The sequence below is a fragment of the Microvirga sp. GCM10011540 genome (assembly GCF_042650665.1).
GTDB lineage: Bacteria > Pseudomonadota > Alphaproteobacteria > Rhizobiales > Beijerinckiaceae > Microvirga > Microvirga lenta.
The window spans coordinates 1-55753 of record NZ_JBHSBQ010000017.1 but is presented as its reverse complement, the minus strand read 5'-3'; the positions used below and the strand labels follow the sequence as shown (position 1 = coordinate 55753).

Here is a 55753-nt window from a genome sequence, read left to right as displayed (position 1 = left end):
TCGGCGAGCCGCCCGTGCCGCCGGTCTCCGACGGCTCAGGGCAGGACCGCAGGCTCCTGCGCCGCGCGGACGAACTCCTGCGGGCGGCGGGATGCAAGCGCGAGGGCGGCGTGCTGAAACTGCCGAACGGGCAGCCCTTCACCATCGAGTTTCTCGATTTCCAGTCCGCCCTGCAGCCGCATACCCAGCCGTTCCAGGCCAATCTGAAGCGGCTCGGCATCGAGGCCCGGTCGCGGATCGTGGATGCGGCCCAGTATCAGCGCCGGATGGACGAGTTCGACTTCGACATGGCAAGCCGCAGCCTCGGCGGCTCGGCGACGCCGGGCGACGGCCTGCGCATCGTCTATGGCTCGCAGGCCGCGCAGACGCCGGGAAGCCGCAACATCGCAGGAATCGCCCATCCCGCCGTGGACGCCCTGATCGAGCGCATCTCCCAGGCCAAGACCCGGCCCGACCTCGTCATCGCCTGCCGGGCGCTCGACCGGGTTCTCCGCTCCGGCCATTACTGGGTTCCCATGTGGTACAAGGCCGAAGACTGGCTCGCCTATTGGGACCAGTTCTCCCGTCCCGAAACGAAGCCGCGCTTCGGATCGGGCGCACCTGGAATATGGTGGTATGATGCGGAGAAGGCGAAACGGATCGGACGAGGATAAGCTTGGAGAGACTACTCGAAACACCTGCCGTGACCGGCGCTCCCCGAGCGTTCCTGCGTGCGGAAGGCGTGGCGCTGCTCGCCGCGGCGACGGCGGTCTACGGCCTCACGGGCCTGTCCTGGTGGCTTTACGCGATCCTGTTCTTCGCTCCCGATGCAAGCTTTGCCGCCTATGGGGCTGGTCCTCGGCTGGGGGCTATGGTCTACAATATCCTGCATTCGACCGTCGGACCGGCGGCCCTGGCCGGGGTTGGGCTGTTGCTCGACAGCCCTATCTTCCTGGGCATGGCCGCGATCTGGGCCGCTCATATCGGGTTTGACCGCATGTTAGGATACGGCTTGAAATACGCCTCCGGCTTCAGCGACACCCATCTCGGCCGCATCGGCCGTGCACGGGCGGGTGCTTGATGCTCGCATACATCGCGCGCCGCATCCTCCTCATGATCCCGACCCTTCTGGGGATCATGCTCATCTCCTTCGTGATCGTGCAATTCGCCCCGGGCGGCCCTGTCGAGCGCATCATCGCGCAGCTGCAGGGACAGGATTCGGGCGCCACCTCCCGCATCTCCGGCGGCGGCGGCGACTTCTCGGGCGGGCAAGGCGCCCCCGGAGGCGGCGGCGGAGACACCACCTCCTCCCGCTATCGCGGCGCGCAGGGCCTCGACCCGCAATTCATCAAGCAGCTGGAGACCCAGTTCGGCTTCGACAAGCCGGCCCACGAGCGCTTCCTCAAGATGCTCTGGGATTATGCCCGCTTCGATTTCGGCAAGAGCTACTTCCGCGACATCTCGGTGCTGGAGCTCATCAAGGAGAAACTGCCGGTTTCGATCTCCCTCGGGCTCTGGATGACGCTCCTGTCCTATGCCATTTCGGTTCCGCTCGGCATCAAGAAGGCCGTGAGGGACGGCTCCACCTTCGACATCTGGACATCCGCCGTCGTCATCGTCGGCTATGCGATTCCGGGCTTTCTCTTCGCGATCCTCCTGATCGTGCTCTTCGCGGGCGGCTCGTTCTGGCAGATCTTCCCCTTGCGCGGGCTGACGTCGGAGAACTGGGAGCAGCTCTCGCTCGCGGGCAAGATCCTCGACTATTTCTGGCACATCGCCCTGCCCATCACCGCCATGGCGCTGGGCGCCTTCGCCACCTCGACCCTACTCACGAAGAACTCGTTTCTCGACGAGATCCGCAAGCAATACGTGCTCACCGCTCGGATGAAGGGCCTATCGGAACGGCAGGTGCTCTACGGCCACGTCTTCCGCAACGCCATGCTGATCGTGATCGCGGGCTTCCCGGGCGCCTTCATCGGCGCGTTCTTCGCCGGCGCTCTCCTCATCGAGACGATCTTCTCCCTCGACGGCCTGGGCCTTCTCTCCTTCGAGTCGATCGTGAACCGCGACTATCCCGTGGTCTTCGCCAATCTCTACATCTTCTCGCTCGTGGGCCTCGTGGTGAACCTGGTCTCGGACCTCACCTATACCTGGATCGATCCCCGCATCGATTTCGAGACACGGGAGGCATGAGATGAACGAGAACGTTCCCGTCGTCTCCCCTGCCTCCAGCATCCCGATGGCGCCTCCGCTCCCGAGGCAAGGGTTCATCCGTCTTTCGCCACTCAACCGGCGCCGGCTGGAGAACTTCAAGGCCAACCGGCGCGGCTACTGGTCGTTCTGGATCTTCCTCGTGCTCTTCACCTTGAGCCTGTTTGCGGAATTCATCGCCAACGACAGGCCGATCCTGGCCTCCTACAAGGGCGAGCTGCTGTACCCGGCCTTCGTCGACTATCCGGAGGAGAAATTCGGCGGCTTCCTGGCGCAGACCGATTACCGCGACCCGGTCATCTCCCAGGAAATCCAGGAGAACGGCTGGCTCCTGTGGGCGCCGATCCGCTTCTCCTACAACACCCACAATCTGGACCTGCCGGTGCCCGCCCCGGCGCCTCCGACCTGGATGCTGACGGACGAGCAGTGCCGCCCGATCGCGGAGCGCACCGGCGGCACCGGCTGCAGCGACATCGAGTGGAACTGGCTCGGCACCGACGATCAGGGCCGGGACGTGGTGGCGCGCCTGATCTACGGCTTCCGCATCTCGGTTCTGTTCGGCCTTGCGCTCGCCAGCATCTCGTCGGTCATCGGGGTCCTGGCCGGCGCCGTGCAGGGCTATTTCGGCGGCTGGGTCGACCTTCTCTTCCAGCGCTTCATCGAGATCTGGACCGCGATTCCGGCGCTCTACCTGCTGATCATCATCTCGTCCATCATCACGCCGAGCTTCTTCGTGCTCCTGGGCATCCTGCTGCTCTTCTCCTGGGTCTCCCTCGTGGGCGTCGTGCGGGCGGAATTCCTGCGGGCCAGGAACTTCGAGTATGTGCGCGCCGCGCGCGCCCTCGGGCTGTCCAACGCCACCATCATGTTCAAGCATCTCCTGCCGAATGCGATGGTGGCCACGCTGACCTTCCTGCCCTTCATCCTCAACGGCTCGATCACGACCCTGACCTCCCTCGACTTCCTCGGCTTCGGCCTGCCTCCGGGATCTCCGTCGCTGGGTGAGCTGCTCGCTCAGGGCAAGGCCAACCTTCAGGCGCCGTGGCTCGGGCTCACCGGCTTCTTCGTGATCGCGCTCATGCTGAGCCTCCTCATCTTCGTCGGCGAGGCCGTGCGCGACGCCTTCGACCCCAGAAAGGCCTTCCGATGACGGAGCCCCTTCTTTCGGTTCAGGATCTGTCGGTCGCCTTCCGCCAGGGAGAGCGGGACACGCTTGCGGTCGACCGCATCTCCTTCGACATCAGGGCCGGCGAGACGGTGGCGCTCGTCGGCGAATCCGGCTCCGGCAAGTCCGTCTCGGCCTTGTCGATCCTCAAGCTCCTGCCTTATCCGACCGCACATCATCCGTCCGGGCGCGTCCTCTTCAAGGGCAAGGACCTGATCGCCGCCGACGAGAACGAGATGCGGAAGGTTCGCGGCGACGACATCGCCATGGTGTTCCAGGAGCCGATGACATCGCTCAACCCGCTCCACACCATCGAACGGCAGGTGGGCGAGATCCTCAAGCTCCATCGCGGGATGTCCGAACGGGATGCCCGCGCCCGCACGCTCGAGCTCCTCGACCTCGTCGGCATCCGCGACGCGGAGAGCCGGCTCGGCGCCTATCCGCATCAGCTCTCCGGCGGCCAGCGTCAGCGCGTCATGATCGCCATGGCGCTTGCAAACGAGCCGGATCTCTTCATCGCCGACGAGCCGACCACCGCTCTCGACGTGACGGTACAGGCCCAGATCCTGAAGCTGCTCGCGGAGCTCAAGAGCAGGCTCGGCATGGCCATGCTGTTCATCACCCACGATCTCGGCATCGTCCGCAAGGTGGCGGACCGTGTCTGCGTCATGCTGCAGGGCAAGATCGTGGAGCAGGGAACGGTCGAGGAGGTGTTCGGCCATCCCCAGCATCCCTACACCCAGAGGCTTCTGGCAGCGGAGCCGAAGGGCCGCGGCAATCCCGTGCCGACCGATGCGCCGGTCGTCGTCGATGCGGGCCCGATCAAGGTGTGGTTTCCGATCAAGCGCGGCTTCTTCCGCAAGACCGTCGGCCATGTGAAGGCCGTCGACGGCGTATCCGTGCGCATCCGCAAGGGGGAGACCGTCGGCGTGGTCGGCGAGTCGGGGTCCGGCAAGACGACTCTGGGACTTGCGATCCTGCGGCTCGTCGCGTCGGAAGGGCCGGTCGTCTTCCTCGGCAAGCGCATCGACGGTCTTCGCGCGAACGAGATCAGGCCGATGCGCAAGAACCTGCAGGTCGTGTTCCAGGATCCCTACGGCTCCCTGTCGCCGCGCATGTCGGTGGCGGAGATCGTCGAGGAAGGGCTGCTCGTGCAGGACAAGGGCCTTTCCTATGGCGAGCGGCGCAACGTGGTCGCCCGCGCCCTGCACGATGTGGGGCTCGATCCGGCGACGATGGACCGCTACCCGCACGAATTCTCGGGCGGTCAGCGCCAGCGCATCGCCATCGCCCGCGCCATGGCCCTGGAGCCGGAATTCATCATGCTCGACGAGCCCACCTCCGCTCTCGACATGTCGGTCCAGGCGCAGATCGTGGAGCTTCTGCGCGACCTCCAGAAGCGCCGCAATCTCGCCTATATGTTCATCAGCCACGACCTGAAGGTGGTGCGGGCGCTCGCGAACCACGTGGTGGTCATGCAGAACGGCCAGATCGTCGAGGAGGGTTCGGCCGAGAGCATCTTCGCGGAGCCGAAGACGGAGTATACCCGGGCTCTCTTCGCCGCGGCCTTCAACCTCGAGACGGTCGGAGCCGGCGCCGTCAGGCAGTGAGGCTGGGCGGTCGGACCATGCACGCACATCACCACCAAGCAGGCCATTCCCACCACGACCATGCCCATCAGGCCGGGCATGGCCGCGCCTTCGTCATCGGGATCGTTCTCAATCTCGGCTTCGTCATTATCGAAGCCGTCTATGGGTTCCTCGCGGATTCCATGGCGCTCCTGTCGGATGCGGGCCATAACCTGAGCGATGTGCTCGGCCTCGCCATCGCCTGGGGCGCGGCCCTGCTCACCAAGCGCAGCCCGACCGAGAGATTCACGTATGGATTGCGTTCGAGCTCGATCCTCGCGGCTCTCTTCAACGCGCTCCTGCTCCTGGTCGCGGTCGGCGGCATCGTCTGGGAATCCATCAGCCGCCTGATGAACCCTGCTCCTGTCGCGGCCTTCACGGTCATGATCGTGGCCGGCATCGGGATCATCGTGAACGGCTTCACCGCCTTTCTTTTCATGCGCGGCAGCCACCAGGATCTCAACATCCGCGGCGCCTTCCTGCACATGGTGGCCGACGCGGCGGTTTCGCTGGGCGTCGTGCTTGCCGGTGCGGCGATCCTGTGGACCGAAGCGACCTGGATCGACCCCGTCCTCAGCCTCGTCATCGCCGGCGTCATCGTCTGGAGCACCTGGGATCTGCTGCGCCAGTCCCTGACGCTGTCGCTCCATGGAGTGCCGCAGGGCATTGCCGTGGCCGAGGTTCGGCGATTCCTGGCCGAACTCCCGGGCGTCGCCCGCGTGCACCACCTGCACATCTGGGCCATGAGCACGACCGAGACCGCCCTGACGGTACACCTGGCCATGCCCGACGGCCACCCCGGAGACCGTTTCCTGGCCGACGTGCAGCGGGAGCTGCAGGAGCATTTCGGCATCGGGCACGCGACGATCCAGATCGAAATCCATGCCTCCGGCGGGTCCTCGCATGGCCCGGAATGCCCGCCCAGGCCCCATGCGCACGATGATGAGGGGCACGCCCATGAGGGACACCCCCACGGCGAGCAGGGGTCGCCACTGCGGCCGTAATGCAGTATCGGTCGTGACTCCCTGACCCGAAGGACAGACACCATGCCCCGCGCCCTTCTCATCGTGCTCGATTCCGTCGGCATCGGCGGAGCGCAGGACGCTGCCGCCTATGGCGATGCGGGCGCCGACACGGTCGGGCACATTGCGGAGGCCTGCGCCACGGGCCGCGGCGACCGGGCGGGCCTGCGCCAGGGTCCGCTCCATCTGCCCCATATGGCGGCGCTCGGCCTCGGCCTCGCCTGCGAGGCGTCCACGGGCAGGATCCCGCCCAATCTGGAGCCGAAGGGCCCCTTGAAGGGCGCCTGGGGCTACGGAATCGAGACCTCGAAAGGCAAGGATACGCCTTCGGGCCACTGGGAGATCGCAGGCGTGCCGGTCGCCTTCGACTGGGGCTACTTCCCGAACACCGTTCCGTCCTTTCCGAAGGAGTTGACGGATGCGCTGATCGCTCGTGCGGACCTTCCCGGAATTCTCGGCGACAAGCACGCGTCGGGCACGGAGATCATCGACGAGTTCGGCGCCGAGCACATGCGGACGGGAAAGCCGATCTGCTACACCTCCGTCGACAGCGTGCTGCAGATCGCCGCCCATGAGGAAACCTTCGGGCTGGAGCGGCTCTACGACCTCTGCCGCATCGGGCGCGAGCTCTGCGACCGGTACAAGATCGGCCGGGTCATCGCCCGCCCCTTCGTCGGCTCGCCCGAGGAGGGCTTCAGGCGCACGGGCAACCGCAAGGATTTCGCCACCCCTCCCCCGTCCGACACCATTCTCGACACGCTGGCGAAGGCGGGCCGCCTGGTCGTCACCGTCGGCAAGATCGGCGACATCTTCGCCCATCGCGGCACGGGGCGGGAAATCAAGCCCAACGGCAACGACGCCTGCCTGTCGGCCGCCATCGACGCCATGCGGGGTCTGGGCGACGGCGGCTTCGTCTTCGCCAATCTGGTCGATTTCGACAGCGAGTACGGCCACCGCCGCGACATTCCCGGCTATGCGGCGGCGCTGGAGGCCTTCGACCGGCGCGTTCCGGAGATCGAGGCCGTCCTCGAACCGGGCGATCTCGTCATCATCGCCGCCGATCACGGCAACGATCCCTCCTGGCAAGGCACGGACCACACGCGGGAGAACATCCCGATCCTGTGCTTCGGGCCGGAGGTCGAGCCGGCCGCCATCGGCAAGCGCAGCAGCTTCGCCGATATCGGAGCCAGTGTGCTGGCCCATCTCGATGTCGGCCATGCGGGAAAAGGCCGATCCTGGCTCTAGACGCCCGGCGTGTACCGGGGGTCATTGACGCGCCCGCAACTTTGGATCAGATTCCCATAGATCGTAAGGAGACTCTCCGGACGGTCCATGGGGAGTCTTCCCGTTCACGCGTGGAACTTGAATTTATGAGCTCACCCAACCGCTCGACCCATATCCGGCTTACGTCCCACCCGGAGCCTTCAGCCGCCACAAGCCGCCATCCGATCAAGTGGGGAGCCGAAAATCCGAGGGAGCGCGGCCCCATCATCGGGTCGGTGACCAATCCCGCAGACCGCAACGTGATCGGGGCCCATGGCGGCTCCTATTCGCTCTACAGGGCCCTTGCGATCTCCGCACGCGCCCTCAATCCCGTGGCGCGGCCCGATCTGCACAACACCCACCCCACCACGGAGATCGGCCCCCATCCGCAATGGTTCGAGCCCGGCAAGATCGTCTCCCTGGATCCCTGGGGGCACATGGTCGGGCAGGTCTTCAAGGCCGAGATTGCGGGAGGCGTCGACATCCGCCCCACCATCGCGGTCACCAAGGCGCGCCTCAACATGCCGGAGATCCTCTCCGCCATGGGCTCCAGCCGCCTGAAGGCCGACGGTGGCGTCCTGCATGAATCGGGCGACATCTCCGTCACGAAGGTGGCGGTCGATCCGGTCTGGTACCTGCCCGGCATCGCGGCTCGGTTCGGCTGCTCCGAGGGCGAGCTGCGGCGCACCCTGTTCGAGCAGACGGGCGGCATGTTCCCGGAGCTCGTCACACGCCCGGACATGAGCGTCTTCCTGCCGCCGATCGGCAACACCACCGTCTACATCATCGGCGACGTGGCGGGCCTGAGCGATCCGAAGCGCAGGACCGCCTGCCGCGTGCACGACGAGTGCAACGGGTCGGACGTGTTCGGCTCCGACATCTGCACCTGCCGTCCCTATCTGGTCCACGGCATCGAGGAATGCGTGCGCGAGGCCCAGTCCGGCGGCGTCGGTGTCATCGCCTATAACCGCAAGGAAGGGCGGGCGCTCGGCGAGGTCACGAAGTTCCTCGTCTACAATGCCCGCAAGCGGCAGGAGGGTGGCGATTCCGCAACCACCTATTTCGAGCGTACCGAGTGCGTGGCCGGGGTGCAGGACGCGCGCTTCCAGCAGCTCATGCCCGACGTGCTGCACTGGCTCGGCATCCGCCGCATCGACCGGCTCATGTCCATGTCGAACATGAAGTACGACGCCATCACGGGTTCCGGAATCGAGGTGGTGGAGCGTGTCCCCATCCCGCCCGAGCTGGTGCCTCCGGATGCGCAGGTGGAGCTGGAGGCGAAGAAGGCGGCCGGCTACTACACTCCCGACGGCGCGCCCGATGCCTCGGAACTAGACAAGGTGAAGGGCCGCGACCTCGAGCGCTTCTAGCTCTTAACCTTCTCTTCAAACGGCTCCGTGCGAGAGTGCTGCGGAGCCTCACTCTATGCTAACGCTTCTCCTTCGGAAGCATCGGGGCCTTGCGTGACGGATCAGCCTAACATTTCCTCGGAAACACAAGCCGCCCGCAGCCTGTTGTCCGCCGCGGCCGTTCGCGACAGGTCTCACCAGATTCTCCGGCATGGCCTCGACGGCCGCCTCCGGCATTTCAACGTTCATCTCGACCGGCTCGACTCTTGCGCCGACGAGGTCGTCGCCACGATCCGTGAGGCCTATCCCGCCCTCGAGATCCCCTTCCATGCCCGCTGGCGCCACTTCTCCGCGGGAGGTCACGACCGGTGGGACGCGGTGATGCACGGGGCCCCCTGGCCCGACGCCGCCGCCATGGCCCGTTCCGCCTTCGACCTCGCCATCGTCTCGGTGCTGCTCGATGCCGGTGCCGGCGCGCAGTGGCGTTACGAAGAAGGGCGTACGGGCGAAACCTATATCCGGTCGGAAGGCCTGGCCGTCGCGAGCTTCGACATGTTCATCGGCGGCGCCTTTTCCAGCCGGCCCGAGGATCCTTTCCGCGTCGATGCGGATGTTCTGCTCACTCTTGCGCCGGACGACCTGGCATCCGGATTTCAGGTGACGCAGGACAATCCCCTGATCGGAGTCGAGGGCCGGGCCTCCCTGCTCAACCGCCTCGGCCGGGTCGTCGCGACCAATCCGGACATCTTCGGCCAGCATGACGATCCGCGTCCGGGCGGCCTCTTCGACGTGATCGCGGAGACCGCCGAGGGCGACACGATTCGGGCGACCTCCATTCTGGATGCCCTTCTCGACCATCTCGGCCCGATCTGGCCCGGCCGCATCACCCTCGGCGGCGTGGACCTCGGCGACACCTGGCGCCACCCGCTGGTCGAGGCGCCCGACGTGACCAAAGGCCTGGTGCCTTTCCACAAGCTGTCCCAGTGGCTGGCCTACTCGCTGATCGAGCCCCTGGAATGGGCGGGCTACACGGTCGTGGAGGTCGATGGCCTCACCGGCCTGCCCGAATATCGCAACGGCGGCCTCTTCCTCGATTCAGGCGTGCTGGCCTTGAAGGATCCGGCGGATGCCGAGCGCTCCCACACCGTCGATTCGACGCTCGTCGTCGAGTGGCGGGCCTTGACGGTTGCCCTTCTCGACCGCATTGCCGATCCGATCAGGTCCAGGCTGGGCTTCAAGGCGGAAGATTTTCCGCTCGCGAAGGTGCTCGAAGGCGGCACCTGGGCGACCGGGCGCAGACTGGCCAGGGAGCGGCGCCAGGACGGCTCGCCGCCCCTCACGATCATCAGCGACGGAACGGTGTTTTAGATGAACCAGCACACGAGCTTCAAAGAGGGAAAGAGCATGCAGGGCGTGACCGTGGTCGATCATCCGCTGGTTCAGCACAAGCTGACGCTGATGCGGGACAAGGAGCGTTCCACGAAGGGATTCCGCCAGCTCCTCAACGAGATCGGCATGCTCCTCTGCTATGAGGTGACCCGCGACCTTCCCATGGAGCGGATCGAGATCGAAACGCCGATGACCACGATGGAAGGGGCGCAGATCGCCGGCAAGAAGCTGGTCTTCGCGCCGATCCTGCGGGCCGGCGTCGGCTTTCTCGACGGAATGCTGACCCTGGTCCCCGCCGCGCGCGTCGCCCATATCGGCCTCTACCGCGACCCGGATTCGCTGCAGGCGGTGGAGTACTATTTCAAGGCGCCCTCCGATCTCGCCGACCGCATGGTGCTCGTGCTCGATCCCATGCTCGCCACGGCGAACTCCGCCGTGGCCGCCATCGACCGGCTCAAGGAGCGCGGAGCGAAGGATCTGCGTTTCGTGTGCCTGCTCGCAGCCCCCGAAGGCATCGAGAAGCTGCGCGGCGCTCACCCCGACGTCCATATCTGGACGGCCGCCGTCGACAGCCATCTCAACGATCACGGCTACATCGTTCCGGGCCTCGGCGACGCCGGCGACCGGATGTATGGAACGCGCTGAACGCCTGTTCTGTTAAGCCCTCTCTGAAAACCAGGGGATTGCCGGCCTTGCGCTTCATCGTCGCCGATTGGGGAACCACCCGCTTCCGCGGATATCTCATCGAGAACGAGACCATTCTCGACGAGGTCTCCTCCGACGAGGGAGTGTCCGCCCTGAAGGCGGGAGAGCATCGCGGCGTCTTCCTGCGGCAATGCGGACGCTGGCTCGAAGCAGAGCCAGCGGCGCCGGTTCTCCTCGTGGGAATGGTCGGAAGCCGCGAAGGCTGGGTGATGGCGCCCTATGCCACCTGCCCCGCAGGCCCGGCCGAGATCGCCGGGGCGATGATTCCCGTGGATCTGGACGGCGGGCGCAAGGCCCATATCGTGCCCGGCCTCTTCTGCGAACCGGCGCCCGGCGCCTCCGACGTCATGCGCGGAGAGGAAACGCTGGTGCTCGGCTCCGGCGTGGAGGACGGGATCGTCTGCTCGCCCGGCACCCATCCGAAGTGGATCGAGATGCGGGCAGGACGCGTCCAGCGCTTCGCCACCTACATGACCGGCGAGATGTACGCCCTGCTCCGCGAGCATTCCATGATCGGGCGGCCCGCAACGGAGCCCGGCGACCCGAAGGGGTTCGATCTGGGCTTGGATGCGGCGGCCCGCAACAGCGGCGAGACGGGCGACCGGCGGGTCGGCCTCCTTCACCTGCTCTTCGGCGCCCGCGCGGCCGTGGTGTCCGGGCGCATGGAAACCAATCTGCTGGGCCCCTACCTCTCGGGCCTCCTCACGGGGGACGAGATCAACAGCGCCCTGTTCCAGTTCGACAAGCCTGCCTCCGTGACGATCCTGGCCGATGCCCCGCGGGCCGATCTCTATGTCCGCGCTCTCGCGCGCCATGGCATCGCGGCGCAGATCCGCGCTCCGAAGCAGGCTCTCATCGCAGGCCTTGCGCGAATCGTGCGCCACCATGCGCAGGCCGCAGCATAGACCCGCCCCTTCGTTCCCCTCGCCGAGATTTCACCGATGCACCACCCCCTTCTCGCCTCCTCGACGGAAAGTTCGCTGCCGATTTGGCTCGTGAGCGAAGCAACGTGGCCTCAGCTGGCAACCGATCTCCCGGCCGCTGCTCAGAACTTCGCGAAGGCTCAAGGGTTCGAGGCGAAGGCAGGCAGCCATTGCCTGCTGCCGGATGCGGATGGAGGCCTGCTGGGCGCCGTCTTCGGCCTCGATGGGGAAGGTGCCAAGCACCCCAACCCCTTCCTCGTCGGCAAGCTGCCCGCTCTGCTTCCGGACGGCGTCTACCGCTTCGAGACCGCGACACCCGACCCCGCCCTTGCCGCTCTGGCGTGGCTGCTCGGCTCCTACTCGTTCAATCGCTATCGCAAGCGCCCGGCCAAATCGGCTCGCCTGGTCGTGCCGAGCGGGGTCGATGCGGACGAGGTGTCCCGCATCGCCGATGCCGTTGCCATGGGCCGGGACCTCGTGAACACGCCGACCAGCGATCTCGGCCCCGACGGGATCGAGGCCGCCGCCCGGAAGCTCGCGGACAAGCACGGCGCGGCCTTCAGCAGCATCGTCGGCGACGATCTGCTCAAGCAGAACTTCCCGATGATTCACGCGGTCGGCCGCGCCTCGGCCACGCCGCCGCGCCTCATCGACTTCACCTGGGGGCGGGAGGATGCGCCGCGCATCACGCTCGTCGGCAAGGGCGTGGCTTTCGACACCGGCGGCCTCGACATCAAGCCGTCCTCGTCCATGCTCCTCATGAGGAAGGACATGGGCGGCGCGGCCGCCACGCTCGCGCTGGCCGCCATGATCATGGGCTCCGACCTTCCGGTCCGTCTGCGCGTGCTCATCCCTGCCGTCGAGAACTCGATCTCCAGCAACGCCTTCCGTCCCGGCGACATCCTGCAGAGCCGCAAGGGCATCACGGTCGAGATCGGCAACACGGATGCCGAGGGACGCCTCATCCTGGCCGACGCCCTGGCGCTCGCGGACGAGGAGAGCCCCGAGCTGGTCGTGGATTTCGCGACCCTCACGGGCGCGGCGCGCGTTGCCCTGGGCCCTGAGCTTCCGCCCTTCTTCACGGACGACGATGCGCTGGCGGCGGAGATCGCCGAGTGCGGCATGGCCGTGAACGATCCGGTCTGGCGGCTTCCCCTCTGGGCGCCGTATCAGAGCCAGCTGGACTCGAAATTCGCCGACATGAACAACACCGGCGGCCCCCTGGCCGGTTCGATCACCGCCGCCCTGTTCCTCCGCCGCTTCGTGAGCGCGGCGAAGGCCTATGTCCATTTCGACATCTTCGCCTGGAACAGCTCCGCCAAGCCCGCCCGCCCCGAAGGAGGCGAGGTGCAGGCGGCGCGGCTGATCTATGCCCTGCTCAAGCAGCGATACGGTTCCTAAAGCATAGTTCCGAAGAGCGGTTGCACCGCCTGCTCCAGGGCCAATAATGCGGGCCCGAAACGAGCGGTGCAGCCATGCCTGTCGAGTTGCGTGCTTTCCAATCCCTCAAGCTCTGGCACGACGTGCATCTCGACCTGGTGCATCAGGGCGAGGACCTGTCCGCGCGCCAGATGGCCATTCTGCTGACCATCTACCTGGAGACGCCGCCGCACACGGTACGCGGGCTCGCCAAGAAGCTCGGCGTGACCAAGCCCGTCATCACGCGCGCGCTCGACACCATGGGCAAGCTCGACCTGGTTTCCCGCCGCCGGGATGAGACGGATCGGCGCAATGTCATCATTCAGCGCACGGTGGCTGGCGCGTTGGCGGTGGAGCGGTTAGGAGACATTATCACTGCCCGCGCCAAGGAGCTGCCCCTATGACCTTCGACCGCCGCATCACGCCCTTCCGTCCGGACCTGGCCGACGAGAAGCTGCGCGGGCAGGTGGAAGCGGAGCGTTTCGCCACCGGCACCCCCATGCGCGTTGCCGTCCCCTACGCATCCCTGCACCGGCACCCGTCGCGGGAGGCTCCCGTCGATACGCAGGCGATCATGGGAGAAGGCGTGACCGTCTACGACGAGCACGAGGGCTGGTCCTGGGTCCAGCTCCACGACGACGGCTATGTGGGCTACCTGCCGAGCGAGGCCTTGGGCGAGCCGGGTCCCGCGCCGACCCACCGGGTCGGCGCCATCCGCACCTTCGTGTATCCCGGCCCCAATCTGAAGCTGCCCGACCTGGGCTGCCTGACCCTCAATTCGAAGCTGGCGATCACGGAATTTCAGGGCGACTACGCCCGCCTCGCCACCGGCGGCTGGGTCTTTGCCGCGCACCTGTCCGACCTCGACAGCCACGAGAGCGACTACGTCGCCGTGGCCGAACGCTTCCTCCATTCGCCTTACCTTTGGGGAGGCAAGACGAGCACCGGCCTCGACTGCTCCGGCCTCACCCAGACCGTGCTGACGGCTGCGGGCATCAAGGCGCCCCGGGACAGCGACATGCAGGAAGAGCAGCTCGGAACGGAGGTCGAGGTGCGTCCCGACCTCGGCGGCCTCAAACGCGGCGACCTCGTGTTCTGGAAGGGGCATGTGGGCCTGATGCTGGACGAGAGCCGGCTGATCCATGCGACCGGTCACAGCATGACGGTCTCTATCGAGCCCTTGGCCGTGGCCGAGGAACGCATCCGGAAAACCAGCTACGGCCCGATCAGCGCGATCAAACGGCTCGGCTAATAACCGCGCGTGCGGTCCACCACGTTCTGGAACGGCTGCCCCGCCTCGTGGCGGCGGATCTGGTCGGCGATGTAGCGCGCGGTCATCTCGGGATCGCTCACCGCCGAATTATGCGGCGTGACCGTGACGCGCGGATGCGTCCAGAGCGGAGAATCCTGCGGCAGGGGCTCCACCTCGAACACGTCGAGGGTTGCGGCCTTCAGCGTCCCGTCGTCGAGGCAGGCGACGATGTCCGCCTCCACCTGGGAGCCGCCCCGCCCGGCATTGATCAGGATCGGTCCGCCGAGACGCCCGTCGCGGGCAAGCTTCTCGAACAGGCTGCGATTGAGGATGCCGCGCGTCTCGGGAGTGAGGGGGAGCAGGCTCACCAGGATGTCCGTGCGGGCGAGGAATGCGCGGAGGCCATCCTCTCCCGAATAGACCTCGAAGCCCTCGACCGATTTCGGGCTGCGACTCCAGCCGGCCACATCGAAGCCCATGACCTTGAGCTTTCTCGCCGCGTCCTGGCCCAGGACGCCGAAGCCCATCACGCCGACGCGCACATCGCCCGCAATCGGCGGAGCCCGTTCCCCGTCCCAGCGCCTGGCGCGCTGATCGGCATCGTAGCGGCGCTGGTCGCGCAGATGGATGAGGCAGTGCATCACCACGTATTCGCTCATGCGATGGGTGAGATCGTCCTGGGAGACGCGCACGATGGGCACGTCAGGCAGATCGGGATAGCCCATCAGATGATCGACGCCGGCCCCGAGCGAGAAGATCGCCTCCAGCGCGGGCAGCCCCGAGAGGCTGCCGGGCTTGGGACCCCAGGTCGCCACATAGCGCACGCTGCTTCTGTCGAGATCCTCGCCGAGCACCACGATCTCGCGCCCGGGCAGATGCGCCCTGAAGCGTTCCACCCATGGCTCCGGCTGCCAGGTGAGAGCAACGAGCAAGGTCACGCGGAAGCTCCTATCCGTTCGAGGACGATGGCGCCGGGCTCGACCGCTCCGTCGCCGACGCCAACGCCGTAGGCGGCGCGAAGATGGCGTGCGGCGGCTTCGGCGGCCTCTTCGCTGCGGGCATGGACGATGCCGAGCGGGCGCTCCCGGTCGACCGTCTCTCCGATCCCGGCGAGATCGGTCAGGCCGACCGCATGATCGACGGGATCCTGCGGCCGGGTCCGTCCTCCGCCGAGCGCCACGACGGCAACGCCGACGTCGCGGGTCGCGATCGTCTGCACGGTGCCCGGCCGCTCCGCATGGACCGGGCGGATGACGGGAGCGGCCTTGAGATGCTGGCCGGGGTGATCGAGAAGGTCGGCAGGCCCGCCGAGCGCAACGACCATGCGCTGGAAAATCTCAGCCGCCTTGCCCGACGAGATGGCGTCCTCGATCCTGGCGCGGGCGTCCGCGATGCCCGAGGCGAGCCTGCCCAGAACGAGCATTTCCGCGCACAGCTCCACGTTCACCTCGTGGAAGCGGGGCTCGCGGCGGCGGCCCGTGAGGTAATCGGCGATGTACCGGACCTCGACGGCATTTCCGGCGGCCGATGCCAGGGGTTCGTTCATGTCGGTCAGCAGCGCGCTCGTGGGCAGTCCGGCGCCGTTCGCGACGAGAACGAGGCTCTCCGCCAGGGCGCGTGCGTCGGCGGCATTGTCCATGAAGGCGCCGGAGCCGAACTTCACGTCCATGACGAGGCCCTGCAGGCCGGCGGCGAGCTTCTTGGACAGGATGGAGGCGGTGATGAGATCGATGGATTCCACGGTCGCCGTCACGTCGCGGATCGAGTACAGGCGCTTGTCGGCCGGTGCGAGATCGGCCGTCTGCCCGATGATGGCGCAGCCGATCTCGGCGGTGACGCGCCGGAACGTTTCGATGTCGGGCTGCGACACGTAGCCGGGAATGGAATCGAGCTTGTCGAGCGTTCCGCCGGTATGGCCCAAGCCTCGGCCCGAGATCATCGGCACATAGCCGCCGCACGCGGCCACGGCGGGAGCGAGCGCGAGGCTGATCGTGTCGCCCACGCCGCCCGTGGAGTGCTTGTCGAGCACCGGCCCGGGCAGGTTCCACTTCAGCACTTCCCCCGATTGCGTCATGGCCTGGGTCAGCGCCACGCGCTCCGGAATCGAAAGGCCGCGGAAGAACACCGCCATTGCAAAGGATGCCGCCTGCCCCTCGGAGACGCGGCCCGACGTGAGGCCTTCGATGAAGCTGTGGATGTCCTCGGCTGCGAGCACGCCGCCGTCGCGCTTGCGGCGGATGATTTCCTGCGGGAGGTGGGTCATGTCAGTAGGTTCCGACGGCTGCCGTGCTGGCCCGTCCCTCGATGGCGGCGATGAGCGCATCATAGACGCTGCTGGCGCCGATGCGGAATGTCTGCGGCTTGGCCCAGCCCGGCCCCATGATGCGGTCGGCAAGGTCGAGATAGATCTTGGCGTCGGCGAGCGTGCGGATGCCGCCCGAGGGCTTCAGCCCGACAGGGCGCCCGGACGCCTTGATGACGTTCAGCATGATCTCGGCGGCTTCGGGCGTGGCCGAGACGGGCGTCTTTCCCGTCGAGGTCTTGATGAAGTCCGCCCCGGCATCGACCGCGAGGCGGCTCGCCTTCTCGATCAGGGCCGGCTCCTTCAACTCACCGGTTTCCAGGATGACCTTGAGCAGGCGGCCCTGATCGGTCATCTCACGCACGGCCTCAATCATCTCGGCCGCAATCGCAGGATTGCCGCGGCGCAGGGCATCGTAGGGCAGCACGAGGTCGATCTCGTTCGCGCCGTCGGCCAGCGCTTCCTGCACGTCGTCCGTGACGCGTCCCACATCCTCGCCGCCGCCGGGGAAGTTCACGACTGTCGCGATGCGAACGGACGAGCCGCGCAGCGTCTCCCGCGCACGGACGACGAATTGCGGCCAGACGCAGACCGCAGCCACAGGCCCGCGCGGATCGAGAGCCTTGGCGCAGAGAGCGTCGATGGCCTGATCGGTGCAGTTGTCCGTCAGGTCCGTGAGATCCAGGCAGCGCAGGGCGCGCTCGGCCGTTTCGGCGTCAGTCATGGGGGAGCTCCGCAACGAATGCACGAATGAGACGCTTGAACTTGTCCGAGGCCTCGGCCGCCGTGTCCTTGGTCTCCTGATGCGAGGGCGAGGCTCCCTCGATTCCGGCCGCCAGGTTGGTGACGACGGACACCGCCGCGACCCGGAGGCCGTAATAGCGCGCGAGGATCACTTCCGGCACCGTGGACATGCCGACGAGATCGCCGCCCAGGATCTGAACCATCCTGATTTCGGCGGGCGTCTCGAAGCTCGGGCCGGAGAGCCAAGCATAGACGCCCTCGGGCAGTTCGAGGCCGATCTTTCCGGCTGCTTTCTGCAGCGTCCGGCGCAGGTCTTCGTCATAGGCGCCCGTGAGGGAGACGAAGCGCCCCTCCGTGTGATCGCGCAGCAGCGGGTTGCTGCCCGAGAGATTGAGATGATCGCCGATCGCCACGAGGCTGCCCGGGCGTATCTCCGGGCGGACGGAGCCGGCGGCATTGGTCAGGACAAGGGTGGAAACACCGAGTTCCTTGACGAAGGCGACCGGCACCCGCATGGCGCCCGCATCGCCCGTCTCGTAGTAATGCGCCCGTCCCTGGAATAGGAGAACCCTTTTGCCTTCCAGGGTGCCGGCCACGAGGCGGCCCGCATGGCCCGACACGCCGCTCCTGGGAAAGTGCGGAATCTCCGCGTAAGGCAGGCTCACCGGGTCGCTGAGCTCATCGACCAGAGGGCCGAGCCCGGTGCCGAGCACGAAGGCGGCGTCGAAGCGGCCGTCGAAGCCGCGGGCGCGCGCGAATTCGGCCGCCTCCTGAACGTTCTGCTGCATCACAAATCTCTTATCGAGCACCTAAATTGTCGGGTCCGAACGAGAAGGGCAACAGCTCATCGAGCGTGAAGCTCTTCCGGATTCCTTCCGGCCCGGCGATGTGGATCGGCGTATCGGGCATCGCGAATTCGCGGATGCGCTGGCGGCAGCCGCCGCAGGGCGTGACCAGATTCTCGCCCTCGCCCATCACGACGATCTGCGCGATACGGCTCCCGCCGGCCGCGATCATCGCCGAAATGGCGCCTGCCTCCGCGCAGCTCCCGACCGGATAGGCCGCGTTCTCCACGTTGCAGCCGGTAAAGACCTTGCCATCGGGCGTCGCGATGGCGGCCCCGACCTTGAAGCGGGAATAGGGGGCATAGGCCTTGGCCTGAATCGCCTTCGCGGCTTCGAAAAGCACATCGATCGAGGGCATGTCAGCGCTCCTTCACATAGGGAATGCCGGACGCGCGAGGCGGAATGGCGGTTCCGATGACGCCTGCGAGCAGGATGACGGTCATGAGATACGGCAAGGCCTGGATGGCCTGCACCGGCACCTCGCCGATGCCGGGGAGCGCGATGCCCTGGAGGCGGATGGCGACCGCGTCCAGAAGGCCGAACAGGAAGCAGGCTCCGAGCGCCGGCCACGCGCGCCACTTGGCGAAGATCAGCGCCGCAAGCGCAATGAACCCCTTGCCCGCCGTCATGTTGGGCAGGAAGCCCGCCGATTGGCCGACGGACAGATAGGCTCCCGCGAAGCCGCACAGGACACCGCCGATGACGACCGCGGCATAGCGCAGACCCGTGACCGAGATGCCCGCCGTATCGACGGCGGCCGGGTTCTCGCCGACCGCCCGCAGGCGCAGCCCGAAGCGCGTGCGCCCCAGCACGAACCAGGTCAGCGGCACGGCGAGGAGCACGATGTAGACCAGCGCCGAATGCCCGAGGATCACGTCCCCGAAGCGCTGCTCGCCCTCGAGCGGCGGCGTCCGTCCGCCCTGTCCGTACCAGGCATTGCCGACGATGGCCGTCAGTCCTGCGGCGAGCATGTTGATGGCGACGCCGGAGACGATCTGATTGCCGCGCTGGCTGATGGAGGCGAAGCCATGGATCAGGGCGAAGACGATGGAGGCTCCGATGCCGGCGAAAAGGCCGATCCAGGCCGAGCCGAACGCATAGGATGCGGCGGCGGCCGCGAAGGCCGCGACCAGCATCTTGCCCTCGAGGCCGATATCGACCACCCCCGAGCGCTCGGACCAGAGGCCCGCCAGGCACGCGGCCAGAAGAGGAATGGACAGCCGCAGGGACGAGTCGAAGATGGTGACGATGGTGCCGAGATCCATGGCTTCAGGCCCTCGCCAACCGCGACCGCGTCATGGCCTGGGCCACGAGGCGTCGGAACAGCCCGTCCAGGGCTCCCGCAAAAAGAATGATGATGCCGCCGATGACCACCACCATGTCGCGGGTGATGGCAGGCTGCTCGAAGGCGAGTTCCGCGCCGCCCTGATAGAGGATGCCGAACAGCAGCGAAGCCAGAATGATGCCCACCGGGTGCGCACGTCCCATCAGGGCCACCGCGATTCCCACGAATCCGTAACCCGCCGTGAACTCGAGCAGCAGGCGATGCTGGTAGCCCATCAGTTCGTTGACCGCGAGGCCTCCGGCGAGGGCGCCCGAGATCACCATGGCGATGATGATGATGCGTGCGGGAGAGATGCCTGCATAGACCGCCGCCGTCGGGTTCGCGCCGACCACGCGGATCGCATAGCCAAGACGCGAGCGGTAGATGAGGAGCCACACGCCGTAGGCGGCGGCCAGCGCCAGGAACAGGGTGAGGTTGAGCTGGGACGGCGGCACCTGGATGCCGAAGGCGCCCAGCGCCTCGTGCATGAACGGAATGTAGGACTGCTCGGGAAAGGCCCGCGTTTCCGGGTTCATGGATTGCGGTTCGCGCAGCACGTTCACGAGCAGATAGACGATCAGCACGCTGGCGAGCCAGTTGAACATGATCGTCGTGATGACGATGTGGCTGCCGCGCTTGGCCTGGAGATAGCCCGGGATCGCGGCCCATGCCGCGCCGAAGGCGGCTGCGCCCAAGATGCCGAGCGGGATCAGCAGGAAGCCCGGCAGGAAGGTGAGGTTGTTGAGAACGAGCGCCACCCCTAGCCCCGCCAGGGTCGCCTGACCCTCGCCGCCGATGTTGAACAGGCCCGCATGGAAGGCCACGGCCACGGCAAGCCCGACGAAGATGAAATCCGTCATGTAGAACAGGGTGAAGCCGAGCCCCTCCCCTGTGCCGAGACTTCCCTGAAGGAGCACGCGCGTCGCCGTCAGCGGGTTTTCGCCGATGCCCAGCACGACGAGACCGGCGACGAGAAAGGCCGCAACGACAGAGAGAGCAGGCACGACGACGGTGTCGGCCCATTTGGGCAGGTCGATGGGAGCGCTCACGTCAGACTATCCGGCAGGAACAGATGGCCCTGCTCATCGAGAGGAAAGGACGGATTCCAGGCCACCTCCCAAAGGTGCCCATCCGGATCGGAGAAATAGCCCGAGTAGCCGCCCCAGAACACATCCTGCAGCGGCTTGACGGGATGAGCTCCGGCCTCGACGGCGCGGGCATAGACCTGATCCGCCTCCGCCTTCGAGCGCGCGTTGTAGGCCAGCGTGACGGCGGAAAACCCGGTCGGGCGATCCTCCACGCCGGCATCCTTCGCGAGATCGGCGCGACCGAAGAGCGCGAGCGCCAGCCCGTTCGCCTGGAAGAAGACGACCTGCGGCTGGCTGATCGAGGACGCCTTCCAGCCCCAGGCCTCGTAGAAGGCACGCGATCTGGCGATGTCGGCGACGCCCAGGGTGACGAGGGAAAGGCGTGGCTGCATCACGCGGCCTCGTCGGCGACGCCGGCCATCAGGAGGCCGAGATCCTGCTCGCTGGTCTCCGAAGGCTTGCGCTCGCCGGTGATCTGGCCGCCGCACATGGTGAGGATGCGGTCGGACAGGTTCATGATCTCGTCGAGCTCGACCGAGACGAGGAGGATGCCGACGCCGGCATCCCGCAGGGCGATCAGGCGGCGGTGGATGAACTCGATGGCGCCGATATCGACGCCGCGTGTCGGCTGGCCGACCAGAAGCACCTTCGGGTTCCGCTCGATCTCGCGGGCCAGCACGATCTTCTGCTGGTTGCCGCCGGAGAATTTCGACGTCTTCAGCCGGGGCGCCGGCGGGCGGACATCGTAATGCTCCATCTTGGCGGCGAGATCCGCGACCATGCGGTCGTGGTCGAGGATCGGCCCGCGGCCGAGATGCGGCTCGTCGCTGAAGCCGAGCACCGCGCTCTCGAAAGCCGGAAAGGCCGGAACGAGCCCCATGCGCAGCCGGTCCTCCGGCACGTGGAGCAGCCCGAGCTGCCGCATGTGGTGCGGATTGTAGTCCCTGAGGCGGATGTGGCGCCCCTCGAACCGGATGGTGCCGACCGTGGGCTGCCGCATTCCGGCGAGCGCTTCGAGCAATTCGCTCTGTCCGTTGCCGGCGACGCCGGCGATACCGACGATCTCGCCCGCATGGACCTTGAAGGAGGCGCTCGCAACCCGCTGCACGCCGCGATGGTCGATGACGGAGAGGTTCTCGACTTCGAGCAGGGGCGCTCCCGGCTGGCGTTCGGACTTCTCGACCCGCAGCAGGACGCGCCGCCCGACCATGAGCTCCGCAAGCTCCGGCGGAGATGTATCCTTGGTCTCCACGGTGGCGACCATCTCGCCGCGGCGCATGACCGAGACGCGGTCGGTCACGGCCATGATCTCGCGCAGCTTGTGGGTGATGAGAATGACCGTCTTGCCCTGGCCCTTCAGGGCCTGGAGCAGTTCGAAAAGCGCATCCGCCTCCGGCGGCGTCAGCACCGCCGTCGGCTCGTCGAGGATGAGGATGTCCGCCCCGCGATAGAGAGCCTTGAGGATCTCGACGCGCTGCTGCAGGCCGACGGAGAGGTCGCCCACGATGGCATCCACGTCGATCTCGAGGCCGTAGTCCCGCGCCAGACGCGCGAGCTCGGCCCGCACCTTCGCCTCGCCCGCGCGCAGCATCGTCCCGCCTTCGGCGCCGAGCATCACGTTCTCGACCACGGTCAATGTCTCCACCAGCATGAAGTGCTGGTGGACCATGCCGATGCCCACATGAATGGCGTCGGCGGGGGAGCGGATCGCGACGGGCTTGCCGCCGACCCGGACCTCGCCGGAATCCGCTTCGTAAAACCCGTAGAGGATCGACATGAGCGTCGACTTGCCCGCGCCGTTCTCGCCGACGATGCCGTGGATCGTGCCGCGCTCGACGGTGAGATTCACGTCCTTGTTGGCATGAACCTCGCCGAAGCGCTTGTTGATGTCGGACAGTTGGATGGCGGGGGACATGAGCCTCAAACATCCTCCCGGCCGGTGCGCGTGGATGCCGGGATCAGAAACATGAAGAAACTATCGTCAAAACAGTTCCGGACGCCGGCCTGAAAACCGGCGTCCGGCGAGACTTTATCTTAGACCGGGCACTTGGAGTCCGACATGTAGTCGTGGACCTTGATGGCGCCGGACTTGATGCCCTCGGCGGCTTTGTCGGCAGCAGCCTTCATCTCGGGGGTGATGAGCGCCTTGTTGTGCTCGTCGAGCGCCCAGGCCACGCCGTCCTCCTTGAGGCCGAGCACGGAGACGCCGGACTTGAAGGTGCCCTTCTTGGCCTGATCGAACACGTTGTAGGTGGCGTTGTCGACACGCTTGACCATCGAGGTCAGGACCTTGCCCGGGTGCATACCGTTCTGGTTGGAGTCGACGCCGATGCCGAGCTTGCCCGCATCCGCGGCAGCGCGCAGAACGCCGACACCGGTGCCGCCTGCCGCGTGGTAGATCACGTCCGCGCCACGGTCGATCTGGCTCTTGGCGAGCTCGCCGCCCTTCACAGGGTCGTTCCAGGCAGCGCCGGTGGTGCCGGTCATGTTCTGGAACACTTCGGTGTTGGGTTCGGCATGCTTCACGCCCTGCACGTAGCCGCAGGCGAATTTGCGGATGAGCGGAATGTCCATGCCGCCGACGAAGCCGACCTTGTCGGTCTTGGAGGCCATGGCGGCGAGGAGACCGACCAGGAACGAGCCCTCGTGCTCCTTGAACACGATGGACTGCACGTTCGGCTTCTCGACCACGGCGTCGATGATGGCGAACTGCGTCTTCGGGAATTCCTCGGCCACCTTCTTCAGGGCCGATTCCTGGCTGAAGCCCACGGCCACGATCGGCGAATAGCCGTCGCGGGCGAAGCGGCGGAGCGCCTGCTCACGCTGCGCATCGTTCTGGGGTTCGAAATCGCGATATTCGGTGCCCGTGTCCTTCTTGTACTTCTCCGCGCCCGCGTGAACGCCTTCGTTGAAGGATTTGTCGAACTTGCCGCCGAGATCGTAGACGACGGCGGGCTTGAAGGCTGGCTGCTGAGCAAAAACTGCCGTAGCGGAAAAAGCGAGGCCTGCGAGTGCGAGACCGAATTTGGTGACTGTCATCGGCAAAGTTCCCTGTTTGACGCCGGCTTTGTTACCCGGTTGCGCCTTGACGATGGCACGGGAAGGGCCATGCCGCCAAGCGCCTGTCAAGCCGCACCGGTCAATTCCTCCCAGAATGGTTGATAGGCGCGCGCATGTCGATAAGGTCTGGCCATGACCCTCTCCAGCGACGAAATCGAACGTTACGCCCGGCATCTGGTCCTTCGCGATATCGGCGGCCCCGGGCAGCTCAAGCTCAAGGCCGCTCGCATACTCGTGATCGGCGCCGGCGGCCTGGGTGCGCCGCTGATCCAGTATCTGGCCGCGGCGGGGATCGGCACGATCGGCATCGTGGACGACGACGAGGTCTCCCTGTCCAATCTTCAGCGGCAGGTCATCCATGGAATGGCCGACCTCGGCCGCCCCAAGGCGGAGAGCGCGGCGGAGGCGGTCCGGCGGATCAACCCCCACGTGGCCGTGGAGGTTCATGCCAGCCGCCTGACGGAGACGAATGCCCGCAGCCTGGTCGGCTCGTACGATGTGGTGGCGGACGGATCGGACAACTTCGAGACCCGCTATGCGGTCTCGGACGCCTGTTTCTTCGAGGGCAAGCCCCTCGTCACGGCGGCCCTCGGGCAGTTCGACGGCTCGCTTACCACGATCCGGGCCCATGAGGCGGGACCGGACGGGCGGCCGAACCCGACCTATCGCTGCCTCTTCCCCTCCCCGCCTCCGCCGGGTGCGATCCCGACCTGCGCCGAGGCCGGCGTCCTGGGGGCGCTGGCCGGGGTCATGGGCAGCCTGATGGCCATGGAGGCGATCCGAGAGATCACCGGCTTCGGCGAGAGCCTCGTCGGCCGGCTTCTGATGGTGGATGCCCGCTCGATGCGGTTCGATACGGTCCGCTACGGCTGGGACGAGAACAATCCGTTGAGTGGTACCCCACCGGCGTCATCCCGGACGGAGCGCAGCGAAGATCCGGGATCGTTCGGAAAGCTCGCAGATGGCTAAAGCCTTCTACGTCTATATCTTGGCGACGCGAAAGGACGGGCCGCTTTATATCGGCATCACCAGCGATCTGCATAAGCGGGTCTTTGAGCATAAAACCCATACCATCCCTGGGTTTACCGCCCGCTATAATGTGGATCGGCTCGTTTACTTCGAAGTCTTCGACGACCCTTTGACGGCCATCGCCCGTGAAAAGCAGCTCAAAAAATGGCGGCGAGCCTGGAAAATTGAGCTGATCGAGCGCGACAACCCCGAGTGGCGCGACTTGGCGGAAGAGTTCGTTCCCTAGATCCCAATCGGCATCCCGAATCGGGCAGAACCGCGATCCGGGATTGAAGGACGAGTAAAGCGCCCTGTTCCGAGGGCGATCCCGGGTTCCGCTGCGCGGCCCCGGGATGACTGCCAAGGGGTCACCCCCGCAGAACCGCGCCGGTCTTCTTCGAGACCTCGCCGACGATCTTGGCCGAGACGGCTTCGATCTCGATGTCGGTCAGCGTCTTCTCGGTCGGCTGGAGCGTCACGGCGATGGCGACGGACTTCTTGTCCGGGTCGATGCCGGTGCCCTCGTAGATATCGAACACGTCGACGCCCACGATGAGCTGGCGCTCGGCGCCCTGAGCCGCCTTCACGATGTCTCCGGCCTGCACCTGACGGCCCACCACGAAGGCGAAGTCGCGGGTGACCGGCTGGAAATCGGACAGCGCCAGCTTCGGCTTCATCTTGGTGGGCTTCGCCTTCGGTGGCGGCAGCGCATCCAGGTTCAGCTCGAAGCCGACCAGGGGCCCCTTGAGATCGAGCGCCTTGAGCACCTTCGGGTGGATTTCGCCGAAGGCGCCGACCACGTTCTTGGGGCCGAACTGGAGGGTGGCCGAGCGGCCGGGATGGAACCAGGCGGGACCGCCGGCGACGACCTGCAGGCCGCCGGCCGGAATGCCAAGCGTCGCCAGCAGCGCCATGACATCGGCCTTGGCATCGAAGGCATCGACGGTTTGCCCGCCGCCGTTCCAATGGCGGCCCACGCCCTCGGCCCTTGCGGTGCCGCGACGGACGGCCGCCGCCTTGACGTTCTGGCCCTCCGGCTCATCCGAAGAGAAGGTCTGGCCGACCTCGAACAGGGCGACATCGCCGAATCCGCGATCCGCATTGCGTTGCGCGGCCTTCATCAGGCCCGGCAGCAGGCTCGGGCGCATGTCCGAAAGCTCGGATGCGATCGGGTTGGCCAGCGCCAGACGCGCATCGCCGCCCCCGAAAAGCTCCGCCTCGTGCTTGGCGATGAAGGACCATGTCACGGCCTCCACCAGACCGCGGACCGCCAGCGTGCGCTTGGCGAGCCGGGTGCGCTTCTGGATCAGGGTCAGGATCGGCTTGGCGACTGCCGCCTCCAGGCGCGGGAGCGGCTTCGGCTCGATGCGGTCGACGCCGGCGATGCGGATCACCTCCTCGACCAGGTCGGCCTTGCCCTCGATATCCGGCCGCCAGGACGGCGGCGTGACGCTGACCCGGTCGCCCGAGCCGGACAGGCCGAAGCCCAGCTTTTCCAGGATCTGCTTCGATTCCGACGGCTGCACGTCGAGCCCCGACAGGCGCGGCACCTCCGACCAGGGGAAGTCGATCACCCGGCTGGTGTCGGGCACCTCGCCTGCCACCGTGGCCTCCGTCGGTTCGCCCCCGCAGAGATCGAGAACCAGCTTGGTCGCCAGATCGAGCCCCGGCACGGTGAATTCCGGATCGACGCCGCGCTCGAAGCGGTAGCGGGCATCGGTGATGATGCCGAGCTTCCGGCCGCTCTGCGCGATGTTGAGCGGGTCCCACAGAGCGGATTCGATCAGCACGTCCGTGGTGGTCTCGTCGCAGCCGGAATGCTCGCCGCCCATGATGCCGGCAATCGACTCGACGCCGGCCTCGTCGGCGATGACCACGGTGCCGGGATCGAGCCTGTAGGTGCGCCCGTCGAGGGCCAGCACCTCCTCACCCTCCTTCGCCCGCCGGACGGTGAGGTTGCCCTTCACCTTCCTGGCGTCGAAGACGTGGAGCGGACGGCCCCGGTCGAAGGTCACGTAGTTGGTGATGTCGACGAGCGCGTTGATCGGCCGGAGGCCGATGGAGAGAAGCCGGCGCTGCATCCACTCGGGGGACGGGCCGTTCTTCACGCCGCGCACGAGGCGGAGCGCGAAGGTCGGGCACAGATTCTCGTCCCCGCAGGCGAAGTCCAGGGTCACCGAGACCGGGCAGGCCCCCTTCCCCGCGGCGGACGGAACCGTTCCGTCCTTGAGCGTGCCGAGACCCGCAGCGGCAAGATCGCGGGCGATGCCATAGATCGAGGTGCAGTCCGGCCGGTTCGGCGTGAGGTTGATCTCGATCACCGGGTCGTCGAGACCCGCATAGGCCGCGTAGGCCTGACCGACCGGCGCATCCTCGGGCAGGTCGATGATGCCGTCGTGATCGTCGGAGATCTCGAGTTCCGCGGCCGAGCACAGCATGCCCCGGCTCTCGACGCCACGGATCGTGCCGATGCCGAGAGTGATGTTCTTGCCCGGAATGTAGGTGCCGGGAGGCGCGAACACGCTCTTCATGCCGGTGCGGGCATTGGGAGCGCCGCAGACCACCTGGATCGGGGCGCCCTCGCCCGTATCGACCACGCAGACGCGCAGGCGATCGGCATTGGGGTGCTGCTCGGCGGAGACCACATAGGCCACCTTGTAGGGCGCCAGGGTCTTCGCCTTGTCCTCCACGCCCTCGACCTCCAGGCCGATGCGGGTGAGCGTCTCCACGATCTCGTCGAGAGAAGCCGTGGTCTCGAGGTGATCCTTGAGCCAGGAGAGGGTGAATTTCATCGTTGCTCTCCTTTTACGCCGTCAGGCCGCTCACGAGGCTCGGAATGTCGAGCGGGCGGAAGCCGTAATGGTTCAGCCAGCGCACATCCGCCTCGAAGAAGGGGCGCAGATCCGGCATGCCGTATTTCAGCATGGCGATGCGGTCGATCCCCATGCCCCAGGCGAAGCCCTGGTACTCGTCGGGATCGAGGCCGCAATTGCGCAGCACGTTCGGGTGCACCATTCCGCAGCCGAGGATTTCGAGCCAGTCCTCGCCCTCGCCGAAGCGGATTTCGCCGCCCTTGCGCGAGCACTGGATGTCCACCTCGGCCGAAGGTTCGGTGAAGGGGAAGAAGGACGGGCGGAAGCGCATCTTCACCTGGTCGACCTCGAAGAAGGCTTTGCAGAACTCTTCCAGGATCCACTTCAGGTGCGCGATGTTCGCCTGCTTGTCGATGACGAGGCCCTCCACCTGATGGAACATCGGCGTGTGGGTCTGGTCGGAGTCATGACGGTAGGTCCGGCCCGGGATGATGACCCGGATCGGCGGCGCCTGGCTGGTCATGGTGCGGATCTGCACCGGCGAGGTGTGGGTGCGCAGCACCTTGCGCTCGCCCTTCTCGTCCGGGGCGAGGAAGAAGGTGTCGTGCATCTCCCGGGCCGGGTGGCCGACGGGGAAGTTCAGGGCCGTGAAGTTGAGGTAGTCCGTCTCGATGTCCGGCCCCTCGGCCACGGAGAAGCCCATATCGGCGAAGATCGCCGTCAGCTCCTCGATCACCTGGCTGATCGGGTGGATGCGCCCGCGGCTCTCGGGAGCCTCCGGCACGGGCAGCGTCACGTCGATGCGCTCGGCGGCGAGACGGGCCTCGAGGGCTGCCTCGGCCAGGGTGTCCCGCCGGGTCGCGATGGCGGTCTGCACCTTGTCGCGCAGGCCGTTGATGAGAGGGCCGCGCTCCTTGCGCTCCTCGGGCGTCATGGCGCCGAGGGTCTTGAGCAGTTCGGAGACGGAGCCCTTCTTGCCGAGCGCGGAGACGCGCACGGATTCGAGAGCCGCTTCGTCGCCGGCAGCTTCGACCTGGGTCAGCAGGTCACGTTCGAGTTGATTGAGATCGGTCATCGGTCCCTTGCCAGATGCAAGCGCTTGAGTGATGCGCGGCACGGGAACCGTCAAGCCTTCCGAGCCGCAAAATGTCAATGACGGCCTTCGGGCCGTCGGTGCGGATGGTCTCGGTGGCGGGAAAGGGCGGCGCGACGGGAGATCCCCGCCGCGCCGAAGCCAGGTTGTCCTTACGCAGCCGCCTGCTGAGGCAGGGAAGCCTTGGCGCGCTCCACGTAAGCGGCGAAGGCCGCCGGCTCGTGGATGGCCATTTCGGACAGGACCTTGCGATCGACCTCGACCCCGGCCTTGCCGAGACCGTCGATAAATCGGGAATAGGTCAGGCCGTGCTCGCGGACCGCCGCGTTGAGACGCTGGATCCACAGAGCGCGGAACGTGCGCTTCTTGTTCTTACGGTCGCGATAAGCATACTGCATGCTCTTCTCGACCGCCTGCTTGGCGATGCGGATGGTATTCTTGCGGCGGCCGTAGAAACCCTTGGCGGCCTTCAGAACCTTCTTGTGCTTGGCGTGGGCGGTAACGCCCCGTTTGACGCGGGCCATTTAAAAACTCCTTCAAAATCAGGGATGTAAGAGACCGCCTTAACCGTTCGGCAGGAAGTACTTCTTCACGTTGTACGCATCGCCCTCGAACAGGACGTTGGTGCCGCGCAGGTTGCGGATCTGCTTGTTGGTCCGCTTGATCATCCCGTGGCGCTTGCCGGCCTGGGCGTAAACGACCTTGCCGGTGCCAGTGATCTTGAAGCGCTTTTTCGCGCCCGACTTCGTCTTCAGCTTGGGCATTTGGCTCTCCTTTGGACAGGCCGCGAGGGGGCGAACCGCCCTTTCGGCCTTTTCATTGCTGCTATGAGCAAAACAAACCGCCACGGCAGCCCTTAATCAGCCGGGCGGTTCGATGAAGGGCGGCTTATGGCAGAAGACCGCCCAAAAAGCAATGGCCGCCGGTTGCCCGACGGCCACGAATTCCGTCCCGGCCGGCGGCTTACCGCGGCGCCAGGACCATGACGACCTGACGGCCTTCGAAATTCGGCTCCTGCTCGACCTTGGCGAGATCGCCCACGTCGGACTTGACCCGGTCCAGGACCTTCAGGCCCAGGTCCTGGTGCGCCATCTCGCGGCCGCGGAAGCGCAAGGTGATCTTGACCTTGTTCCCTTCCTCGAAGAAGCCCTTCATGGCCCGCATCTTGACGTCGTAATCGTGATCGTCGATGCCCGGGCGCAGCTTGACCTCCTTGACCTCGACGGTCTTCTGCTTCTTGCGCGCCTCGGCGGCCTTCTTCTGCTCCAGGAAGCGATACTTGCCGTAGTCGAGGATCTTGCAGACCGGCGGGGACGAGTTGGGGGCGATCTCCACCAGATCGAGCCCCGCATCCTCGGCCAGGCGCAACGCGTCGAAGAAGGGCATCACACCCTTGTTCTGGCCGGATTCGTCAATCAGCTGCACTTCGCGAACACCGCGAATGTCTCGGTTGGCGCGCGGTCCGTCTTTCTGCGGAACCGGCATCGGTCTCATTGGTCTGCGAATGGCTCGTATCTCCTGTTTGACGGGCTCAGTCGGGAATGGCGGCCACTGACGGGGCCCGCTGACTCATGCTCGACTTTTGCCACGGATAACCTGACATTTCGCGCAAATGCGCGCGAAGTCAACTTGTTCTGCGCGTGAAATGGCCTTCCAGCTGCTCGGAATACACATCCAGCGTGCTGGCGACCATCCGCTCCAGCGAAAAGTGGTGCTCCACATGAGCCCGCGCACGGGCTCCCAGCGCGATTCGGGCGCTGGCGCCCAGCCCCAGGGCCTCGCCCACGGCCTCCGCCAGGGCATCCGCGTCGGCCGGCGGGATCCGCCAGCCCGTCCGTTCATGGGACTGGACCGCGGGCGGGGACAGGACCGTCTCCGGCACGGCGCCGAGATCCGACACGACGACGGGCGTCCCCATGGCCTGGGCCTCCACGGCCGAACGGCCGAAGGCCTCCGGTTCCGTGGAGGGAACGGTCACGACCGATGCGGCCAGGAAGGCCGCCGGCATGTCGGTGCAGTGCCCTACCCGGCGAACGACGCCCGTCAGCTTGCGGGCTTCGATGAGATTTTCCAGGTCACGAACGTATGAATCGCGTCCCTGCGGGTCGCCGGCCAGGATGTAGGCCACGTCCCTCACCCCCTGGTCGCGAAGCTTGGCCGCCGCCTCGATGAGGATCTTCTGGCCTTTCCAGCCCGTCAGGCGCGCCGCCAGGAGCACGATCCGCTCGTGAGGAGCGACGTTCCAGACCTTCCGCAGGTTCTCCACCCGCTCCGGCGCTACGGCCGAAGGCGAAAACACGGAAAAATCCGTTCCGCGATGGATGACCCGGATCCGATCCGCACTCTGGGGATAGACCGACCGGATCAGGTCGCCCGTATAGTGCGAGTTGGCGATGATCGCGTCGCCGCGCGCCATCACGGAATTGTAGAGAACCTTCACCGACGACCGGCCGGAATAGCTTCCGTGATAGGTCGTCACGAAGGGAAGGTTGAGCGAGCGCGCAGCCCCCAGGGCGACCCAGGCGGGGGCACGGGAGCGGGCGTGGATGAGAGCCACTCTCTCGTGGTAGCAGATACGGGCGAGCCGCCGCACGTTGACCACCATGGAGAACGGGTTCTTGGTCGCGGCGCGAAAGGGTATCCAGACGCCGCCCTTGGCCTGAAGCTCGCCGACGAGGCGCCCGCCTTCGGTCGCCACCAGGGCCCGGGCTCCCGCCTGGGCAAGCCCCTCGGCGATGTCCACGGTGGTGCGCTCCGCACCGCCGGCCTCGAGCTCTGGAATGATCTGGAGGATCGTCCGTCCCGCCAGCGGATGGAACTGGGAGGTCGGAAACGCCATCCCTCCGCCGGGTCGCGTTGAAAAACTCACAGATGTAAGAGCCTTTGTCGGAGAATCATGCGTAAACGTTGCGTCAAAGCAGTTGAGGATGAGTTAACCATGCCGCAAAGCCACACCGTCGGCCAGGGGGCCGAGGCGCGTCAGATTGCTGTGCTCATACGGGAGGGCAAGGGCCCTCCGGTCGTCTGGCTCGGCGGCTTCAAATCGGACATGCGTTCCACGAAGGCGGCCTTTCTGGACGAGTGGGCGGAGCGAACCGGGCGCAGTTTCCTGCGCTTCGACTATAGCGGCCATGGCGAGTCGGGCGGAGCCTTCGAGGACGGCACCATCTCCCGCTGGCTGGAGGATACGCTCCAGGTCCTGGAGCGGTTCGTCACCGGCAGGCCCATCCTCGTCGGCTCCTCGATGGGAGGGTGGATCGCCCTTCTGGCCGCACGGCGCCTGATAGCGGCGCGTCCGGACCTCAGCCCGGTGGGAATGGTGCTGATCGCTCCCGCCGTGGACTTCACGGAGAGGCTGATGTGGGACCGGTTTCCGGAGGACATCAAGCGGGCCGTCGAGGAGACCGGCGTCTATCACCGCCCCTCGGCGTATTCGGAGGATCCCTATCCGATCACGAAGGGACTGATCGAGGACGGCCGCAACCATCTTCTCTTCGGCGGCCCGATCCAGACGGGCTGTCCCGTCCATATCCTGCAGGGGATGGAGGACCCCGACGTGCCCTGGCAGCACGCGCTGCAACTTGTCGAGCACCTGCCGGGGGACAGCGTTTCTCTTACCCTCATCAAGGATGGAGATCACCGCCTTTCCCGGCCGGAGGATCTGGAGCGCCTGATCGGGGCGATCAAGGCGATGGTCTGAGGCGAGAGGTGAGCCTTAGTGGAGGCTCACCGTCTCGAGATCGTGGGCCCAGGCATTGGCCACGGCCGCATCGCGGGTGTCGGTCAGGACGATGGGCTCGCCGCTGGCGGACAGGAGTGCGAAGAGTTGCAGGCCGGGCTGGATCTTCGGCGCCTGGGGGAAGAGCCTTGCGACGTCGTCCGAGCGCAGGGGCTTCACATAGGCCATCTGGCCCTCGCCCAACGTGGCCAATTCCGCCGCGTTCAGGGGGATCTCAGGATGGATCTTGGTGTTGTGGTTCATGGTCCTCTCCTTTGCGGACGCCGTCACGCCTTGTCCTGGCTGATGATATCGATCTTGCGGATGATCCGCTCCGGCTCGGGACGGGCCAGATCGATCGACAGCAATCCGTTGGACAAGTCGGCGCCGAGAACCTCCATGCCGTCGACGAGGAGGAAGGCGCGCTGGAACTGACGGGCGGCGATGCCGCGATGTAGGAAGTGCCTTGCCTTGTCGTCGGTCTGCCGCCCCCTGATGACGAGCTGGTTTTCCTCCAAAGTCACCTCCAGCTGGTCCCGGGTGAAGCCGGCGACCGCAAGAGTGATCCGGAGACGCTCGGGGGCGTGCTCGGTTCGAGCCAGACGCTCGATGTTGTAGGGCGGATACCCGTCCCCTGCTGCTTTTGCGACCCGGTCGAGCGCCTGCTCGATCTCATCGAAGCCTAACAGAAACGGATGCCCAAAAGGCGACTGACGCGACATGTTCGAAGCCCAAGGTTAGAGGCACTTCGGGTGGTTTTGAGCCCGCTCCTGCGGCACTCAAGCGACCATGACAGGTTCGCTCTCAGCAATATGGATATGCTCAAGGGGGCGATCAAGCCCCACGCCCGGGAAGCCCTTCGCGGCCGCCCGGTTATGGCTAAGATTGTCTTTCGAGCCTGCGGCGGCGGACGCGCCGGATCAGAGGCGCTCCCGCCACCAGGCGATCTGCTCGGACACGCGGACGGGCGAGGTGCCGCCGAAGCTCGTGCGCGAACGGACGGAGTTCTCCACGCCGAGAACATCGTAGATGCCCTGATGGATCCGGGGCTCGACCGCCTGCATGGCGTCGAGAGGCAGGTCTTCGAGGCTGCAGCCGCGCCGCTCTGCCTCCGAAACGATGCGCCCGGTGATGTGGTGGGCGTCACGGAAGGGAATGTTGAGGCTTCGCACGAGCCAGTCGGCGAGATCGGTAGCTGTGGAGTAGCCGGCTCCGGCCACGGCGGCCATGCGCTCCGCCACCGGCTCCAGGTCCTGGATCATGCCCGTCATGGCGGCAAGGACGATCTCGAGGGTGTCCGCGGCATCGAACAGCGGCTCCTTGTCCTCTTGGGTGTCCTTCGCATAGGCGAGCGGAAGACCCTTCATCACGGTCAGGAGGGACATGAGCGAGCCGACGATCCGCCCGGTCTTGCCGCGCACCAGCTCGGCCGCGTCCGGATTGCGCTTCTGCGGCATCATGCTGGAACCCGTGGTCCAGCGGTCCGGCAGCCGCACGAACCCGAAGGGTGCCGACATCCAGATGATGATCTCCTCCGCCAGCCGCGACAGATGCACGGCGCAGATCGAGGCGATCGAGAGAAATTCCAGGATGCTGTCCCGGTCGGACACGGAATCGAGGGAATTGCGGGTCGGGCCGTCGAAACCCAGCGCCTGCGCGGTCATGTGCCGGTCGATGGGGAACGAGGTTCCGGCCAGGGCGCCGGCGCCGAGAGGGCTCTCGTTCAGGCGCCTGCGGGAGTCGCGAATGCGGCTGCGGTCGCGGCCGAACATTTCCACATAGGCCATGAGATGATGACCGAAGGTCACGGGCTGGGCGCTCTGCAGGTGGGTGAAGCCGGGCATGACGGTGGCGGCGTGCGGCGCGGCCTTGTCCAGGAGCGCGGTGAGGAGCTTCGTCAGCTGCTCGTCGGTGCGGTCATGGGCGTCGCGCACCCAGAGACGCGTGTCGGTGGCGACCTGATCGTTGCGGCTGCGTGCGGTGTGAAGCCGCGCCGCCGGGTCTCCGACGATCTCCCGCAGACGGCTCTCCACGTTCATGTGAATGTCTTCGAGGGCCTTCGAGAAGGCGAAGCCGCCGGTCTCGATCTCCCCCAGGACCCGCTGCAATCCCGCATGGATCGCGTCCCGGTCGCTCTCGGCGATGATGCCCTGTTTCGCCAGCATGGCGCTGTGCGCGATCGAGCCCTGAATGTCCTGTGAGGCCAAGCGCTTGTCGAAATCGATGGAGGCATTGATCGCCTCCATGAGCGCGCTGGGCGATGAGGAGAAGCGCCCTCCCCACATGGTGTTGGCACCGGGCTTCTTGGCTTCGTCGGACACTTTGTTTCATCCAGGATTGAGGTTCAGGAGCTTTGCCACAGCCGGGCCTTGCCGCCAAGCCGCATCCTCGTGCCCGTGCATTAATCACCTTGCGCAATGTTTGCCAGTTTAAAACCAGTTGATTGACTCGACAGAGCCTGTTTGATTTGCATTCTTACCGACGCACAACAGGCGCACCCCAGCGCCGCGAGGGAATTGACGATGAAGCGACTTCCGAAATTTCTCCTATCAGCCGCCATGGTGGCCACCATGGCGACGTCGTTCTCGGCCGTGAAGGCGGCGACGCCGCCGGACACGCTCGTCCAGGCCTGGCAGATCGACGACATCATCACGCTCGATCCGGCCGAGATCTTCGAGTTCACCGCCTCCGAGATCGCCGGCAACACCTATGAGCGCCTGATCAACTACGATCCCAAGGACGTCTCGAAGATCTATGGCGAGGTGGCCGAGTCCTGGACGGTTTCCCCCGACGGGAAGACGATCACCTTCAAGATCCGCGAAGGCAAGAAGTTCGCCTCCGGCAACCCGCTGACCGCCGAGGACGTGGCGTTCTCCCTTCAGCGCGCCGTCATCCTCGACAAGTCCCCGGCCTTCATCCTCGGCCAGTTCGGGCTGACGAAGGACAACGTGAAGGACAAGATCAAGCAGACCGGCCCGTACGAGGTCACCATGGAGCTCGACAAGGCCTATGCGCCGAGCTTCGTCCTCTACGCGCTGACCTCCACCGTCGCCTCCGTCGTCGACAAGAAGCTCGTGATGCAGAACGAGAAGGACGGCGACCTGGGCTATAACTGGCTCAAGACGCATTATGCCGGTTCCGGCCCGTTCTCGATCCGCGACTGGAAGGCGAACGAGGTCGTCGTTCTCGAGCGCAACCCGAACTACGACAAGAAGACGCCGCTGGCCCGCGTGATCTATCGCCATATCAAGGAAACGGCCACCCAGCGCCTCCTGCTGGAGAAGGGCGACGTCGACATCGCGCGCAACCTCAACCCCGAGGAGCTCGCCGCCGTCTCGAAGGACCCGAACATCGAGGTCGATTCCGGCGCCAAGGGTACGCTGTACTACCTGGGCCTGAACCAGAAGAACCCGAACCTCGCCAAGCCCGAGGTTCGCAAGGCCCTGAAATATCTCGTCGATTATGCCGCGATCGCGGACACGATCATGAAGAACAAGGCGGAGGTCCATCAGGCCTTCCTGCCGGAGGGCTTCCTCGGCGCGGTCAACGAGAACCCCTACAAGCTCGACGTCGCCAAGGCGAAGGAGCTTCTGGCCCAGGCCGGCCTGAAGGACGGCTTCACGGTGACCATGGATACCCGCTCCACCGCCGACATCACGGCCATGGCGCAGGCGATCCAGCAGACCTTCGCGCAGGCCGGCATCAAGCTGGAGATCATCCCGGGCGACGGCAAGCAGACCCTGACAAAGTATCGTGCCCGCCAGCACGACATCTATATCGGCCAGTGGGGCGCGGATTATCAGGATCCGAACACCAACGCCGACACCTTCGCGGCGAACGACAACAACGCGGACGATGCTTCGGCGAAGCCGCTGGCGTGGCGCAATGCCTGGGATCCGGGCCCGCTGACGGCCAAGACCCGCGCTGCGGTGATGGAGAAGGACCCCGAGAAGCGCGCTCAGATGTACAAGGAGCTGCAGCAGGCGGTTCTCGACGACGGCCCCTACGTGATCTTCCTGCAGCAGATCGAGAACATGGCCATGCGCAAGAATGTGGATGGCGTCGTGATCGGTCCTTCGTTCGATACCAACAGCGTGGCCCAGGCCAAGAAGAACTAAATTTTCAATGGCTTCTGAAACGATGACTCGGAGCGGAGGGCACGATGCCCTCCGCTCCTTCCTTAAAAGGACCGCACAGTTCCTTCTCGTGCTGGCGACGACCCTGCTCGGTCTGATTGCCGTCACCTTCTTCATCGGCCGCGTCGTGCCGATCGATCCGGTCATCGCCATCGTCGGCGACCGTGCTCCGGCCCATGTCTACGAGAGGGCGCGTGAGGAACTGGGTCTCGATCTGCCGCTGATCCAGCAGTTCGGCATCTACGTGAAGAAGGCCGTCACCGGCGATTTCGGGAATTCCGTCCTGACCACCAATCCGGTGATGACGGACATTGCGAACGTGTTTCCCGCGACCCTCGAGCTTGCCACCCTCGGCACGATCATCGGAACGCTGCTCGGCATCCCGCTCGGTGTGCTGGCCGCCGTGAAACGCGGCAGCCTCATCGATCAGCTCGTGCGCCTTCTCGGCCTTGTCGGCTATTCCGTGCCGATCTTCTGGCTCGGCCTCATGAGCCTGCTCCTGTTCTACGCGAAACTCGGCTGGGTCGGCGGGCCGGGCCGCATCGACGTGACCTATTCCTATCTCTATACCCCCGTCACGGGCATCGTTCTTCTCGACACCGCGATGCAGGGGCAGTGGGATGCGTTCTGGGACGCGGTCTCGCACATCGCGCTTCCGGCCTGCCTCCTCGGCTATTTCTCGCTCGCCTATATCAGCCGCATGACCCGCTCCTTCATGCTGAACGAGCTGGCGCAGGAATACGTGATCGCCGCGCGGGTGAAGGGTCTCTCGGAGATGCGGGTGATCTGGCGCCATGCCTTGCGCAATGCGGCCGTTCCCCTCGTGACCGTGATCGCCCTCTCCTACGCGAACCTGCTCGAGGGCTCCGTGCTGACCGAGACGGTCTTCGCCTGGCCGGGGCTCGGCCAGTACATCACCAACTCCCTGCAGAATGCGGACATGAACGCCGTGCTCGGCGGCACCCTCGTGATCGGCGCCGTCTTCGTGCTGCTCAACCTGGTGTCCGATCTGCTCTACCGCCTTCTTGATCCGAGGACACGCTGATGGTCGGCGCCCCTCCCTTTCCGCAACCGTCCGCCACGCAGGCCTGGCTTCTTTCGCCGGAGCCGAGCTCCCGCTGGCAGGCTCGCCTCGGCCGCGGCTATCTCGGCTGGCGCGCCTTCACGAAGAACCCGCTGGCCGTGCTGGGCCTCGGCATCGTCGTGCTGCTGATCCTGGTCGCCATCTTCGCCGACCTGATCGCGCCCTATTCCCCGATCGCGGGCGGAGATCTGCGAACGGAGCGGCTTCTGCCGCCGAGCGCGGAGCACTGGTTCGGCACGGACGACCTGGCGCGGGACATCTTCTCGCGCGTGGTCTACGGCTCCCGCATCACCCTGTGGGTCATCGTGCTGGTGGCTCTCATCGCGACGCCGATCGGCCTGCTGGTCGGCACGGTGTCCGGCTATCTCGGCGGCTGGGTCGATACGGTCCTGATGCGGATCACCGACATCTTCCTCGCCTTCCCGCGCCTGATCCTCGCGCTGGCTTTCGTGGCCGCCCTGGGTCCGGGCATCGAGAACGCGGTGATCGCCATCGCCATCACTTCGTGGCCGCCCTATGCCCGTATCGCACGCGCCGAAACCCTCACCATCCGCAACAGCGATTTCATCGCGGCGGTAAAGCTCCAGGGCGCCTCGACGCCGCGGATCATCCTGGGCCACGTGGTGCCGCTCTGCATCTCGTCCCTCATCATCCGCGTCACTCTCGACATGGCGGGCATCATCCTGACCGCCGCCGGCCTCGGCTTCCTCGGCCTCGGCGCTCAGCCGCCGATGCCCGAATGGGGCGCCATGGTCGCGACCGGACGCAACTACCTCATCGACCAATGGTGGGTCGCCGCCATGCCGGGCATCGCCATCTTCGTGGTGAGCCTCGGCTTCAACCTGCTGGGCGACGGCCTGCGCGACGTTCTCGATCCGAAGGCCGCCAAATGACCAAGCCGCTTCTCGACGTCGAAGACCTGCGCGTCCGCTTCCACCTTCGCACCGGCACCGTGGAAGCGGTGCGGGGCGTGTCGTTCCAACTCGGCCGCGAGCGCCTCGGCATCGTCGGCGAGTCGGGTTCCGGCAAGTCGCAGACCGGGCGCGCGATCCTGGGTCTCACCCCGCCGCCCGGCGAGGTGACGGCCCAGCGCCTCGCGTTCGACGGCATCGATCTTCTCACCGCCTCGAAGCGGACGCTGCGCGAGCTGCGCGGCGGGCGCATCAGCATGGTGATGCAGGACCCGAAATACTCGCTGAACCCGGTCATGACCATCGGCGAGCAGATCATCGAGGCCTACCGGGCCCATGCGAGGAAGGCCGGCCGCGGCGAAGCGCGGGACCGGGCTCTCGCCATGCTGGAAGCCGTGAAGATGCGCGATCCCGGCCGCGTCTTCGCTCTCTATCCGCACGAGGTGTCGGGCGGCATGGGGCAGCGGGCCATGATCGCCATGATGCTCGTGACCGAGCCGGACCTCCTCATCGCCGACGAGCCGACCTCGGCCCTGGACGTGACCGTTTCGATGGAGGTCCTGCGCATCCTGGACGAACTCGTTTCGGAGCGCGGCATGGGGCTCATCTTCATCTCGCACGACCTGAAGCTGGTCTCCTCATTCTGCGACCGGGTGCTCGTGATGTATGCGGGCCGCGTGGTCGAGGAACTGCAGGCCAAGCATCTGCGTGAGGCGAAGCACCCCTATACCCAGGGGCTCATGAGCTGCCTGCCGACGCTGGCGAACGACGTGCGTCCGCTTCCCACCCTGAACCGCGACCCCGCCTGGGCGCAGTGACAGATCCGATGCTCGATATTCAGAACCTCAAAGTCGTCTACGGAACGGGCCGCCTTCGCGTCGAGGCGGTCAAGAACGTCAGCTTTCATGTGGAGGCCGGCGCGTCCTACGGGCTGGTGGGCGAATCCGGATCCGGCAAGTCGACGGTCCTGCGCGCCATCTGCGGTCTGGCGCCGATCTCGGGCGGGCATGTCCGGGTGGATGGAAAGGAAGTGAAGACGCCGCGCGAGAAGAGCTTCTATCGCACGGTCCAGATGGTGTTTCAGGACCCTTATGCCTCGCTCCACCCCCGTCACACGGTGGATCGGACCCTCTCGGAGCCCCTCGCCATCCATGGGGAGAAGGATGCGGAGGCGCGGATCCTCCAGGCACTGAAGGAAGTGGGGCTCGGCCCCTCCTTCCGGTTCCGCTATCCGCACCAGCTCTCCGGCGGCCAGCGCCAGCGCGTCGCCATCGCCCGCGCGCTCATCCTGCGCCCGAAGGTTCTGCTGCTCGACGAGCCGACTTCGGCGCTGGACGCCTCCGTGCAGGCGGAAATCCTCAATCTGCTCGACGACCTGCGGCGCGAGCTGGGGCTGACCTACATTCTGGTGAGCCACGACCTCGCCGTGGTCGCGCATCTCTGCGAGCGGCTGCTGGTGATGCAGCACGGCGAAGCCGTCGAGGAGACCACCTCCGTGGCGCTCCGGTCAGGCCAAGCCTCGAACAGCTACACGCAATCGCTGATCCAGGCGAGCCAGGGCTTCTCGCGAGAGGCGCCTGCACCTCTGGCCATCTGATCCTTCCGTCCGACGTCAACCCGGTTGAACTGACCCATGCCCCGCACTCCCCTGATGCCGGTCTTCGATGGCCACAACGACGTTCTTCTTCGCCTGATGCGCGGAAGGGCCGAGCCCGAGAAGGCTTTTCTCGAAGGCGACAATATCGGCCACCTCGACTGGCCCCGCATGAAGGAGGGTGGCTTCGTCGGCGGGTTCTTCGCCGTTTATGTCCCGTCCGACAATACGGGCGGCATCGACATCGATGCCCTCATGGCCCGGCCGCAATACGACGTGCCCCTGCCGCCCCAGCTCGAGCTCTCGCCGAGCCAGCAGGTGACGGTGCACATGGCGTCCCTGCTCCTGCGGATCGAGCGCGCCTCGAAGGGCGAGGTGAAGGTCTGCCGGAGCGCGTCCGACATCCGCCACTGCATCGACAGCGGGATACTCGCGGCCATTCTCCACATCGAAGGGGCCGAAGGCATCGACCCGGACCTGTACATGCTGGACGTGCTCTACGGCAGCGGCCTGCGCTCGATCGGGCCGGTCTGGAGCCGCTCCAACATCTTCGGCCATGGCGTCCCGTTCCGCTATCCGTCGTCTCCGGATACAGGCCCTGGATTGACGGACCACGGACGGGAACTCGTCCGGGCCTGCAACCGGCTCAAGATCATGCTCGACCTCTCGCACCTCAACGAGAAGGGCTTCTGGGACGTCGCGAAGATGAGCGATGCGCCTCTGGTGGCGACCCACTCCAATGCCCATGCGGTCTGCCCCCATTCCCGCAACCTGACCGACAAGCAGCTCGCCGCCATCCGCGAGAGCCGCGGCATGGTCGGCATCAACTTCGCGACCTCCTTCATCCGCCCCGACGGGATGCGCAACGACGACACGCCGCTGGAAGAGATGATCCGCCACATGGATCACCTCATCGAGCATGTGGGCGTTGACGGCGTCGGGTTGGGCTCGGATTTCGACGGCGCGACGATCCCGGCCGAGATCGGCGACGTGCGCGGCCTGCCGCGCCTCGTCGATGCCATGCGCCGCCACGGCTACGACGAGGCCACCGTGCGCAAGCTCTGCTACGAGAACTGGGTCAACGTCCTGGAGCGGACCTGGGGCTACTGAGCCCCGGGCCTCAAGCCTCCGCCTTCGAGGTCAGGGCGAAGAGGCTGGCGATCCCGCCGACCCCGAGCATCAGGAAGAGGCTGACAGCGTTGATCGCCGGCGAGGCGCCCTCGCGCATCTGGCCGTACATGGTGATCGGCAGCGGTGCGTCGGAGCCGACGAGCATCAGGGTCGTGTTGAAGTTCTCGAACGACATGAGGAGCGCGACGAGACCCGCGCCGATGAGGGCGGGTTTCAGGAACGGCAGCGTGATCGTCCGCAGGACCCTCGCCCGGCTCGCCCCGAGGTCGAGCGCCGCCTCCTCCAGCGAGCGGTCGAACTTCCGCAGCCGCGCCGCGATGATCAGGGTCGAGATCGTGAGAATGAACGAGAGCTGCCCGAGGATCACGAGCGGCAGACCCGGACGGAGCGGATCGAGATCGGTCTGAAGCCAGTCCTCGAGCCCGTTCGCGACGCGGGAAAAGAAGGCCAGGATCGAGATGCCGAGCACGACGCCGGGGATGACCAGCGGCCACAGCATCATCATGGCCAGAAAGGTCTTGCCGCGGAATTCCGCCCGCTCGAGCACCCAGGCGTTCACGGTGCCGACGACGACGGCGAGCAGGGCGACGGGAATCGCCACCTTGAGACTGTTGCCGATGCTCGTGAGCCAGATCGGGTCCATCAGGACCCCCGGCTTGCCGAAGGCGGATCCGTCGCCGATGAACCAGGCCAGGGTGAAGCCCCGCCACGGCGGCGAGGGGAACGGGCTGGCATTGAAGGCGAAGATCGCCACGACCAGGAGCGGCGCGAACAGGAACACGTAGAACGCCGCGATATAGAGCTTCCAGACGAAGGACGGACGGTTCATCTCAGGCCTGCCTCAAGGTCGTGCCCAGGCTCTGCCCCGTCAGGCGCAGGCCCACCCACACGATGGTGGAGGACAGCAGCAGGAGGAGCATGCCGAAGGCGGCTCCTTGCGGCCAGTTGAAGCGAGTGATGAACTGGGCGTAGATCTGCTCCGTGAACCACAGCCCGTTCTTGCCGCCGAGCAGCACCGGCGTCGCGAAATTGCCCACCGTCAGCATGAAGACGATAATCGAGCCCGCGACGATGCCCGGCATCGCATGAGGAATGACGATGCGCCGGAGCACGGTCCATCGGCTGCCGCCCAGATCGAAGCCCGCCTCGACCACGGCGGGCTCCAGGCTCTCCAGCGCATTGGCGAGCGGCACGATCATGAAGAGCAGTCCGCCATAGACGAGGCCGAGGATCACGGCTCCGTCGTTGTAGAGCATCTCGACCGGCTGATCGGCGAGGCCGGTCATGCGCAGCAGATAGGAAATCACCCCGGTCTCCCGCAGCAGCATCATCCAGCCCAGCGTGCGCACGAGTTCCGACACCCAGAACGGCAGGAGGCAGAGGAGGAGGAGCATCGCCTTCGTCCGTCCCCGCGCCACGCGGGCGATGTAGAGCGCGATGGGAAAAGCCAGCACGAGCGTGATCGCCGTGACGAGGATCGACATGATCGCCGTGCGGGCGAAGGTGCGCCAATAGAGCGGCTCGGTGAAGAATTCGAGATAGTTCCCGGCACCGAAGGCATAGACCCGCGGCGCCACCCTCTCGCTGAAGGAGAGGATGAGGATCTCCACGTGCGGCAGGACGATGAGCAGCCCCAGCCAGAGCACGGCCGGAGCCATCAGGAGGAAGAGGGTCAGGCGCTGCGCCGATCTCATGCGGCGAAGACCTTCGTCGCTTGGGACGCCCAGCCGAGATGGATCGGCGCGCCGACCGCGATGCCGGCCAGCGGCCCGGCCTGGGGCAGCACCGCGCGCACGGGCTCGTCGAAGCCGGGCGTCTCGACGAGCAGGCTCGAATTGGCCCCGTCGAACAGCACCGCAGCGACGCGGCCCTCGAGACGGTTCGGAAGCGTGCCGAGTGCGGCCTGATCCTGGGACAGGGCAATGGCCTCGGGGCGGACGAAGGCAAGAGCGGATTTCTGCGAAGCAGCCCCCTCCCCCATGATTGTCGCGCCGGAGGGAAGCCGCAATGCGACCGTGCCGCCCGCGGTGGAAGCAATCTCACCCTGCCAGCGGTTCGTCTCGCCCACGAAGCTCGCCACGAAGGGCGTGGCCGGGTTGTGGTAGAGCTCGCGCGGACTTCCCACCTGCTCGAAGCGTCCCTGGTTCATGACGGCGATGCGATCCGACATGACGAGGGCTTCGGACTGGTCGTGGGTGATGTAGGCGAAGGTGGTGTTGAAGGTCGCCTGCAGCTGCTTGAGCTCGATCTTCATGTGCTCGCGCAGCTTGAGGTCGAGCGCCCCGAGGGGCTCGTCGAGAAGAACCAGGGTCGGCTCCAGGACCAGGCAGCGGGCAATCGCCACGCGCTGACGTTGGCCGCCCGAGAGCGCGGTCACCCGACGGTCGCCGAAACCCTTCAGGCCGACGCGCTCCAGCATGCGGTTGGCCCGCTCCTCCGCTTCGGCGCGGGCGACGCCGCGGCACGTGAGCCCGTAGGCGACGTTCTCGCCGACGCTCATCATCGGGAAAAGGGCCAGGCTCTGAAAGACCATGTTGACGGGGCGGCGGTTGGCCGGAACCCCGATCATGGACTTGTCGCGAATGCGGATATCCCCCGATGTCGGATCCTCGAAACCCGCGATCATGCGCATGAGCGTGGTCTTGCCGCATCCGGACGGCCCGAGGATGGAGAAGAACTCGCCGGGAGCGACGCTGAAGGTCACGTCGTCGACGGCCCGATGGGAGCCGAACCGTTTCGTGATGTTGAGAAGGTCGAGATCCGGAGGAGATGTCATGGACGCCACAAACGTAAAAAAGCCATCCCCCGGACCGGCCGGGGGATGGTGATCCGCAGAGGAGGTGGTTACGAGCCGGCCTTCAGACGGTCGAGGATCTTGCCCTCGATTTCCTCGATGCCGGCCGGCACCGCCGGGTACCACTTGATGTTGTCGATGGCGGCCTTCGGGAAGCTCTCGGCGAACTGATCCTTCAGCTTGCCCTGCATGAGCTTGTCCGCGCCGTTGGAGGCCGTGAAGTTGCCGGCGGCAGCCGCCACCTTCGCGGCGATCTCGGGACGCATGTTGAAGTTGATCCACTTGTAGGCCGCGTCGTCGTTGCGGCCCTTGGCCGGGATCGCATAGGTATCGACCCAGCCCAGCGCACCGGACTTCGGAGCGACGAACTTGATCTCCGGGTTTTCGGAGTTGAGCTTCCAGCCGCCCGTGTCCCAGGCCATGGCGGCGACGACTTCGCCGGACCGGATGGCATTGAGGAGCTGGTCCTTGCCGTCCCAGAAGAACTTCACGTTCTTCTTGCAGTCCGCGAGCTTGGCGCCGACCTTCTCCATCATCTCCGTGTAGGCCTTCGGATCGTTGTAGGCGGCGAAGGGATCCATGCCGTTGGCGAAGGCGAAGGCGATAAGGGTCGGACGCTTGGCGCGGAAGCTCGCCTTTCCGGCGACCGCATCGCTGCAGAGGTCGGTGTAGTCGGCGACGTTGGGAGCCGCCTTGGTGTTCACGACCAAACCGTCCGTGCCCCAGATGTGGGGTACGCCGTAGACCTTGCCGTCGACGGTCGTGTTCTTCTTCGTGGCTTCGAGCATCGAGCCGATGAACTGGTCCGTCTTGATCTTGGAAAGATCGAGCGGCTTGTAGATGCCGAATTCCTGCTGCGGCCCGGCAATGCGGTCCTGGCTCGGCTGCACGAGGTCGAAGCCGGCCCCCTGAGTGGCACGCAGCTTCGAGATCATCTCCTCGTTGTTGGAGAGCGTGACCTCGACCTCGATGCCCGTCTCCTTGGTGAACTGCTCGATAATGTCCTTCGGAGCGTAATCAGCCCAGGTCAGGAGCCGCAGCTTCTCGGCGGCGTGCGCCGTGCCTGCGACCATGAGTGCGGCAAAGGCCGTGGCCAGCTTCAAGCCGGCGCGCTTGGTCAACATCATATTCCTCCATTGTGGTCCGGGTTCGGCCCGTGTTCCCCAGTTGCAAAATTATATGACACTCCGACGACGCGCTACTGATTTAAGCAAGTTGTCCTGATTTCCTGAGCCGGCTCAGAAGAGAAGGCGCCGGCTGACAGGAGCCGGGTGCCCGGCTATTGAAGAGCATTCATTCCTGGAGCCCTCCCGATGCGCACCCTCTACCCCGAAATCGAACCCTACGATCATGGCCTGCTCGATGTGGGCGACGGGCACCGGGTCTATTGGGAGCTCTGCGGAAACCCCGACGGCAAGCCTGTCGTCTTCCTTCACGGCGGACCTGGCGGAGGCTGCTCGCCGACGCAGCGCCGGCTGTTCGATCCGGAGAAGTACCGCATCCTGCTGTTCGACCAGCGCGGCTGCGGGCGCTCCACGCCCTATGCGAGCCTCGATGCCAACACCACCTGGCATCTGGTGGCGGACATCGAACGCCTACGCGAGATGCTGGACGTCGAGAAGTGGATGGTCTTCGGCGGGTCCTGGGGCAGCACCCTTGCGCTCGCCTATGCGGAAACGCACCCGGAACGGGTGAGCGAACTGGTGCTGCGGGGCATCTTCACCCTGCGCCGCGCAGAACTGCTCTGGTACTACCAGGAAGGCGCGTCCTGGATGTTTCCGGACAAGTGGGAGCGGTTCCTGGCGCCTATTCCCCCGGAGGAGCACGGCGACCTCATGGCCGCCTACCGCAAGCGCCTCACCCACGAGGATCCCGTGATCCAGATGGAAGCCGCCAAGGCTTGGAGCCTGTGGGAAGGCGAGACGATCACCCTCATGCCGAGCCAGGACTACAGCGACCAGTTCGGCGACGGGCATTACGCCCTCGCCTTCGCCCGGATCGAGAACCATTACTTCGTCAACGAGGGCTTCTTCGACGAAGGACAGCTCATCCGCGACGCCCACCGGCTGAAGGACATCCCCGGCGTCATCATCCAGGGGCGCTACGACATCGCCACGCCGCCCAGGACGGCATGGGACCTGCACAAGGCCTGGCCGGAGGCCAGGTTCATCATGGTGCCGGATGCAGGCCACGCCATGACCGAGCCGGGCATCACCCACCACCTCATCGAGGCCACCGACGCGTTCGCGAGGGCCTAGCGCCCCCGCGAACCGGCGAGGCGACTACTTTGCGGTCCAGCCGCCATCCATGGAGAGATTGGCGCCGGTGATCTGGCTGGCCGCATCGGAGCAGAGGAAGACGGCGGCGGCCGCGACCTGATCGGCCGTCACGAACTGCTTGGTCGGCTGAGCCTCCAGCAGCACGTCGTTGATGACCTGCTCCTTGGTGAGCCCCCTCGCCTTCATGGTGTCGGGGATCTGCTTCTCCACGAGCGGTGTCCAGACATAGCCCGGGCTGATGCAGTTGACCGTCACGCCGTGGGTCGCCAGCTCCAGCGAAACCGTCTTCGTCAGCCCGACGACCCCGTGCTTGGCGGCAACGTAGGCCGCCTTGAACGGCGAGGCGACGAGGGAATGGGCCGAGGCCGTGTTGATGATGCGCCCCCACTTGCGGGCCTTCATCCCCGGCACGGCGGCGCGGATCGCGTGGAAGGCCGAGGAGAGGTTGATCGCGATGATCTGGTCCCACTTCTCGATCGGGAAGTCCTCGATCGGGGAGACGAACTGGATGCCCGCATTGTTCACGAGAATGTCGACGCCGCCGAAGGTCTCCTCCGCCAGACGGATCATGTCGGCGATCTCCTCGGGCTTCGACATGTCGGCAGGCGAATGGATGGCCTTGACGCCGAACTCGCTCTCGAGCCCGGCCCGCGTCTTCTCGATCTCGTCCGCCGGTCCGAAGCCGTTGAGAACGATGGAGGCGCCTTCCTTGGCGAGGGCGCGCGCGATGGCAAGGCCGATGCCGCTGGTCGAGCCCGTGACAACGGCGGTCTTGGATTTCAAAGTCATGAAATGCTCCGGATATGCCTCGAGGTTCGGCATGGATCGAGGTTTTGACATAACATGAGGCGCCGGAGGAGGGTCAATCGACCTTGGATCGAGAATGAAGGTTGCCGGACGCCCCCTCTCGATACATGCTTCAGGCGCATGCCTGCATCCTTCCCTTGCCGTTGAAGGATTTTCACCGATGTGAGAAGGGCCAGTGGCCCGGTTTCAGCCCATCCGACGAGGTATCGTGCAAACACCGAGAATTCTCGCCTGCGGCGACAGCGCCCTATCCGTCGAGTTCGGAGAAACCATCGATCCGGACATCAACGGCAAGGTCCTTGCGCTCGACGATGCCCTGCGGATGCGCTCCCCGGCCGGCCTGCTGGAAACGGTGCCGACCTACCGTTCGCTGCTGGTGCAGTTCGATCCCACGCTCACGGATTATGATGCCCTTGCGGCCCTCCTGACGGCAGAGGCCCAGGGCCTCGCCCCCCGCGCCTCCACCGGCAGGCGCTGGCGCATCCCGGTCGTCTATGGCGGTGAATACGGGATCGATCTCGAAGATGTCGCCGAACGGCACGGTCTGACGCCGCGGCAGGTCATCGACCGCCATGCCGGCGCGGTCTACCGGGTCTACATGATCGGATTCCTGCCGGGCTTCGCCTATCTCGGCGGGCTCGATCCCACCCTCGCCACCCCGCGTCGGACGCAGCCGCGCGCGAAGATTCCGAGCGGCTCGATCATCATCGGCGGCGCGCAGGCGGCAGTCGGCTCGATCGAATGCCCCAGCGGCTGGCACATACTCGGGCGCACGCCCGTGCGCAGTTATGCCCCGGAGCGCGACCCGGCCTTCCTGCTCGGAGCGGGAGACGAGGTCGTGTTCGAGCCTGTCGATGCGTCGCGCTGGGACATGCTCGATCGCGAGGCGCAGGCCGGCGGCGTCGTGGCCGAGGAGATCCGCCCATGATCGATCTCGTTGTCAAAGCCTGCGGGCCCATGACCAGCCTGCAGGATCGCGGGCGCCACGGCTATCAGAGGTTCGGCGTCTCCCCCTCGGGAGCCATGGACGCGCGCTCCCTGGCCGCCGCCAACGTTCTCGTCGGCAACCCGCCTGAAACCGCCGCCATCGAGTTCGTGAATCTCGGCGGCACGTTCACGTGCAGCGGTGGCGATCTCCGGATCGCGGTGGTCGGCGCCGACTGCTCCTTGAGCATCGACGGAGTGCAGGTCGCGCCCAATACAGCGGCGCTCCTCAGGGAGGGGCAGGAGGCCCAGGTCGGCCACGCCCGGACCGGGACGTTCGCGTATCTGGCCGTCGCCGGAGGCTTCGCGGTCGAGCCGCAGCTCGGCAGCCTGTCCTTTCACCTGCGGTCGCGCCTGGGCGGCCTCGACGGAGCCCCGCTCCGGCCCGGAGACCGGCTCTCCTGCAAGGCGGAGGCGCAGCCCGGCGAGCTGATGCACCTGCCGCTCGAGGCACCGCCAACGGATGCCCCGATCCGCGTGATGCTCGGACCGCAGGACGACTATTTCACGCCAGCGGCGATCCGCACCCTCCTGGAAGGGGAGTTCACCGTCAGCCCGCAGGCCGACCGAATGGGCTTCCAGCTGACGGGGCCGCAGATCGAGCATGCCAAGGGCTTCAACATCGTGTCCGACGGAATCGTGACCGGCCACATTCAGGTGCCGGGAAACGGCCAGCCCATCGTTCTCATGCGCGACCGGCAGACGGCAGGCGGCTATCCGAAGATCGCGACGATCATCAGCGCCGATCTCGACCGCTTCGCCCAGCTGCGCCCGGGAACGTCCGTGCGCTTCAAGGCCGTCGAACGGGAAGAGGCGGTTACGGCGGCGCGCCAGATGAAGGACTGGATCTCGTCCCTCCCGGCCGCTCTCGTGCCCGTGCGGTTCGACCTGACGACGGAGCACCTCCTGAGCGTGAACCTCATCGGCGGCGCTGTGGATGCGCTGGCCCCGAGAACGCCGGAGACCGCGGCCTCGTGACGGTCGGCCACGGATTCTCCGAGACGCCTCTGCCAGGTTAGCCGGCTAGGAAAATTGAGAAGCCTGTCAAATAACTGCAATAGAACTGTCATCATTCTCGTTCCATGAACAGGGCCTCTCCTCTGTTGAACCTCTTGAATGGATTGCCCGGATGGCAAAGAAGAAGACCAAGTCCCCCTCCAGCGCGCTGGGATTGAAGCTCCCGAAGGATCTGCGCAAGCCCGGCTGGCTCGACGAGCTTCTCCACTCGGAGATCGGACGCCGGATTCTCGCGGACGCCCTCGTGGCCGCCGCCGGGGCGGCGGCTGTCGCCCTCACGCGCCACCAGCCGGTTGCGAAGAAGATCACCCGGGCCAAGAAGGCTACGGCCGAAGCCGGTTCGGAAGCGGCCTCCGTCACCAAGAAGCTGGCGAGCTCCGCCGCGGAGATCGCAACGGAGACCGTCGCCGGCGTCGCCCAGTCGCTTCTGCCGGAAAACGCCGCCGTCCCTGAGGACAAGGACACGGCCGAAGGCAAGCAGTCCAAGAAGCGCCGCAAGAAGGACAAGGCCGAGACCCGGTAGCCCGGGACGCCCGGCCCATCGGAACGGCAGCGGAGGAGCGGCATCGCGCCCGCTGCCCAGGCAAGGAAAGAAGGGCGGCCCCGGGGCCGCCCTTGTTGTTTTCAGGCTCAGGCGATCTTGCCGCCGCCCTGTTTCGTGATGACGAGAACCGAGGGACGCGTCGGCATGTTGTCCTTGAAGTCCGGCCAGCGCGTGGCGGGATTCTCGAAGGTCGACGGCGCGCCCTCGTCCACCTCGGCCGGATGCTGCACGGCCAGGAAGAGCGTCTCGTCGTTGGGCGTGAAGCAGGGACCGCACATCTCCGCACCAAGCGGCACGCGGAAGAAGTGCTTGGACGTGCCGCGCAGCTCACCTTCCGTCTCGAGAGCCCAGAGACCGTCCGCGCGGCCCGTCGTCTTGGCGCTGTTGCCGTCCGTCGAGATCCAGAGACGTCCCTGACTGTCGATGGCGCAGTTGTCGGGCATGCCGAACCAGCCGTTCCTGGTCGTCTCCGACGAGAAGGTCGCGCCGACCGAAGCCACGGAGGGATCGCCGCACTTGACCAGCACTTCCCAGGCAAAGGTCTTCGCGGCATGGTCGCCGCCTTCGGGCATCATTTCGACGATGTGGCCGAACGCATTGTTGGCGCGCGGGTTGGCGGGATCGACCTGCTCCTCCTTGCGGCGGGTGTTGTTCGTCAGCATGACGTAGACGCGGTTCGTGGCCGGATTGGCCTCGATGTCCTCGGGGCGGTCCATCTTGGTCGCGCCCAGGAGATCGGCCGCGCGCCTCGTCTCGATGAGAACGTCGGCCTGGCTCCGGAACCCGTTCGCTTCCGTCAGCGGCCCCTCGCCATGGACCAGGGAGAGCCACTCGCCCGTTCCATCCGGGTTGTACTTGGCGACGTAGAGCGTGCCTTCATCGAGGAGGCCGAAATTGGCGGCGCGGTCTTCCCGGTTCACCTTTCCGGCCGTGACGAACTTGTAGACGTAGTCGAAGCGCTCGTCGTCGCCCAGATAGACGACGTAGCGGCCGTCCTGGTTCGTGATGCCGGCAGCGCCCTCGTGCTTGGTGCGCCCGAGAGCCGTGCGCTTCTTCGGCACGAAGGTCGGATCGAAGGGGTCGATCTCGACCACCCAGCCGAAACGGTTGGGCTCGTTGGGCTCCTTGGCGACGTCGAAACGGTCGTGGAACTTGCCCCAGGCATAGGCGGGGGATCCGAGGCCATAGCGCTTGTAGTTCTTGGCCTCGGCATGATCGTCGGCGACCTTGCCCCAGAAGTAGCCGTTGAAGTTCTCTTCGCAGCTCAGCCACGTTCCCCAGGGGGTGACGCCGCCGGCGCAGTTGTTGACCATGCCGTGGACACGGCGGCCGCTCGGGTCGGCGGCGGTCTTCATCCGCTCGTGACCGGCCGCCGGACCCGTGATGTCCATCGGCGTCTCGGCCGTGATGCGGCGGTTGTACCTGGAATCCTTCACGACCTCCCAGCGGCCGTTGCGGCGCTGGATTTCGACCACCGCGCCGCCATGGGCCGCCATCTCGATATCGACGAGGTCCTTCGTCATCTTCGAAAAGTTGACGTCCTTGGAATCCTGCACGCCGATGCCGGGGAACATCAGCTCCTCGTTGGTGTATTCGTGATTGACGACGAGCAGGCCGTGATCGCTCGACCCGTCGATGGGGATGTAGCCGACGAAGTCGGTGTTGTAGCCGAACTGGCGGCTTTGCTTCTGCGCGCTTTGCGACATGGGATCGAAGTCGGGCGCATCGGCGAAGATCGGGTCGCCCCAGCGCAGCAGGACCTGGGCGTCATAGCCTTCGGCGACGTGGTGGGTCTCGTCGACGCCCGCTTCGATTTCCTTGAAGTCGAACGACGAGGCCATGCCCTTCTTGGCAGGCTGCTCGTTGGCCGCGAGGGCGCGCTGGCCCAGGGTGGCGGAAATCGCCGCAACGGCGAGCGAGCCGCGGAGCAGATCGCGCCGGTTGAAGCGCGCGGCGATGACCTCGCCCATGGTGAGGTTTGCGGTCGGGTTGTTGCCGACATCGCCTGAATCTTCCAGCTCGCTTGCGCGAAGACGGGTCATCTTCTCGTCCATATCCGCTTCTCCCATGTGAGATGACAGCGGTTTAGAACGGTTCCATGTAAGCTTGGTGACAGGCCTCCCGGCCTGTCGTCCCATCGCCTTCCAGAACTCGATCAGGCCGTCCTGACGCCGCTGGCATCGACCCGGTCCGGCGCACCGGATGCCTTGGCCTCGCGGCGGCGCTCGTGGAGAATCCATTCCGTATAGCCGTTCGGCTGTTCGCGCCCCTTGAACACGAGATCGGACGCAGCCTGGAAGGCCGGGCCGTCGAAGCCCGGCGCCATCGGACGGTAGAGCGGATCGCCCGCATTCTGCCGGTCGACGACCTCCGCCATGCGGCGCAGGGTCTGCATGACCTGGTCGTGCGTGACGATGCCGTGCCGGAGCCAGTTGGCGAGATGCTGGCTGGAGATGCGCAGCGTCGCGCGGTCCTCCATCAGGCCGACGTCATGGATGTCCGGCACCTTGGAGCAGCCCACGCCCTGATCGATCCAGCGCACCACATATCCGAGAATGCCCTGGCAGTTGTTGTCGAGTTCCTGCTGCACCGCGTCCGGCGCCCAGTTGGACTGCGAGACGGGAATGGTGAGGATGTCCGCCAGTTTGGCGGGCGAGCGCTGTTTCAGCTCCTCCTGGCGGGCATGCACGTCCACCTGATGGTAGTGCAGGGCATGGAGCGTGGCGGCGGTCGGCGACGGCACCCAGGCGGTGTTGGCGCCGGCCTGAGGATGCCCGATCTTCTGGACCATCATGTCGGCCATCTTGTCCGGAGCCGCCCACATGCCCTTGCCGATCTGTGCGTGCCCCGGCAATCCGCAGGCGAGGCCCACATCGACGTTGTTGTCCTCGTAGGCCTTGATCCAGGGCGTCCCCTTCATGTCGTTCTTTCGCACCATGGGACCCGCCTCCATGGAGGTGTGGATCTCGTCGCCGGTGCGGTCGAGGAAGCCCGTATTGATGAAGAAGATGCGCTCCGCCGCGGCGGCGATGCAGGCCTTGAGGTTGACGGTCGTTCGCCGCTCCTCGTCCATGATGCCCATCTTCAGGGTATTGCGGGACAGCGAGAGCATGTCCTCGACGGCGGCGAACAGATCGTTGGCGAAGGCGACCTCGTCGGGCCCGTGCATCTTTGGCTTCACGATGTAGACCGACCCCGTGCGGCTGTTGCGCAACTCGCCCGTGCCGCGCAGGTCGTGTATCGCGATGAGGCTCGTGACGGCCGCGTCGAGGATCGTCTCGGGGATCTCCTGTCCCGTCTCGTCGAGCACCGCATCCGTGAACATGTGATGGCCGACGTTGCGCACCAGCATCAGGCTGCGGCCGTGCAGGCGGACCTCGCCGCCGTTCGGCATCCTGTAGGCCCGATCGGGATTGAGGCGCCGCTCGACCGTCCTGCCGCCCTTCTCGAAGCTCTCGCTCAGGTCGCCGCGCATCAGCCCCAGCCAGTTCCGGTAGACCAGCACCTTGTCGTCGGCGTCGACGGCCGCGACGCTGTCCTCCAGGTCCATGATGGTGGAAAGAGCGGATTCGATCACCACGTCGGCAACGCCGGCCGGATCGTCGGCTCCGATCGGACTGGTCCTGTCGATCCTGATGTCGAGATGCAGGCCGTTGTGCCGCAGCAGAATCGCGGAGGGATTGGCGGCCTCGCCCTGGTAGCCGACAAGCTGGGTCACGTCCGCAAGAGCCGTTTCCCCGCCGTCCTGAAGCCGGATTGTCAGCGCACCGCCTTCGATCGCGTAGGCACTGGCATCCTTGTGGCTGCCCCCTGCGAGCGGAGCGGCCTGGTCGAGGAACTCCCGCGCCCGCTCGACCACCTGGGCGCCGCGCACCTTGTTGTAGCCCCCTCCCCGCGTCGCGCCGCCCTCCTCGGGAATGGCGTCCGTGCCGTAGAGAGCGTCATAGAGGCTACCCCAGCGGGCATTGGCGGCGTTCAGGGCATAGCGCGCATTCGAGACCGGCACCACGAGCTGAGGCCCGGCGGTCCGGGCAATCTCGTCATCGATGCTGCGGGTCGAAACCGCGAAATCGTCCGGCTCGGGCCGGATGTATCCGATCTCCCGCAGGAAGGCCTCGTACTCCGCCGGGTCGAAGGCCCTGCCGGCTCTCGACCGGTGGTACTCGTCGATCCGGCCCTGCAGATCGTCCCTGACGGCGAGAAGGTTCCGGTTGCGGGGGGCGAATTCCCTCACGAGAGTGGACAGCCCGCTCCAGAAGGCATCGGCCGAGACTCCCGTTCCGTTCAGCGCCTCGCGCTCAATGAAATCGTGGAGGACCGGTGCAATCTGGAGACCGCTCGTCTGGACGCGCTTCATCTTTCCCGCTTTCGTCGGTTGTGACCTGTTCGTAGCTTAGTGCCACCGGACAAAAAGAGAAGATGACCCCTCCCCTCGACCGCACTTCGGAGCGAGAGGAAAATTTGCAGATGGCTCAAGGGGACTAGAAGACGACCTCCACTTGGCGCAAGATGTACGAAGGTCCAAGACAAGATCCGACATTGCATTCGACCAGAACATCGATTGGTTAGCCGCAGGGATTTCAGGCCGTGCCTCGTCGCTTTTTCAGGCCGCCGATTTCGAAGACGCTCTGGTTTCTCCAGATAAGCTGTCTCGCGTCCCTCGGCCTGGCCGGCCCCACAGCCGCACAGAGCCCGGAGCGGATGTGGCACGTCACCGGCTATGCGAGCCGATGGGCGAATACCGACCTGCTCGACGTGCCGGAGCGCTCATTCAGAGGAAACCTGACCTTCGAGGATGCGAATTTCGTCGGTGCGGGCCTGGCAAGGGTGATCGTTCCCTCGTTCTCGATCCCTGTTCCCGGCACCGATTTTGCCTTCCGCGGGAACAGGATCGAAATCGAAGGGCAGGTTCTTCGCCACTTCGGCAGCCAAAGCCATTGGGAGGGAACGGTCGCGATCATGTTTCGGACCGGGCAGATCCCTCTGTTCGGAGGCCTGAGCGTCAATTTCGCCGTGGGGGAAGGCCTGTCCTACGCCTCGGAACGGCCGGCGCTGGAAGGAAGCTTCCGTGTCGAGCCCACGCGCTTCCTCAACTATCTCGCGTTCGAAGCCGAATTTTCCCACGCCTCGCTGCCAGGGGTCTACTTCGTCCCGCGGATCCATCACCGGTCCGGAATTTTCGGCGTCATCGCCCCGAGAGAATCCGGCTCGAACTTCATAGGAGCAGGCCTCAGAATTGATCTTCCTTGAGCAAATCGGGCCGTTTTCTCGAGGCGCAACTGAATCCGCAAAACAAAAAACCCTGCCCGGATGGGCAGGGTTAAGTGATCTCCTCGCCTTCGGAAGTGTCGATCCGAAAACATTTCGATTAGGACATATGGTTTCTGTTGTGTCAATCAACAAAGACTTCTCGTCTTTTTTTCCTAATGTCTTCGCAGAGTTTCATCATAGATTCCTATGAGGCGAAAACGTATTACCACTTTGGTATGCCGCCTTGCATAAAAACAAATCTGCAAGTGTTGCAGCATTGTCATAGCCGAATGCTTCAGCGTCCACATAGACTGACACGCGTGACTCCTCACACAAGGGATGACGATTATGAGAAAGCTCGTTTTCGGCCTTCTTGCCGCAACGGCCAGCACGGCTCTTGCCGTGTCCGCCGCCTCGGCTGCAGACCTTCCGATCCGGACGNTTCCGATCTTCACCTGGACCGGCTTCTACGTGGGCGTGAACGCCGGCTACGGCTGGCATGAGAACAATCGGAGCTCGATCTTCGTGCCTGCCGGCACCTTCGCGGCGCCCTTCGCCGGCACGAGCGGCGTTCTCAGGTTCGGCGAAGACAGCGGCGAAGGCTTCGTCGGCGGCGGCCAGATCGGCTACAACTATCAGTTCGGCTCCTTCGTGGCCGGTGTCGAGGCCGACCTGCAGTGGGCCGATCTCGGCGGCAGCGAGGGCGTCGCGTTCGTGCCGCCCGGCTTCCCGCCGACATTCATCCCGGCTGGCGCTGCCGGCGGCATCGACTGGTTCGGCACCGTCCGCGCCCGCCTCGGTGTGGCCTTCGACCGCGCTCTCATCTACGCCACCGGCGGTTTCGCCTATGGCGGAGCTGACGACAACAGCGGCTTCAACGGCTTCAACGGCTTCGTCAACGACGACGACGTGCGCACCGGCT

At 65.8% G+C, this 55753-nt stretch carries 54 protein-coding genes (1 of these 54 cut by a window edge); 28 read left to right on the top strand and 26 right to left on the bottom strand.

The window, feature by feature from the left end; all coding sequences use genetic code 11:
• The 14 genes from ACFOYU_RS07370 to ACFOYU_RS07305 all read left to right on the top strand — a co-directional run.
• Positions 1 to 653: the final stretch of an extracellular solute-binding protein gene (locus ACFOYU_RS07370; protein ID WP_377033056.1), read on the top strand. Its footprint begins 1213 nt before the window's first position; only the last 653 of its 1866 coding nucleotides appear in the window; its start codon lies off the left edge, out of view; it ends in the stop codon at positions 651 to 653.
• A gap of 2 nt (positions 654 to 655) precedes the next feature.
• Complete coding sequence (locus ACFOYU_RS07365) at positions 656 to 1060, top strand: DUF4260 domain-containing protein (protein WP_377033055.1); 405 nt, start codon at positions 656 to 658, stop codon at positions 1058 to 1060.
• On the top strand, positions 1060 to 2172 hold the full coding sequence (locus ACFOYU_RS07360; protein WP_226736801.1) for a microcin C ABC transporter permease YejB: 1113 nt from the start codon (positions 1060 to 1062) through the stop codon (positions 2170 to 2172). Before ACFOYU_RS07365 ends, ACFOYU_RS07360 begins: the two co-directional genes overlap by 1 nt.
• Before the next feature lies 1 nt (position 2173).
• Positions 2174 to 3340: an ABC transporter permease gene (locus tag ACFOYU_RS07355; RefSeq protein ID WP_377033054.1), complete on the top strand. Its 1167-nt coding sequence runs from the start codon at positions 2174 to 2176 to the stop codon at positions 3338 to 3340.
• A complete protein-coding gene (locus ACFOYU_RS07350) occupies positions 3337 to 4965 on the top strand; it encodes an ABC transporter ATP-binding protein (RefSeq protein WP_377033053.1) in 1629 nt (542 codons plus the stop codon). The genes ACFOYU_RS07355 and ACFOYU_RS07350 overlap by 4 nt, the downstream gene beginning before the upstream one ends.
• Positions 4966 to 4982: 17 nt before the next feature.
• Positions 4983 to 5987: a cation diffusion facilitator family transporter gene (locus ACFOYU_RS07345; RefSeq protein WP_377033052.1), complete on the top strand. Its 1005-nt coding sequence runs from the start codon at positions 4983 to 4985 to the stop codon at positions 5985 to 5987.
• A 42-nt stretch (positions 5988 to 6029) separates the two neighbouring features.
• The gene (locus tag ACFOYU_RS07340) at positions 6030 to 7250 is read left to right on the top strand and encodes a phosphopentomutase (protein ID WP_377033051.1); all 1221 of its coding nucleotides are present in this window, start codon (positions 6030 to 6032) and stop codon (positions 7248 to 7250) included.
• A gap of 125 nt (positions 7251 to 7375) precedes the next feature.
• Positions 7376 to 8638 (top strand): GTP cyclohydrolase II, encoded by a 1263-nt coding sequence (locus tag ACFOYU_RS07335; protein ID WP_377033050.1) that lies wholly within the window; start codon positions 7376 to 7378, stop codon positions 8636 to 8638.
• A gap of 93 nt (positions 8639 to 8731) precedes the next feature.
• Entirely contained in the window at positions 8732 to 9985 is a 1254-nt protein-coding gene (locus ACFOYU_RS07330) for a URC4/urg3 family protein (protein ID WP_377033049.1), read from the top strand.
• A 36-nt stretch (positions 9986 to 10021) separates the two neighbouring features.
• Positions 10022 to 10651 (top strand): uracil phosphoribosyltransferase, encoded by a 630-nt coding sequence (gene upp / locus ACFOYU_RS07325; RefSeq protein WP_226736816.1) that lies wholly within the window; start codon positions 10022 to 10024, stop codon positions 10649 to 10651.
• A gap of 47 nt (positions 10652 to 10698) precedes the next feature.
• A complete protein-coding gene (locus tag ACFOYU_RS07320) occupies positions 10699 to 11616 on the top strand; it encodes a 2-dehydro-3-deoxygalactonokinase (protein ID WP_377033048.1) in 918 nt (305 codons plus the stop codon).
• A 36-nt stretch (positions 11617 to 11652) separates the two neighbouring features.
• The gene (locus ACFOYU_RS07315) at positions 11653 to 13035 is read left to right on the top strand and encodes a leucyl aminopeptidase family protein (protein ID WP_377033047.1); all 1383 of its coding nucleotides are present in this window, start codon (positions 11653 to 11655) and stop codon (positions 13033 to 13035) included.
• A 74-nt stretch (positions 13036 to 13109) separates the two neighbouring features.
• A complete protein-coding gene (locus tag ACFOYU_RS07310) occupies positions 13110 to 13457 on the top strand; it encodes a MarR family transcriptional regulator (RefSeq protein ID WP_226736822.1) in 348 nt (115 codons plus the stop codon).
• On the top strand, positions 13454 to 14305 hold the full coding sequence (locus ACFOYU_RS07305) for an NlpC/P60 family protein (protein WP_377033046.1): 852 nt from the start codon (positions 13454 to 13456) through the stop codon (positions 14303 to 14305). Before ACFOYU_RS07310 ends, ACFOYU_RS07305 begins: the two co-directional genes overlap by 4 nt.
• Here ACFOYU_RS07305 and ACFOYU_RS07300 read toward each other — a convergent pair.
• From ACFOYU_RS07300 to ACFOYU_RS07255, 10 genes are all read right to left on the bottom strand, one after another.
• Complete coding sequence (locus ACFOYU_RS07300) at positions 14302 to 15243, bottom strand: glyoxylate/hydroxypyruvate reductase A (RefSeq protein ID WP_226736826.1); 942 nt, start codon at positions 15241 to 15243, stop codon at positions 14302 to 14304. The two genes, ACFOYU_RS07305 and ACFOYU_RS07300, sit on opposite strands and share 4 nt — an antisense overlap.
• The gene (deoA, locus tag ACFOYU_RS07295; RefSeq protein WP_377033045.1) at positions 15240 to 16568 is read right to left on the bottom strand and encodes a thymidine phosphorylase; all 1329 of its coding nucleotides are present in this window, start codon (positions 16566 to 16568) and stop codon (positions 15240 to 15242) included. The genes ACFOYU_RS07300 and deoA overlap by 4 nt, the downstream gene beginning before the upstream one ends.
• A 1-nt stretch (position 16569) precedes the next feature.
• Positions 16570 to 17331: a deoxyribose-phosphate aldolase gene (gene deoC / locus ACFOYU_RS07290; RefSeq protein ID WP_377033044.1), complete on the bottom strand. Its 762-nt coding sequence runs from the start codon at positions 17329 to 17331 to the stop codon at positions 16570 to 16572.
• Complete coding sequence (locus ACFOYU_RS07285) at positions 17324 to 18139, bottom strand: purine-nucleoside phosphorylase (protein WP_377033043.1); 816 nt, start codon at positions 18137 to 18139, stop codon at positions 17324 to 17326. Before ACFOYU_RS07285 ends, deoC begins: the two co-directional genes overlap by 8 nt.
• A 10-nt stretch (positions 18140 to 18149) precedes the next feature.
• Complete coding sequence (gene cdd, locus ACFOYU_RS07280) at positions 18150 to 18554, bottom strand: cytidine deaminase (protein ID WP_377033042.1); 405 nt, start codon at positions 18552 to 18554, stop codon at positions 18150 to 18152.
• 1 nt (position 18555) lies between these two features.
• Positions 18556 to 19461, bottom strand: coding sequence for an ABC transporter permease (locus ACFOYU_RS07275; protein WP_226736836.1), 906 nt, complete (start codon positions 19459 to 19461; stop codon positions 18556 to 18558).
• 4 nt (positions 19462 to 19465) lie between these two features.
• Positions 19466 to 20569 (bottom strand): ABC transporter permease, encoded by a 1104-nt coding sequence (locus ACFOYU_RS07270; protein WP_226736838.1) that lies wholly within the window; start codon positions 20567 to 20569, stop codon positions 19466 to 19468.
• Positions 20566 to 21000 (bottom strand): VOC family protein, encoded by a 435-nt coding sequence (locus ACFOYU_RS07265; protein WP_377033041.1) that lies wholly within the window; start codon positions 20998 to 21000, stop codon positions 20566 to 20568. Before ACFOYU_RS07265 ends, ACFOYU_RS07270 begins: the two co-directional genes overlap by 4 nt.
• Entirely contained in the window at positions 21000 to 22523 is a 1524-nt protein-coding gene (locus ACFOYU_RS07260; RefSeq protein ID WP_226736843.1) for an ABC transporter ATP-binding protein, read from the bottom strand. The genes ACFOYU_RS07265 and ACFOYU_RS07260 overlap by 1 nt, the downstream gene beginning before the upstream one ends.
• Positions 22524 to 22642: 119 nt before the next feature.
• On the bottom strand, positions 22643 to 23647 hold the full coding sequence (locus tag ACFOYU_RS07255) for a BMP family protein (protein ID WP_226736845.1): 1005 nt from the start codon (positions 23645 to 23647) through the stop codon (positions 22643 to 22645).
• Positions 23648 to 23800: 153 nt separating this feature from the next.
• On the opposite strand from ACFOYU_RS07255, the gene ACFOYU_RS07250 reads away from it, so the two are divergent.
• The gene (locus ACFOYU_RS07250) at positions 23801 to 24637 is read left to right on the top strand and encodes a molybdopterin-synthase adenylyltransferase MoeB (protein ID WP_226736847.1); all 837 of its coding nucleotides are present in this window, start codon (positions 23801 to 23803) and stop codon (positions 24635 to 24637) included.
• Positions 24630 to 24923 (top strand): GIY-YIG nuclease family protein, encoded by a 294-nt coding sequence (locus tag ACFOYU_RS07245; protein WP_377033040.1) that lies wholly within the window; start codon positions 24630 to 24632, stop codon positions 24921 to 24923. The genes ACFOYU_RS07250 and ACFOYU_RS07245 overlap by 8 nt, the downstream gene beginning before the upstream one ends.
• A gap of 121 nt (positions 24924 to 25044) precedes the next feature.
• On the opposite strand, the gene pheT is transcribed toward ACFOYU_RS07245, so the two are convergent.
• The 6 genes from pheT to ACFOYU_RS07215 form a co-directional block, all read right to left on the bottom strand.
• Positions 25045 to 27468 carry a phenylalanine--tRNA ligase subunit beta gene (gene pheT / locus ACFOYU_RS07240; protein WP_377033039.1) on the bottom strand — a complete coding sequence of 808 codons (2424 nt, stop codon included), beginning with the start codon at positions 27466 to 27468 and terminating at the stop codon, positions 25045 to 25047.
• Positions 27469 to 27481: 13 nt separating this feature from the next.
• Positions 27482 to 28564: a phenylalanine--tRNA ligase subunit alpha gene (gene pheS, locus ACFOYU_RS07235; RefSeq protein ID WP_377033038.1), complete on the bottom strand. Its 1083-nt coding sequence runs from the start codon at positions 28562 to 28564 to the stop codon at positions 27482 to 27484.
• Between the two features lie 170 nt (positions 28565 to 28734).
• A complete protein-coding gene (gene rplT, locus ACFOYU_RS07230; RefSeq protein ID WP_226736856.1) occupies positions 28735 to 29106 on the bottom strand; it encodes a 50S ribosomal protein L20 in 372 nt (123 codons plus the stop codon).
• A gap of 39 nt (positions 29107 to 29145) precedes the next feature.
• Positions 29146 to 29346: a 50S ribosomal protein L35 gene (gene rpmI, locus ACFOYU_RS07225; protein WP_226736858.1), complete on the bottom strand. Its 201-nt coding sequence runs from the start codon at positions 29344 to 29346 to the stop codon at positions 29146 to 29148.
• A 199-nt stretch (positions 29347 to 29545) separates the two neighbouring features.
• A complete protein-coding gene (infC, locus tag ACFOYU_RS07220) occupies positions 29546 to 30067 on the bottom strand; it encodes a translation initiation factor IF-3 (protein WP_226737104.1) in 522 nt (173 codons plus the stop codon).
• Positions 30068 to 30206: 139 nt separating this feature from the next.
• Positions 30207 to 31421, bottom strand: coding sequence for a glycosyltransferase family 4 protein (locus tag ACFOYU_RS07215; RefSeq protein ID WP_377033037.1), 1215 nt, complete (start codon positions 31419 to 31421; stop codon positions 30207 to 30209).
• A gap of 99 nt (positions 31422 to 31520) precedes the next feature.
• Between ACFOYU_RS07215 and ACFOYU_RS07210 the strand changes: the two genes are divergently transcribed.
• Positions 31521 to 32282 (top strand): alpha/beta hydrolase, encoded by a 762-nt coding sequence (locus tag ACFOYU_RS07210; protein ID WP_377033036.1) that lies wholly within the window; start codon positions 31521 to 31523, stop codon positions 32280 to 32282.
• A 15-nt stretch (positions 32283 to 32297) separates the two neighbouring features.
• Here the strand turns inward: ACFOYU_RS07210 and ACFOYU_RS07205 are convergent, their stop codons facing one another.
• The 3 genes from ACFOYU_RS07205 to argH all read right to left on the bottom strand — a co-directional run bounded on the left by ACFOYU_RS07205 (position 32298) and on the right by argH (position 34585).
• Positions 32298 to 32564, bottom strand: a complete 267-nt coding sequence (locus ACFOYU_RS07205) for a DUF1150 domain-containing protein (protein WP_226736864.1) — start codon at positions 32562 to 32564, stop codon at positions 32298 to 32300.
• Between the two features lie 23 nt (positions 32565 to 32587).
• Positions 32588 to 33022 carry an Hsp20 family protein gene (locus ACFOYU_RS07200; protein WP_226736866.1) on the bottom strand — a complete coding sequence of 145 codons (435 nt, stop codon included), beginning with the start codon at positions 33020 to 33022 and terminating at the stop codon, positions 32588 to 32590.
• Between the two features lie 198 nt (positions 33023 to 33220).
• Entirely contained in the window at positions 33221 to 34585 is a 1365-nt protein-coding gene (argH, locus tag ACFOYU_RS07195) for an argininosuccinate lyase (RefSeq protein WP_377033068.1), read from the bottom strand.
• Positions 34586 to 34822: 237 nt separating this feature from the next.
• On the opposite strand from argH, the gene ACFOYU_RS07190 reads away from it, so the two are divergent.
• The 6 genes from ACFOYU_RS07190 to ACFOYU_RS07165 are packed head-to-tail and all read left to right on the top strand — an operon-like array spanning position 34823 to position 41135.
• Positions 34823 to 36418 (top strand): ABC transporter substrate-binding protein, encoded by a 1596-nt coding sequence (locus ACFOYU_RS07190; RefSeq protein WP_377033035.1) that lies wholly within the window; start codon positions 34823 to 34825, stop codon positions 36416 to 36418.
• A gap of 22 nt (positions 36419 to 36440) precedes the next feature.
• Positions 36441 to 37481, top strand: coding sequence for an ABC transporter permease (locus ACFOYU_RS07185; protein WP_226737108.1), 1041 nt, complete (start codon positions 36441 to 36443; stop codon positions 37479 to 37481).
• Positions 37481 to 38413, top strand: coding sequence for an ABC transporter permease (locus ACFOYU_RS07180; protein WP_226736871.1), 933 nt, complete (start codon positions 37481 to 37483; stop codon positions 38411 to 38413). The genes ACFOYU_RS07185 and ACFOYU_RS07180 overlap by 1 nt, the downstream gene beginning before the upstream one ends.
• Positions 38410 to 39249, top strand: a complete 840-nt coding sequence (locus ACFOYU_RS07175; RefSeq protein ID WP_226736873.1) for an ABC transporter ATP-binding protein — start codon at positions 38410 to 38412, stop codon at positions 39247 to 39249. The genes ACFOYU_RS07180 and ACFOYU_RS07175 overlap by 4 nt, the downstream gene beginning before the upstream one ends.
• A gap of 8 nt (positions 39250 to 39257) precedes the next feature.
• A complete protein-coding gene (locus ACFOYU_RS07170) occupies positions 39258 to 40028 on the top strand; it encodes an ABC transporter ATP-binding protein (protein WP_226736875.1) in 771 nt (256 codons plus the stop codon).
• 36 nt (positions 40029 to 40064) lie between these two features.
• Positions 40065 to 41135 carry a dipeptidase gene (locus ACFOYU_RS07165; RefSeq protein WP_377033034.1) on the top strand — a complete coding sequence of 357 codons (1071 nt, stop codon included), beginning with the start codon at positions 40065 to 40067 and terminating at the stop codon, positions 41133 to 41135.
• 10 nt (positions 41136 to 41145) lie between these two features.
• Here the strand turns inward: ACFOYU_RS07165 and ACFOYU_RS07160 are convergent, their stop codons facing one another.
• The 4 genes from ACFOYU_RS07160 to ACFOYU_RS07145 all read right to left on the bottom strand — a co-directional run bounded on the left by ACFOYU_RS07160 (position 41146) and on the right by ACFOYU_RS07145 (position 45077).
• Positions 41146 to 41985, bottom strand: coding sequence for an ABC transporter permease (locus ACFOYU_RS07160; RefSeq protein WP_226736879.1), 840 nt, complete (start codon positions 41983 to 41985; stop codon positions 41146 to 41148).
• Position 41986: 1 nt separating this feature from the next.
• Positions 41987 to 42850, bottom strand: a complete 864-nt coding sequence (locus tag ACFOYU_RS07155) for an ABC transporter permease (RefSeq protein WP_377033033.1) — start codon at positions 42848 to 42850, stop codon at positions 41987 to 41989.
• Entirely contained in the window at positions 42847 to 43932 is a 1086-nt protein-coding gene (locus tag ACFOYU_RS07150) for an ABC transporter ATP-binding protein (RefSeq protein ID WP_377033032.1), read from the bottom strand. Before ACFOYU_RS07150 ends, ACFOYU_RS07155 begins: the two co-directional genes overlap by 4 nt.
• A 68-nt stretch (positions 43933 to 44000) precedes the next feature.
• Entirely contained in the window at positions 44001 to 45077 is a 1077-nt protein-coding gene (locus ACFOYU_RS07145) for an extracellular solute-binding protein (RefSeq protein ID WP_377033031.1), read from the bottom strand.
• Between the two features lie 186 nt (positions 45078 to 45263).
• Here ACFOYU_RS07145 and pip point away from each other — a divergent pair, with 186 nt between their 5' ends.
• Positions 45264 to 46208, top strand: a complete 945-nt coding sequence (gene pip, locus ACFOYU_RS07140) for a prolyl aminopeptidase (protein ID WP_377033030.1) — start codon at positions 45264 to 45266, stop codon at positions 46206 to 46208.
• A gap of 24 nt (positions 46209 to 46232) precedes the next feature.
• On the opposite strand, the gene ACFOYU_RS07135 is transcribed toward pip, so the two are convergent.
• Entirely contained in the window at positions 46233 to 47018 is a 786-nt protein-coding gene (locus tag ACFOYU_RS07135; RefSeq protein WP_226736889.1) for a 3-hydroxybutyrate dehydrogenase, read from the bottom strand.
• A 226-nt stretch (positions 47019 to 47244) separates the two neighbouring features.
• Between ACFOYU_RS07135 and pxpB the strand changes: the two genes are divergently transcribed.
• The 3 genes from pxpB to ACFOYU_RS07120 all read left to right on the top strand — a co-directional run bounded on the left by pxpB (position 47245) and on the right by ACFOYU_RS07120 (position 49560).
• Positions 47245 to 47964, top strand: a complete 720-nt coding sequence (gene pxpB / locus ACFOYU_RS07130; RefSeq protein WP_377033029.1) for a 5-oxoprolinase subunit PxpB — start codon at positions 47245 to 47247, stop codon at positions 47962 to 47964.
• A complete protein-coding gene (locus ACFOYU_RS07125) occupies positions 47961 to 48998 on the top strand; it encodes a biotin-dependent carboxyltransferase family protein (RefSeq protein ID WP_377033028.1) in 1038 nt (345 codons plus the stop codon). The genes pxpB and ACFOYU_RS07125 overlap by 4 nt, the downstream gene beginning before the upstream one ends.
• A gap of 151 nt (positions 48999 to 49149) precedes the next feature.
• Positions 49150 to 49560 carry a hypothetical protein gene (locus tag ACFOYU_RS07120; protein WP_377033027.1) on the top strand — a complete coding sequence of 137 codons (411 nt, stop codon included), beginning with the start codon at positions 49150 to 49152 and terminating at the stop codon, positions 49558 to 49560.
• A gap of 107 nt (positions 49561 to 49667) precedes the next feature.
• On the opposite strand, the gene ACFOYU_RS07115 is transcribed toward ACFOYU_RS07120, so the two are convergent.
• Both ACFOYU_RS07115 and ACFOYU_RS07110 read right to left on the bottom strand, forming a co-directional pair.
• Entirely contained in the window at positions 49668 to 51635 is a 1968-nt protein-coding gene (locus ACFOYU_RS07115) for a PhoX family protein (RefSeq protein WP_377033026.1), read from the bottom strand.
• A gap of 101 nt (positions 51636 to 51736) precedes the next feature.
• On the bottom strand, positions 51737 to 53938 hold the full coding sequence (locus tag ACFOYU_RS07110; protein WP_377033025.1) for a malate synthase G: 2202 nt from the start codon (positions 53936 to 53938) through the stop codon (positions 51737 to 51739).
• Between the two features lie 344 nt (positions 53939 to 54282).
• On the opposite strand from ACFOYU_RS07110, the gene ACFOYU_RS07105 reads away from it, so the two are divergent.
• The gene (locus tag ACFOYU_RS07105; protein ID WP_377033024.1) at positions 54283 to 54831 is read left to right on the top strand and encodes a hypothetical protein; all 549 of its coding nucleotides are present in this window, start codon (positions 54283 to 54285) and stop codon (positions 54829 to 54831) included.
• Positions 54832 to 55753: the final 922 nt, after the last annotated feature.

Coding starts and splice junctions, on each gene's coding strand:
- ACFOYU_RS07360 (WP_226736801.1), top strand. CDS start 1,060: ATGCTCGCATACATCGCGCGCCGCATCCTCCTCATGATCCCGACCCTT.
- ACFOYU_RS07355 (WP_377033054.1), top strand. CDS start 2,174: ATGAACGAGAACGTTCCCGTCGTCTCCCCTGCCTCCAGCATCCCGATG.
- ACFOYU_RS07350 (WP_377033053.1), top strand. CDS start 3,337: ATGACGGAGCCCCTTCTTTCGGTTCAGGATCTGTCGGTCGCCTTCCGC.
- ACFOYU_RS07345 (WP_377033052.1), top strand. CDS start 4,983: ATGCACGCACATCACCACCAAGCAGGCCATTCCCACCACGACCATGCC.
- ACFOYU_RS07340 (WP_377033051.1), top strand. CDS start 6,030: ATGCCCCGCGCCCTTCTCATCGTGCTCGATTCCGTCGGCATCGGCGGA.
- ACFOYU_RS07335 (WP_377033050.1), top strand. CDS start 7,376: ATGAGCTCACCCAACCGCTCGACCCATATCCGGCTTACGTCCCACCCG.
- upp (WP_226736816.1), top strand. CDS start 10,022: ATGCAGGGCGTGACCGTGGTCGATCATCCGCTGGTTCAGCACAAGCTG.
- ACFOYU_RS07315 (WP_377033047.1), top strand. CDS start 11,653: ATGCACCACCCCCTTCTCGCCTCCTCGACGGAAAGTTCGCTGCCGATT.
- ACFOYU_RS07310 (WP_226736822.1), top strand. CDS start 13,110: ATGCCTGTCGAGTTGCGTGCTTTCCAATCCCTCAAGCTCTGGCACGAC.
- ACFOYU_RS07305 (WP_377033046.1), top strand. CDS start 13,454: ATGACCTTCGACCGCCGCATCACGCCCTTCCGTCCGGACCTGGCCGAC.
- deoA (WP_377033045.1), bottom strand. CDS start 16,568: ATGACCCACCTCCCGCAGGAAATCATCCGCCGCAAGCGCGACGGCGGC.
- deoC (WP_377033044.1), bottom strand. CDS start 17,331: ATGACTGACGCCGAAACGGCCGAGCGCGCCCTGCGCTGCCTGGATCTC.
- ACFOYU_RS07285 (WP_377033043.1), bottom strand. CDS start 18,139: ATGCAGCAGAACGTTCAGGAGGCGGCCGAATTCGCGCGCGCCCGCGGC.
- cdd (WP_377033042.1), bottom strand. CDS start 18,554: ATGCCCTCGATCGATGTGCTTTTCGAAGCCGCGAAGGCGATTCAGGCC.
- ACFOYU_RS07275 (WP_226736836.1), bottom strand. CDS start 19,461: ATGGATCTCGGCACCATCGTCACCATCTTCGACTCGTCCCTGCGGCTG.
- ACFOYU_RS07265 (WP_377033041.1), bottom strand. CDS start 21,000: ATGCAGCCACGCCTTTCCCTCGTCACCCTGGGCGTCGCCGACATCGCC.
- ACFOYU_RS07260 (WP_226736843.1), bottom strand. CDS start 22,523: ATGTCCCCCGCCATCCAACTGTCCGACATCAACAAGCGCTTCGGCGAG.
- ACFOYU_RS07255 (WP_226736845.1), bottom strand. CDS start 23,647: ATGACAGTCACCAAATTCGGTCTCGCACTCGCAGGCCTCGCTTTTTCC.
- ACFOYU_RS07250 (WP_226736847.1), top strand. CDS start 23,801: ATGACCCTCTCCAGCGACGAAATCGAACGTTACGCCCGGCATCTGGTC.
- ACFOYU_RS07245 (WP_377033040.1), top strand. CDS start 24,630: ATGGCTAAAGCCTTCTACGTCTATATCTTGGCGACGCGAAAGGACGGG.
- pheT (WP_377033039.1), bottom strand. CDS start 27,468: ATGAAATTCACCCTCTCCTGGCTCAAGGATCACCTCGAGACCACGGCT.
- pheS (WP_377033038.1), bottom strand. CDS start 28,564: ATGACCGATCTCAATCAACTCGAACGTGACCTGCTGACCCAGGTCGAA.
- rplT (WP_226736856.1), bottom strand. CDS start 29,106: ATGGCCCGCGTCAAACGGGGCGTTACCGCCCACGCCAAGCACAAGAAG.
- rpmI (WP_226736858.1), bottom strand. CDS start 29,346: ATGCCCAAGCTGAAGACGAAGTCGGGCGCGAAAAAGCGCTTCAAGATC.
- infC (WP_226737104.1), bottom strand. CDS start 30,067: ATGCCGGTTCCGCAGAAAGACGGACCGCGCGCCAACCGAGACATTCGC.
- ACFOYU_RS07215 (WP_377033037.1), bottom strand. CDS start 31,421: ATGGCGTTTCCGACCTCCCAGTTCCATCCGCTGGCGGGACGGACGATC.
- ACFOYU_RS07210 (WP_377033036.1), top strand. CDS start 31,521: ATGCCGCAAAGCCACACCGTCGGCCAGGGGGCCGAGGCGCGTCAGATT.
- ACFOYU_RS07205 (WP_226736864.1), bottom strand. CDS start 32,564: ATGAACCACAACACCAAGATCCATCCTGAGATCCCCCTGAACGCGGCG.
- ACFOYU_RS07200 (WP_226736866.1), bottom strand. CDS start 33,022: ATGTCGCGTCAGTCGCCTTTTGGGCATCCGTTTCTGTTAGGCTTCGAT.
- argH (WP_377033068.1), bottom strand. CDS start 34,585: ATGTGGGGAGGGCGCTTCTCCTCATCGCCCAGCGCGCTCATGGAGGCG.
- ACFOYU_RS07190 (WP_377033035.1), top strand. CDS start 34,823: ATGAAGCGACTTCCGAAATTTCTCCTATCAGCCGCCATGGTGGCCACC.
- ACFOYU_RS07185 (WP_226737108.1), top strand. CDS start 36,441: ATGACTCGGAGCGGAGGGCACGATGCCCTCCGCTCCTTCCTTAAAAGG.
- ACFOYU_RS07180 (WP_226736871.1), top strand. CDS start 37,481: ATGGTCGGCGCCCCTCCCTTTCCGCAACCGTCCGCCACGCAGGCCTGG.
- ACFOYU_RS07175 (WP_226736873.1), top strand. CDS start 38,410: ATGACCAAGCCGCTTCTCGACGTCGAAGACCTGCGCGTCCGCTTCCAC.
- ACFOYU_RS07170 (WP_226736875.1), top strand. CDS start 39,258: ATGCTCGATATTCAGAACCTCAAAGTCGTCTACGGAACGGGCCGCCTT.
- ACFOYU_RS07165 (WP_377033034.1), top strand. CDS start 40,065: ATGCCCCGCACTCCCCTGATGCCGGTCTTCGATGGCCACAACGACGTT.
- ACFOYU_RS07160 (WP_226736879.1), bottom strand. CDS start 41,985: ATGAACCGTCCGTCCTTCGTCTGGAAGCTCTATATCGCGGCGTTCTAC.
- ACFOYU_RS07155 (WP_377033033.1), bottom strand. CDS start 42,850: ATGAGATCGGCGCAGCGCCTGACCCTCTTCCTCCTGATGGCTCCGGCC.
- ACFOYU_RS07150 (WP_377033032.1), bottom strand. CDS start 43,932: ATGACATCTCCTCCGGATCTCGACCTTCTCAACATCACGAAACGGTTC.
- ACFOYU_RS07145 (WP_377033031.1), bottom strand. CDS start 45,077: ATGATGTTGACCAAGCGCGCCGGCTTGAAGCTGGCCACGGCCTTTGCC.
- pip (WP_377033030.1), top strand. CDS start 45,264: ATGCGCACCCTCTACCCCGAAATCGAACCCTACGATCATGGCCTGCTC.
- ACFOYU_RS07135 (WP_226736889.1), bottom strand. CDS start 47,018: ATGACTTTGAAATCCAAGACCGCCGTTGTCACGGGCTCGACCAGCGGC.
- ACFOYU_RS07125 (WP_377033028.1), top strand. CDS start 47,961: ATGATCGATCTCGTTGTCAAAGCCTGCGGGCCCATGACCAGCCTGCAG.
- ACFOYU_RS07120 (WP_377033027.1), top strand. CDS start 49,150: ATGGCAAAGAAGAAGACCAAGTCCCCCTCCAGCGCGCTGGGATTGAAG.
- ACFOYU_RS07115 (WP_377033026.1), bottom strand. CDS start 51,635: ATGGACGAGAAGATGACCCGTCTTCGCGCAAGCGAGCTGGAAGATTCA.
- ACFOYU_RS07110 (WP_377033025.1), bottom strand. CDS start 53,938: ATGAAGCGCGTCCAGACGAGCGGTCTCCAGATTGCACCGGTCCTCCAC.
- ACFOYU_RS07105 (WP_377033024.1), top strand. CDS start 54,283: ATGTGGCACGTCACCGGCTATGCGAGCCGATGGGCGAATACCGACCTG.